The following is a 57,671-nucleotide window of genomic DNA, read 5'->3' on the forward strand; positions in this document are numbered from 1 at the left end:
ATCATTCGGGTGAGCACGATCATTTTTGTCGGTCTCGAGCCCCCCTTCGCGGGCAAGCCCTGCTCCTACAGGTTTGTGTCGTACGCAAATTCCGCGGAAGACGCCGTACTGTAGGAGCAGGGCTTGCCCGCGAAGAGGCCCGCAAGATCGCCCAAAGCCTCAAGCCAGACGAATCAACGCATCCACCGCCACCGCGCCCTCGGCGTTGACCAGCAGCGGATTCACATCCAGTTCCAGCAATGGCCCGGCGTTCTCGCAGGCGTAATCCGCCACCGCGCGAATCGCCTTGACCAGGTCCGGCATATCCACCGCGGGGCCACCGCGAAAGCCGGTCAACAGCGGTGCGCAACGCAAGCCCAGCAACGCCTGGTGAATGGCCTGGTCGGTGGTCGGCAGCAGCAGGCTGCAGCTGTCCTTGAGCAACTCCACCAGAATCCCCCCGGCGCCGATCACCAGCGCCAGGCCGAAGCCGGCCTCACGCTTGACACCGACGATCAACTCCGCCAAAGGCGCCGACGCCATGCGTTCCAGCAACACCTGATCGAAAACGAGCCCCGGCACCTGTCGGGCCAAGTTGCCGCGCATGGTTTCAAGCGCCGCCTGCAATGCCACCTCGTCCTTGAGGTTAAGGGCGACACCACCGGCCTCGGTCTTGTGCGGCAAATCGGCACTGACCACCTTGAGCACCAGCGGGTAACCCAGGCTGCGGGCCTCGACCAACGCCTGCTCCGGCCGACACAACCGACCCTCGGGCAACGGCAGGCCGAAGGGCCGCAAGGCTTGCTTGGACTGCCACTCATCCAGCAGCCGTCCGCTACCCAGCACAGCATCCGGGCATACCGGCAACAACGCCGCCTCACCGCCATACAACAAGGCCTCGCGCCGCTGGCGGTAATGGGCGATCCGGCCCCAGGCCGCCAGCCCGTCTTCCACCCCTTGCAACGCCGGTACGCCGTGGGCGTGCAGACGTTCGCGGGCATGGGCCGGCAATAACTCGGGAAAGGCCGAGGCAACGAAACCGCTCTTGCCATGCCGCTCCAGGCACTCGCAATACAGCTCCAGCAGGAGATCGCATTCCTTGCGCTCGCCGGTAAACTGCGCCGGATAATCGAGCACCAGCAAGGCGGCATCGGACGGGGTACGCAAGGCCGTTTCGAGCATCTTTGCCAGGGCGTCACGGTCGCCCCAGATCGCCGTGGTGAAATCCAGCGGATTGACCAGGTTGGCGTAGCTGGGCAACACCTGCGCCAGTTCGCCGCGCTGGCCTTCGTCCAGGGCGGACAAGGTCAGGCCATTACGCTCGGCGTAGTCGGCGATCAGCCCCGCATCACCGCCGGAGCAGGCCAGCCCGGTCAGGCTCGGACCCGCCGGCAAATGACCGCAGGCCGCCGCCTTGAGGGTTTCGACAAAACTCACCGGGCCACTGACCCGAATCACCCCGAGACGCGCGAACAGGCTGTCGTACAGCGCATCGGAACCGGCCAGGGAGCTGGTGTGACTGAGGGCCAGCTCGGCACCGATCTGCGACACCCCGGTTTTCAGGGCGATCACCGGAATACCTTTCTCCAGCGCCTTGTACGCCGCCCGGGCAAAACCCTGGACATTCTTCAACCCTTCCAGGTGCAGGCCGATGGCGGTGACCCGTGGCTCGTCGAGCAGCACGTCCATCAATTCGGCCACGCCCAACTGCGCCTGATTGCCCACCGAAGCCATATAGGCCAGGGGCAAGGAGCGGTCGCTCATGGACAGGTTGTAGGCGAAGTTGCCGCTCTGGGTCAGCACCGCCACGCCCTTCTCCACCGCCTTGCCGCCGTGGGCCACCGGCCACAGGGCAACATTGTGCAGATAGTCGAGCAAGCCATAACAGTTGGGCCCGAGCAGCGCCATCTCGCCCGCCGCCTGCAGCAATTGTTCCTGCAGGGCCTGCCCCGCTTCGCCGGTTTCGGCAAAGCCGGAGGCATAGCAGATCGCCCCGCCCGCGCCCTTGGCCGCCAGCTCGGCGACACAGGCCAGGGTCAGTTCGCGGTTGGTGGCGATAAACACCGCGTCCGGTCCACAGGGCAACTGCGCAACCGACGCCACGCAGGGAATCCCGTCGAGTTCGGCATGCTGCGGATTGACCAACCACATCTGGCCCGGGAAACCGCCGTCGGCACAGCGCTTGAACGCCCGCGCCATGCTGCGCCCACCCACGAAGGCCAGGTGACGCGGCGCAAGCAGGCGCTTGAGGTTGTCTCTGATGGACATAGTGCTCTCCTGGTCCGATCAGCGCAGCAGCGGCCGCAGCAGTTCGCGAGAAATGATATGGCGCTGGATTTCCGAGGTGCCTTCCCAGATCCGCTCGATCCGCGCATTGCGCCAGATCCGCTCCACCGGCCCTTCGTCCATCAGGCCCATGCCGCCAAAAATCTGCACCGCTTCGTCGGCGGCGCGGCCCAGTACTTCGCTGGCGAACAGCTTGGCCATACCGGCCTCACCGTCGGTCATGGTGCCCTGGTCCATTTTCCAGGCGGTGTGCAGGGTCATCAGTTCGGCGGCGCGGATTTCCGTGGCCATGTCCGCCAGCTTGAAAGAGATGCCCTGGTAGGTACCAATGGCCTGGCCGAATTGCTTGCGATCGGCCGACCATTGCAACGCCACATCCAACGCCCGCTGGGCCTGGCCGACACAGTTGGCCGCGACCATCACCCGCCCGGCGGTCAGCCAGGCATTGGCGACGTCCCAGCCCTTGCCGATCTCGCCCAGCACCTTGGCCGCCGGGACTCGGCAGTCGTCGAAGAAGATTTCGCTGGTGTGATAACCGCGGTTGCTGACGCATCTCGGGCCACGGCGGATGGTCATGCCGGGAGTGTCGCGATCCACCAGGAACGAGGTCACGGCGTTGCGCTGGCGGCCATTGTGTTCGTAGGTGTCGGTCACCGCGAAGACGATGGCGAAGTCCGCGTGCCCGGCATGGCTGATGAAATGCTTGCTGCCATTGAGGACGAAATCATCGCCATCGCGCACCGCACGGGTCTTGATCGCATTGGCATCGGAGCCGGCGCCGGGCTCGGTCAGGGCGAAACAGTCGACCTTTTCACCGCGCACACAGGGCAACAAGTAGTCCTCGATCTGCACCCCGGTGCAGGCCATCAGGATCTTCGACGGGCGCGCGACAAACACATGCAGCGCCCAGGACACTTTTGACAGCTCACGCTCGATCAGCGCCTGGGACAGGTAGTCGAGGCCACCGCCACCGACTTCTTCCGGCATGTTGAAGGCATAGAAGCCAGCCGCGATGGCCTTGGCGCGAATCTGTGCGGCCAGTTCCGGCGACACCGCGTCGGCGCGGTCAACGGCGTCCTCATGGGGCAGCAGTTCTTTCTCGACAAAGCTGCGAACGGCGTCCACCAGCATGTCCTGCTCTTGGGTCAGTTGGAAATTCATGGGGTACCTGCTGTTCGGTTACTGGCCGATAAAATGAGGGGCGCGTTTTTCCACCGCGGCCTGGAGTGCCTCGGCACCATCGCGGCTGCGACCGCAGAGCAGGCCGGCGGCCTGTTCGGCCTGGAGCTGTTCGGCCAGGCTGCGCTGGGCGCCGTCGCGGATCAGCACTTTGCTCTGGGCAAAGGCGAAGGTCGGGCCTGACGCCAGTCGGGCGGCCAGCTCGGTGGCGGCGGATGCCAGCTGCTCATCGGCGCAGACTTCGCTTACCAGGCCGGTGGCCAGGGCGCGGTCGGCGCCCCAGAGTTCGTCGAGGAACAACAGGCGCTTGGCCTGCTCGCTACCGATCAGGCGTGGCAAGTGCCAACTGGCCCCGGCGTCCGGCGAATAAGCCATGCTGGTATAGCCGGCCTTGAAGCGCGCCGATTGCGCGGCCAGGCGGAAATCGCAGCACAGGGTCAGGTCCATCCCGGCCCCCACCGACGTGCCGTTGATGGCGGCGATGGTCGGTTTGGCGAAGTTGTACAGGCGATTCATCAGGAGGTGGGCAGTTTCGGTCCAGCCATAGCTTTCGAGGATTCCACGGCGTTCGGCATCAGCCCATTCCGCCAGGTCCGCGCCGGCGCAGAAGCTGCGGCCGCTGCCGGTCAGCACCAGCACCCGCACCGCTGGGTCGGCTTCGAAGCGTTCCAGCAGGTCGATCAGTGCCTTGAGGGTGGGAATGTCCAGCGCATTGCGTTGCTCGGGACGGTTGAGGGTGATCCGGGCGATGCCGGCCTCGACCGCGTGAAGCAGTGTCGGGTGGGAGGTCATGAAGGGCCCTCGTCTTATTGTTTTTGAGCGTGAGGTGAAGCGTTGCGGTCGATACTAAACAAGTGTTCAGTAACATCGCAATCTCTTGGGAAAATCCGCAGATGCGCGGACTTAAAGGGCAAGTCATTGATTAAAAATGGGATTTATAAAATCGAAGGCAAGACCGCGAGCAAGTTGTTACATCTTCGAACAACTCCCCTTGATAGCCGTCGAATAATCAACATGGCTGATATCGACTATGCCTGTGACCCTCTTACACCGCCGCCCGCCAATGTCTAGACTCGCTTTCCGTCCGTTCCAGAGCCTTCGCCGATGAATAACCACCCCGCCCCCGTGATGACCCGAGCCCTGGTGATGTTGTTCGCCTTCTGCTGTGGCGCCATTGTGGCCAACATCTACTACGCCCAGCCGATCATCGAGCTCATCGCTCCGGACCTCGGTATTTCCGCCCACAGCGCCAGCCTGATCGTGTCCCTGACCCAGATCGGCTACGCCCTGGGCCTGTTTTTCCTGGTGCCGCTGGGTGATCTGCTGGAAAACCGCAAGCTGATGATCGGCACCGCGCTGATCGCTGTGATCAGCCTGGTGGCCGCCGGCCTGGCCCGCCAGCCCGGTGTGTTCCTGGTGGTGTCGCTGCTGATCGGCTTCAGTTCGGTATCGGTGCAGATCCTGATTCCCCTGGCCGCGCACCTGGCCCCTGAAGAATCACGCGGGCGCGTGGTGGGCGGGATCATGGGCGGCCTGCTGCTGGGTATCCTGCTGGCGCGGCCGCTGTCCAGCGTGATCGCCGACCACTTCGGCTGGCGCACGGTGTTTATCGCCGCCGCCGTGCTGATGCTGTTCATCATGCTGGTGATCCTCACCACCATGCCCAAGCGCCAGCCCAACCACAGCGCCACCTACGGGCAACTGCTGGGGTCGCTGGGGAAACTCTTTCGCGACCAACCGGTGCTGCGTCAGCGCGCCTGGTACCAGGGCCTGATGTTCGCCACCTTCAGCCTGTTCTGGACCGCCGTGCCCCTGGAGCTGTCGCGGGTCCATGGCTTGTCGCAGTCGCAGATCGCCTTGTTTGCCCTGGTCGGAGCGATGGGGGCCATCGCCGCGCCGATGGCGGGTCGGCTGGCGGATGCCGGGCATACACACCGGGCGTCCTGGCTGGCGATGTTGCTGGCAACCCTGAGCTTTGCCCCGGCGCTGATTCATCCGGCCTATAGCGTGATCGGCCTGGCGGTGACCGGCGTGTTGCTGGACTTCGCGGTGCAGATGAACATGGTGCTCGGGCAGCGTTCCGTCTACGCCCTTGATGCAGCCAGCCGCGGGCGCCTGAATGCCTTGTACATGACCAGCATTTTCATCGGCGGCGCTACTGGCTCGGCCCTGGCCAGCGTGTTGTATGAGCAAGGCGGCTGGCTGGCGATCATGGCGCTGGGCAGCGCGATGCCGCTGGTGGCGCTGTTGAGTTTCCTGATGGTCGCGAGCCGTCGGAAGCGGCAGATGGCGGTGGCATAGAATCTTGTATGATCTGCGCTTTGCACACCACAGGGCGTGGATCATGACCGCAACGAAAGACCGGGTTCGCATCATCGACAGCACCGTCCTCTCGGACGACTGGTACCTGCTGAAGAAAACCACCTTCGATTTCCTGCGCAGCGACGGCACCTGGCAGCGGCAAAGTCGCGAGACCTACGACCGCGGCAATGGCGCGACCATCCTGCTGTTCAACCGCGAAAAACAGACCGTGGTGCTGACCCGGCAATTCCGCTTCCCGGTATTCGTCAACGGCCACGACGGCATGCTGGTGGAAGCCGCCGCCGGCCTGCTGGAAAACGCCTCACCCGAAGACCGCATCCGCGCCGAAGCCGAGGAAGAAACCGGCTACCGCGTACAGAACGTGGAAAAAATCTTCGAAGCCTTCATGAGCCCGGGCTCGGTGACCGAGAAACTGCATTTCTTCCTCGGCGAATACGACGGCGACAGCAAGGTCAGCCACGGTGGCGGCCTGGAAGCCGAGGGCGAGGACCTGGAAGTGCTGGAGTTGTCCCTGGACGACGCACTGCAAGCCGTCCGGCGTGGGGAAATCGTCGATGCCAAGACCATCATGCTGTTGCAGTATGTGGCCTTGAACAAGACCCTCGACACCCCGCGCTGACCCCGGCTCACACCGGCGAGTACGGCAAAGCCCGCTTGTGCGCAGTCCTGGCGTAGGCGGCTTCGATGATCGCGCTGGCCCGCGCCGACACCGGCAGCCCCAGCAAGTAGGCGTCGATCTCGGCATAGGTGCAACCATAGGCGAGCTCGTCCGGCCTGCCCGGCACCAACTCCTCAAGGTCGGCTGTCGGCTCCTTGTACACCAGTGGCTCGGGAGCCCCCAGGGCCAAGGCCAGCCGCCGCACCTGGCCCTTGCTCAAACCGGACAAGGGCGCCAGGTCGCAGGCCCCGTCACCGAACTTGGTGAAAAAACCCATCAGCGCCTCCGCGGCGTGATCGGTGCCGACCACCAGCCCGTTGACGAAATTGGCGAGGGCATACTGGGTCATCATCCGCGCCCGGGCCTTGACATTGCCTTTGACGAAATCCACCTGTGCCGGTATCGCGTCCTGGTCCTCGATTTCAAGACTGCCCATCAACCCGTCCACACAAGCCGAGATATTCGCGGTGCTGATCTGGTCCGGCCGGATAAAGGCCAGGGACGCCTGGGCATCGCTTTCATCAGCCTGGGTCCGATAAGGCAAACGCATGGCGATAAAGCGCGCCGTCCCCCCCTCCTCCCGCAACTGCTCCACCGCCAACTGACACAGCCGCCCCGCCGTCAGTGAGTCGACGCCGCCGCTGATCCCCAACACCAGCGCCTCGCAACCGGAGCGCTTCAACAGCGCCTTGATGAAGTTGATGCGGCGAGCCAGTTCCGCCGCCTCGTCGCCCGGTACCAACTGCCGGTTCACCCCAAGCACCTTGGCAATACGATCCTGATTCTCGGTTCCCATCTCACACCTCCAGTTTCTGGTTGAATTCAGTCACGTTGAACACCTGCGCCGCATAACGCAGGAACGAAGGGTCTTCACAAACGTTCTTCACCGGGTCATCGGAGAACTTCACCACCGGTTCGCCGTGGACCCGCACCAGCTTCATCACGATACTCAGTGGTTCGACCCCATCGACATCGCAGGCAAGGCTGGTGCCCATGCCGAAACCGAAGCGGGCCTTGCCGCGGATATGGCGCAGGATCGGCAGGCACTTCTCGAAGTTCAGGCCATCGGAAAACATCAGGTCCTTGGTCATCGGATCGATCCCCAACTGTGCATAACGCGCCAGCACCTTGTCGGCCCAGACAATCGGATCGCCCGAGTCCTGGCGCAGGCCATCGTAGAGCTTGGCGAAATACAGGTCGAAATCCTTGAGGAAGAAATCGGTGCTGATACAGTCGGTCAGGGCGATGCCGAGACGTCCGCGGTATTCGCGCACCCAGTTCTCCAGCGCCGCATTCTGGCTTTCCCGCAGACGGCCGAGTTGCTGGTGCACCATCAGCCATTGGTGGGCCATGGTGCCGATCAGCGGAAGGTCGAACTCATAGGCCAGGTGCGCATTGCTGGTGCCGACGAACACGCCAGGGAAATCCCGCCGCATGATATCCACCACCTCACGCTGGGCACGGAACGACAGCCGGCGACGGGTCGAGAAGTCCGAGACCCGCAGGTCAGCCAGTTCCTCGCGGCTGAGGTTTTTCTCCAGCCACTCGAACTTCTGGTAGAGCTTGCGGCTGACATCTTCCAACGCCACGTCCGGGTATCTGTCGCGGTTGCGCAACTCGCTGACCAGGGCCAGTACCGGCTGTTCGAACATGATGCAGTGCAGCATCGGGCCGCGGACGCGGATGCTCAGCTGACCGTCGATTTCGCTGACATGGATATAGCTCAGGTTGAACCGGAACAACCCGAGGAACTGCTCGAAGTCCGGGGTCAGGTATTCGCGAAAACGCCGGTTGAACAGGAAGCGCAGTTCACCGTCGCGCATTTGCAGATCAGCGAGTTTTTCCAGCTCCAGGCGCAGCTCGGGGATCAGGTGCGTGAGCTTCTCCCGGGAACGCACGATGAACTGATACTCCACCTCGACGTTGGGGTACTGGTGCAGCACCGCCTGCATCATGGTGAAAGTGTAGTAGTCGGTATCCAGCAGTCCCTGGATGAGGCCGCCTTCGCGGTTGAATGCACTTTCCATGACTTACTCCTTGTGACCCGCCGCGCGGGCCAGCTGTTCGCGACTGCTGATGACCTCGACACGCGCCTGTTGCAGGTCGTGGACCGCCTGCTGCGCGCCGTCAGCGCTGAGGGCACGGCAGGCCGGCAGGTAGACGATGACCTTGAAACCCGCCCCCGCCAGCTGCAACGCGGTGGTCTTGACGCAGAAATCCAGGGCCAGGCCACCGACGATCACCTGCCGGACGTGCCGGGCATTCAGGTACTCGATCACGCCGGTGGAGAGTTTGTGCTGGAGGTCGTGGAAGCAGGCGCCGTAAGGGTGCAGTGCCGGCTCCACGCCCTTCCAGACAAAATAGTCGTAGTCCTGGGGCACCGGCAGTTCATCGAGCAGCGTGAAACCTTCAGTGCCGGGGACGCAGTGGCTGACCCAGGTCAGGTCGGCATGCTCAAGGCCAGTGGGCTTGAGCATCTGCTCGTGGGAGCTCACCACCCAGGGTGCCTGGGGACTGTGGGCGTCCTTGCTGCCGATGCGGATATCGGCCAGCGAGGCCATGAAATTCAGTTCGGCACCGATCAGGTGACCGCCCACCACCGGCAGCTCATCCGGGCAGAGTGGCGTGAAGCCTTTCTGGGCGTCGACATCGAAGGCGGCGGTCTTGATCACTTGAGCATTCATGGCTGTTTCTCCCTTGGTGATGAAACAACGGTACACGTCATGTACTTTCAATGCAAGCGCGACGCCATTGACTTCTCTATTATCTATTCTGAATCAATCTATTTCATGAGCCCGTCACTTGATACATAAGTACATGACGAGTACCTTTAAGACAAAGGAGACCCTACCATGTACGAACTCGCAATCTACGGCGGCGCCTTCAACCCCCCGCACGCCGGTCACGCCCAGGTGATGATCGAAGCCTCCCGTCACGCGCGCTCGCTATGGGTGGTGCCATCCTTCAGGCATCCCCATGGCAAGCACATGGCCAAGTACGAGCGGCGCCTGGACTGGCTGCGAGCGATCGTCGAACAGGTGCGTCCGGCCTGCTCGTCGGCGATTTCGGTGTGCCGGATCGAGCAGCAATTGGCCCGGGAGACCGAGGCGCCCATCTACAGTTATGAACTGCTCTGCGCCCTGGCCGAGATGACCGGACTGCCCACCCGCCAGATCGCCCTGGTGGTCGGGCACGATGTCGCCGCGCAGTTGCCGGACTTCCATCTGGGGGCGCAATTGCTCGAGCGTTTCTCCGTGCTGTGCGTGGAGGAGCAAGCGGGCGTGCGCAGTACACTGCTACGCGAACGGCTGGCGCAGGGCGAAACATTGCCCGCCCACTGGATGGCACCCGGCATGGATCCGGTAGACTACGGGCTCTATGCCGTACACAGGACTTGATATGCCGGACCGTTCCCCCACCGCACCGAGGAAAAGCGACTACCTGCACACCGTCGACTTGTGCGTGCTGTTCTACTGCCGTCACTCCCAAGCCCTGCAGATCCTGCTGCACAAACGTGAAGCCGATCCCTTCGAGGGCCATTGGGCCCTGCCGGGCGTGGTGGTCAACGGCGCGGTGGCCGACCTGACCCTGGACGACGCGGTGGAACGCCTGCGCGCCAGCGACAAGGTCAACCTGCCGCTGGCCTGGATCGAACAGGTGGGCACCGTGGGCGATGCCTTTCGCGACCCGCGCTGCTGGTCATCCTCGACCTTCTACCTGGCCATCGTCAGTGAAGAGCCGACCCTGAACGAGCAACAGGCCTGGTTCGCCCTCGACAGCGTCGCCGATGCTTCGGTGCGCCTGCCCTTCGATCACAACGCACTGGCGGCGGCAGCCCAGGAACGGCTGTTGTCCAAATCGCTGTACAGCAGCCTGCCGCTGATGTTCCTCGGTACCGAGTTCAGTGCCCCGGAAGCCACCGCGATCTTTTCCCTGGTACTGGCGCGTCCGGTGCTCAAGACCAGCACCCGGCAACGCTTGCTGAAGATGACCGAAGCCGGCTACCTGCGGGAAACCGGGCGCAAGAAACAGGGAGACGGCGGCCGTCCGCAAGCCACCCTGGAACACCTCAAACCTGACGCGCTCTATCTGTTCGACCGCTGCTTTCTGGAGTAATGCCACGCATGAAGCCCGACACCGAATCCGAATGCCTGCTGCACACGCCCTACTTCGATGTGGTCAAGGAGCGGGGTTATTTCATCATCAAGGAAGCCCAGGCCATCAATGGCGTGGTCGCGGTGCCCGTCCTGCCGGATGGTCGCCTGATGCTGGCGGTGCTGCAACGCCGGGCCATCGGCGCCCAATCGATCGAGTTTCCCCGTGGCGCCATCGACCTCGGTGAAACCGCCTGTGATGCTGCCGCCCGCGAACTGCTGGAAGAAACCGGCTGGCCGGCGCTGAAGGTCACGGAACTGGGCCTGCTGCACAGCAACACCTCACTGATCGCCAGTGCGGTTGCCGTCTGCCGGGTGGACATTGATGGCGAAGCGGTGGAAGACACCGATGGCGAGGTCGACAAGGTGCTGTTCGTCACACTGGCCGAACTCAAGGCAATGATTGCCGCCGGTAGGATTACCGACGGACATACCTTGTCGGCGGCGATGATGCTGATCGCCCAACCCTTATAGGTTCAGGCTACCGGTGATGCAGGTCACGGCGGCACCGCCGACCCAGATTTCGTCACCCACCTGCTCCACACTGATCCGCCCGGCACGGCCCATCGCCGTGCCCTGGCTGACCCGATACGACTGCGGTGCCCGCCCCTCTCCCAGCAGCCAACGCGCAATACCGGCGTTCAGACTGCCAGTGGCGGGGTCTTCACACATGCCCTCACCGGCGATAAGAGCACGCACTTCGAACTGACATTCGTCGCCATCCAGTGCTGGGTTCCAGGGCGCCACCAGCCCCACCGCCAGCCCTTTCAATTGGGCATAGTCGGGTTTTACCGCCAGTATCCGTGCCCGATCGGGCAGCATCAGCACCAGCCAATCAACGCCATTGTCGACCCACTGGGCATCGAGCACCTCCTCCGGAGCCAGTCCCAGGCCGAGGCGAACCCGCTCACGCAACGCCTCGTCCAGGGGGCCTGCGCGACGCAGCGGCGGCGCGATAAAGGCCAGGTCATCGCCCTCGCGCCGAATCCGTACCAGGCCGATCCCGCACTCCTGGACGATCTCCTCGCCCCGGGGCACGCCACCGGCTTCCAACCAGGCATGGCAGGACCCCAGGGTCGGGTGACCGGCGAAAGGCAGCTCCCTGATCGTGGTGAATATTCGTACCCGGTAATCAGCCCGAGGATCCTGGGGCGCCTGCAGGAAGGTGGTTTCGCTGAGATTGGTCCAGGTTGCGAAGGCCTGCATCTGCTCATCGGTCAGTTGGTCGGCGGCGAAGACCACAGCCAGTGGATTGCCCTTGAATGACTCGCGGCTGAAAACATCCAGTTGCTTGAAATCGTGCTGGCTCATGGTCGGGCTCCCTGGCGGAAAAAGGTCGGCGGTCAGTGTTGGGATTTCATCACACAACCCGACTCTTGAACCCACACAGTCAGGCCATTTTCAGCCACTACACCTGCCGGTGTTCCTACATCATTGCCGTCGATGGTCACCATCGACCCAATGAAGTTCTCTTAAAAATCCAGGCGCGTAACCTTGGCTCCATACCCAACACATAACACCCGGAGCACACCACCATGAAACGCCAACTCTTTCTCGGCCTCGCTTTCTCGGTACTGGCAGTCAACGCTTTTGCTGCATCCTCGGCTCAACCCGTGGTCGCACACACTCAACAAGCAGTCGCTGAAGGCGGCTCTGATCGTCTGATCGATCGTCGTGTAGCTGAAGGTGGCTCTGATCGCCTGATCGACCGTCGCGTTGCCGAAGGTGGTTCCGACCGTCTGATCCAGAATCGTGCATGAGTCGCGTTACCGCAGCATCCAGCCAAGAGCCCGGCCTTATCAGCCGGGCTTTTTCTTTGCGCGCTGTCTGGGTCAGATCCCGTCGCGAGCAATGTCCATCGCGAAGTAACTCAGAATAATGTCCGCTCCGGCGCGCTTGATGGCACCCAGGCTTTCGCGAACGATACGGTGCTCGTCAATGGCCCCGGCCTGGGCACCGAACTTGATCATCGCGTACTCGCCACTGACCTGATACGCCGCCAGGGGCAGGCGCGACGCTTCGCGGATATCGCGAATGATGTCGAGGTAGGCACCGGCCGGCTTGACCATCAGCACATCGGCCCCTTCCTGCTCGTCCAACAGCGACTCGCGCACCGCCTCACGCCGGTTCATCGGGTTCATCTGGTAAGCCTTGCGGTCGCCCTTGAGCGCCGTACCGCCCGCTTCGCGGAACGGGCCATAGAGCGCCGAGGCGAACTTGGTCGAATAGGCCATGATCGAGGTGTCGAGAAAACCGGCGGCGTCCAGGGCACTGCGAATGGCCTGGACCTGGCCGTCCATGGCCGCGGACGGCGAGATGAAATCCGCTCCCGCCTGTGCCGCTACCACCGCCTGGCGCCCGAGATTCTTCAGGGTCGCATCGTTGTCGACCGCGTCGCCATGCAGCACGCCGCAATGACCATGGGAGGTGTACTCGCAGAAACAGGTGTCGGACATCACCACCATTTCCGGTGCCGTGTCCTTGCAGATCCGCACCATGCGCGCCACCAGGCCCTCTTCGTTCCAGGTGTCGCTACCCGTCGCGTCCAGATGGTGGGAGACACCAAAGGTCATCACCGACTTGATCCCGGCCCGAGCGTAACGCTCGATCTCGCTGGCCAGTTTCTTTTCCGGGATCCGCATTACACCGGGCATGCTGGTGATGGGCACAAAATCGTCGATACCTTCCTCGACGAAGATCGGCAATACCAGGTCATTGAGGCTGAACTCGGTTTCCTGGAACAGGCCGCGCAGGCTTTCATTTCGACGCAGGCGACGCAAACGCGTCGTCGGAAATAGCTGTGACATCGTGTTTCCCGAGGCTGATTCAAAAGAGACGGATTCAGAAGCTACCGAGCTTAGGCCAGTCTCCCGCTGTTTTACACCGGCAGATCAAGAAAGGTCTGTTACGCAGGCTGCAACAGCGCAAGCCCCTTGAATTCATGGACTACGACCGTAAAACCGGTGAAACCAAGACTTACCGGTCACATTTCGTCCATCCGGCCCTTTTACATAGTTGTAAGAAATCGCGATTTTGCAATATGTAGTGCTTAAAAATATTCACTACAAAACGGTTGACGCCTTCTTTCCGCGCTTGCATGATGGACCTGCCTCCCCGATCGGGAGCGCCGCAAAAGCTGTTGTTACAACAGGCTCGACAAGCCGTCGAGCTGTTCCGGATCTGTACTGCCCACAAGGCAGATTGATGAAGCTGACCTGGCGTGATCGTCCCAACGGGCGAGAAGCACCGGCCTAACGTCCTCAAAATGCTTGTGGCTGACTTCGTTACTGTCGTCAGCGCCGTTCTAAGGATCGCGCTGTTGCTTCTTATCGTTGAAACGTTGCGTGTAGCAGGGTTTGAACCCCGCTACATAAATCGCGCCCAGGGCCGGCGCCACACTCGACGGACACCATTGTCCGTGTGCGGCACCGCAGCAATTCGCCGTCTTGGCAACGATACACACGTAAACCAGACAGATTAACGAGTGGTCAAAGGGGCTTTAACATGAATCTGAACAATCAAACGACTATCGATCAACTGGCTGGCCTGTTCGCATCGCGCAAAGACAGCCTTGACGACCATATTCTCTGGATCAGCCAGACCGGAGACGTGAAACTCGACCCTCGCTCGCCCTACGCCGACGAGCGCGCCTTCAGCCAGGCCCAGCCCGCGCTGTTCGCCTGCATCAAGATGTACCGCCGGGGCCAGGGCTATGTCGGCAAGAAAGCCGCAGCCGACAAAGACTTCATGGCTCGCGTGCTGCAATCGCTGAAGTCGGAATGGGCCGCTCACCACGCCCTGCCGAAGAGCGCCTGAAGACTCGCTATAACTGAGTAGCGCAAGGCGTCTCACACAAAACCCGGCTATCCAGACTGTGTGAAAACCTAGCAATCTGCTGGCCGGTTAAAGAAAATGCCCGTATCGCAAGATACGGGCATTTTTCTTATGCGCTATATCCAAGGTGAAAATCGCTCTCAGAGCGCGCTGTTTCCACTGTCGCTGTATCGCCGGGTTTTGTCTTTCTGGAGGCGCGACTCGACGGCCCCCCACTGCCGTGCAAAATCCAGAAGCGTGCTGGATTTGTCCAATTTCCCGCCGCCCCACTCCTCCACACTTGAGCCATGGCCACAGCGCCACGGCCCGATTCCAACGAGGAGAAATACCATGAGCGATTATGTGTTCGCCCCCCCTGCCACCCCATCCCTGGCCGTTGAAGGCGAGTCCGCGCGCTTTCCGATTCGCCGGGTGTTCTGCGTCGGCCGCAACTACTCCGAACATGCCCGGGAAATGGGCCACGACCCGGACCGCGAACCGCCGTTCTTCTTCATGAAGCCCGCCGATGCGGTGGTGCCGGCCAGCGGCGTGATCGCCTACCCACCGCTGACCGAGGACCTGCACCATGAGATCGAGCTGGTGGTAGCCATTGGTGAAGGTGGTACGGATATCGATCCGGACGACGCCCTCGCTCATGTCTGGGGTTACGGCGTCGGTCTTGACCTGACGCGGCGTGATATCCAGGCCCAGGCCAAGAAGCTCGGACGGCCGTGGGATTGGGCCAAGGGGTTCGACGAGTCGGCGCCTTGCACGGCCTTGCGTCGCGCCACTGCGCTGGGATATCCGCAAAGCGGCGCGATCTGGCTGAAGGTCAACGATGTCGAACGCCAGCGCGGCGATCTGGCGGACCAGATATGGTCGGTGCCGGATGTGATCAGCCATATCTCGTGCTCGGTAGAACTCAAGGCTGGCGACCTGATTTTCACCGGCACACCGGCCGGCGTCGGTGCTCTGGTGGCGGGTGACCGGATCAGCGCGGGAATCGAGGGGATCGCCACGTTCGAGTTGACCATCGGTCAACGCTGATCGGCGACCGGAATGTCGCCAGCGCAATCAAGGCACTGGCGGCAACCAGCGATCCAAGATGCAACCATCAGTAATGACTCACTGACGAACTCGATCCGGCATGTACGCTTGCCGCAGACCCCGCCCAAAACAGCACATTGGGCTCGAGGGCATTCATGATCAGTGGGAGAACTTCTTTTCCCTTCGATGAAATTTCCTAGAACGCTCCAAGCACTTGTTTGCGCCTGATCTGAACGCTAGGCTTCACTCCGTCACTGTCAATTCAGTGAGCGAGTTTAGTCATCCGCTGTCTGATCAGGCGCACAGTGCCACCTTCTCCGAGGCGCTTTTTTTCGGCCTCCGTTTTAAGGGTGGTCATGCACAGGGCACTTTGGTGCAGCGTTTTTCCTGATCACTGGCCGACTAATCCTACATCTTACGGACCCCTTGCATCATTCATTCTTTGAGACACTCATCCTATGAAAGCCTTGACCAGGCACTTAACAAGACAGATTGCCGAAAGACCCTGCCTGGGTATTTTCTTTACCACACTTATCATCTTCATGGGATTACAATACAAGGCCGCCATCCTTAACTATACAACTCGCTTTGTCGATTTTGCAGACTACATGCTCCACCACGGCGTGACGCTGTTTCCTATTGCCGAAGACTTGAAACCTTACCCTGACTATACGATTGCAAACACCTTCCTGATTTATTTGGCTTCCTTACCTTTTGGTCGGATATCCATTCTTTCGATGGGTTTACCCTACTGCATTTCAGCGGCCTTGACGCTGGTGTTTATTTACAAACTGGGGGCATTGCATGAGAGAAAATGGGGGTTGTATGGTGTCCTTTTTTCGCTGTTCACCTGGGCGTTTCTGGATGGGGTCAATTCTTTAGCGCTTGACGTCTATCCCGCGCTGTTTACGGTGATCTGCTTCTACCTGGCCTATTCCGCAGACTTGAAAAAAGACCCATCGCGCCTGTTTTTTGTGTTTGTCGGGTTGGCACTGGGTTTTATGTTCCGCGGCCCTATTGGCCTGATCGGCCCGGCGATCGTTGTCGCGTCTTATTATCTGCTGAGCAGGCAGTGGCGCAGGTTTTTTTTATTTTCATTGATCTCTGGCCTGATTTTCATTTCAGGTGCTGCCTTGCTGGCATGGGCCGCTTACCTGCAAGGCGGCACAGCTTTCATGCAAGATGTATTGATGATGCAAGGGCTGGAGCGCTTCGCCAGCAACCATTCGCCGCGCTATTACTTCTATTTTACCGGAGGATTGCTGGTCTACGGTGTCACGGCATTTTTTGCCTTGATCGTTATCGTAAAAAAACACAGACAATTCTTTTGTGCGCCTCGACAGTTCGACAACGGCATGCTGCTTTATCTCAGCGCGTGGTTGCTTGCCCTGCTTATACTCTTCACCATTCCCAACTCGAAAAAATCGCGCTATATACTTTCAATCACACCAGCCATCTCGCTATTGGCCGCCTATATTTTTGTCGATAAATCGGGCGTATTTCTCAGAGCAAAAAACTGGCTGCTGCGGTTCTGCCTGGGGCTCCCCGCCGTTGGATTGGGGTTGGCCTTCCTAGTACTGATATATAACGCTTACGCAACGACTCCACTGCAACCAAACTATCCAGGTATTCTCGGTAGCTTTGTTGCTCTTACCGCCGTCCGTTACACGCTAATCAAATATTGGTCCGGACATCCGCATCGTGAACTGATTACCCTGTCGTTCGGGGTCGGAGCATTTCTCTTGCTGGATGCATTTTTCTTTAACCCCATCACTTATCACCTCGAGTTGGCGAACGAGCCGACGCCCAGGTTTCTCCCCTATTGGTTTTGGTGAGAATCCTCCGAGGGTAAGCCCAGGTGCTGAGCGGACACACCATCAGCCCTGGCGCCTGACAGGACTCCGTCATGGAACGGGAGGCGGCGCTTCCCGCGACGTTGATGATAATGGTCGATGTCTCGCCACTGACTGAGACCAATCCACGACCAGGCGCGACCGTCACCAACCTGCCGTACTTGAGTAAAGGATACGGCTCAGGCTGTATCGTCCTTGATGATCGCCAGGGCGAATGTAATGCAACGCAGGCCTGACATCGGCGGTGATACTGTCTGGCGATTGGGCGCCAAGCGAGAGAACTCTCTTTCCCTTGAGTGAAATTTCCTAGAAAATCCTGACCACTTGTTTGCGCCTGATCTCATGGCTAGGCTTCACTCCGTCACTGCCAATTCAGTGACCGGGTTTAGCAGCTCGTTTTTACCGAGGCACGCAAGTGCCGCCTTCCGTTCAAGCGGCGTTTTTTTTGCGCCTGCTGTTCTTTATGGTGGCTGTGCGTGGGGCACTTTCGAGTGCGCCGGGTCCCTTGGTAACCGGTCTGCTAACCCGCGTACAGTCGCCACCCATTCCGTTTAGCAGCGATGTCTGGCGACTCCACTTACCAAGGAGTTTTGCCATGTTCAAGGTCACCCCCAATCCGCCTGTGACACTCAACGTTGAAACCATCGACCCTCGTGCCGCCGACCGGGCTTTGTCTCACTACAATCTCGGGCCGGACGCTGGTTCGAAGCCCGCACCAAACGCTGCGCTGCATGATCATCTACCTGCCCCAAGACACCAGGAAGATGCCTTGGTCAACGTCTATTCGATTCTGCAATCCGCTGCGGCCACGGCCTATGAGCACGCCGATAACCAAACCGGCTCGAACCGCAAAGTGGCGATGGGTGTGGTGCACCTGATTGAGCTGGCACAGTTGAAGATGGACTCGGTGCTTGATGGACAGAGCATCAGCGTCGGCGGCTGATAGGACTGAGTAGTTGAACGGGAAGCCGTACTTCCCGTTCCGCACCCTTTTACACCTTCTTCCTCGCCGCCTGAGGTCGTTTTTTCCGGGTAGCTGGCTTCACCGCCGCCTCCCTTCCCGGCCATAGCGACACGCCCAGGGCAATAAGAATCACCGCACCCAGGCCACACACCGAGATCATCACAACATTCGCCTTCCACTCTCCCGTTGCGACAGCTTCGCTTCTCCAAGCCATCCATGGATGGTCTGGCGACACCCTCAGCCCTTCGGCTGCCGCCTTGTCGCAGAATCGTTTCGTCAGCGCGTTCTGCTCACTCTGGCTGATAACAGGATCGGGGTGACGGCTATACCTCGGCGTATCTGGCGGCGTCCAGGTTTCCTGATAGTGACGAGCGAAGTCGTCCCCGTAGCTGAACGTAGCCGAGACGTCCCACCACGAGTCCTGTTTGCTGTAGCGCATGTTCATCGAACATTGATCGACACGAGCCGCAACCGACGGCCAGTCACGCGCTTGCCAAAGCGTGGTGGCATCGTAAAGCCCCATGCCAGCACAAACCAGGAAGACGATCCCGAACACGATGAGGACAATCGAACGAATACCAGAGAAGAAGGTTATGACCCAGGTAAAAAATCTCTGCATGATTTCCCTTGAGAGGTAGCCTTTGGTTTCTCAAATCGGACTCAAAAGCCCGATACGCTCGCCACGGGAATACGCGCCTCTGACTGGGTGACATCGTAGACATGCTGTTCGCAGCGGTCACCCACAAACTGAAACTCCACCAGATAGACCTTGCTTCGCTCCGGTGTGAATGTGCTTCTAACCGGGCCACATCGGTAGATACGCCCAATGCTCTCGTCACTAGCGTAACCCGAGACCACGAACGGTTGATCGGCGTCGGCCTGTACCTCCAACTGCGGGAAGCGCTTCAACGTTGCGCTGCTAACCGTTTCGTTGAGCGTGGCAATCCAGCCGAACACCTTGCCCCGACCGGTATCCACTACAGTTCCCTGTACATCCATGCGCTGGTCAGGATCCATTGCGCGCCTGATCGAAAACTCTACTGGGTGGGTGGCACCCGACGCTTTCATGATGACCTTGGCGTGCTGCGCATCGACGGCCACCTTGTTCTGGCGCAGTTGGATACCGTCCTTGAGCAAACTGGGGGAAGAGTCTCTGACGTTGGATTTACACCCAGACAATATCAGAATCAGGCTCAACATTAGCAGTGACGTTTTTTTCATGAACACTCCATGTACACTATTAAAAAATACTTGCCGCCAGACAAGGGTATCTCAGGAGCAGACCAAATCACCCGTTTCCTTTTGCACCTAACCAGCAGCAGTGAGAAGCCACTCCTTTTCTTCATTTACACTTTACCCAACAATCTTGATAGCCATCCTTTTTTTGGTTCTACCTGAGATATGCAAGAGCTAGAGTCACTTGGATGCATCAGGTCGCCTGGGTATTGTTCATGGCCCAGGCATTGAGTGTCATCTAAACCGAATGCCTTAACCGCAGCTACCGCCTCAAAACACCAACGCCCGAAGTAACTCCCCATTTCTAACGGTTTTTTTGAATCACCAAATACATACCACCAAAGTTGATTTTCACCTCGGCGATTCAACTCCGGATACCAGTGCTCGACAAACTCTAACAGCAAACCGGCCTGTTCCATCTTCGGAGCGTCAATAGCTTTTAGTAGTCGAGCATAAGGTTTAGCATGTAAAAGACCAGACCCAATAGCTCGCCCTGACTGACGACTAGAAATTATACGATCAAGTAACTGGTCCTGCCCTCCCTCACCGACCAAGCTCACCAAACGCAGCCACAGCTCGTCCGAAATCTCCAGCACCAAAGCCAACCCCACCAACCAGAAACACCAGTTGTAATGATTAAGGTCAGACAGGTCAAAAATCCAGTCTCGGCAACTCTCTAAATTTTTCTCAGCGCAAATCTTTTCCGATAACTGATTGGACAACTCCCAAGCGTCAAGCAAATTTGGAAAATACTGAGCCAGACTATCGACCCCAGCCCCCCGAGAGTAACCACTGATCATAAAACGTAAATTATCTTTGGCATATTGAAAAGCAAACTGAGGTGCGTAAACCGGATTTGCAGACGGTTCACTCATTATTTTATTCACCCTAGCAATCCATTCTAGGTCCTTGTTGTGTCGAACGCTCCAGTATTGTGAATCCCCTATCGGAGCACGAATCATGGCTTACCTCCCGAGAAAACCATTGATGGTAGTATCTTAGATGTATCCACTGCCTTCGCTTTACCAAGCGAATCAAGCACTTCAATTTCCGTGGCGCCATCGGGACGCGTTCTCACAACCCAGGTTTCAGTCCTATTTGTACTGATAGATGCAAAAATATCTCGACTTTGATCAAGACCGACAGAGCGTTCGAGACGATCGCCACCAGTGATCCAGTTTTCAGAGCCTTGTTTTCCATCCAATGTACTGCCAAGACCAGAGCTGCCAGATTTCTTGTCATCACCTACAAATTTATACTCTACAATTACATAATCCACACCCGAGCGTTTGACTTTATACAGATCATCAATCCCAGTTTCTCCGACACCTGGAATACGTGCCAGTTTCTCACCATCGGGAATCACTTTCTGAACCGTATCAGCATAGGGGACGGATCTATTTTCGACGCGCCTAGCAGGAGCAGTATCTTACTCATAAAATTAAAAATATAAAAATAAATCCGCCCCCTTTTACACTAATCGGTCCCCTTTGGGGCTCTTCTTCTCCGCTCAGAAAATGGCACGCCTTATTAAGCTTAAATTCTTACGCCACCACCAAAAAGTCAAAATAAAAGACAATGGAAAACCAAGCCATAAAAACACCTTATTAAAATCCGCCATAAAAGGAGTCGCAACGACCAAAACAACGATTAATGAAACCAAACAAAAAACACACCACACCATAACAAACAAACCGATCAGTCTGCATGCGCGCAAAAACAAATTATTTATCATCCTTAATCCCTGTGTAAAAATCAAATGCCTTACCACCAACACCTTTCAAGCAAAAAAGGGGACGCCCATTAGCCGGTCTCGCAGCACCATTCAAATCGGCCCTTTTTAGGTCAGCATTCGGATACGGTAGAAAAAATCTACTTACCTTGCCCACTGAGATTATCTCGCCATGGCGCAATCAACCCGCTCTGGAGGGTTCGATCAATCACACCATTCTCAATACTTCCAACATAAATAGAATCCAATTGAAACTCAAAAGACAGACTCTCCTTTTACGCAAAGGGGACGGATTCATTTTTGATACACCTGACAGGACCACCGCTTTACTCACCCCAAAAAATAAATCCGCTCCCTTTTAGATCGATTGCCAAAGTGTCACCAGAGCAATCAAAGCACCGGCGGTAACCACTGATCCAGGGTGCAGCCGTCGGCCTTCGGCAATTCCTGGCTGCTCAGAGGGAGTCGAACACCGGAATCCTGATCAAAGATGCTGACCTGGCAGGTGCCGAAATTATTCGGGCCATCTGCGATGCCACCCTTGATCACATAGCGGGCTCCCGGAATGAACTCACTGACGAAGTCGACCCGGCAGGCGCGGTTACCGCTGGCCCATCCTAGCAGTACCAAATGGATGGGTTTTGCAGCTTCAATGGTGCGAAAACCTTCGGGGCTCGATGTCTCACCACTGACCGAGAACAGCTCACGACCAGGCTTCACTGTCACCGACCTGCCGTACTTGCAGGCCATGGTCGGCGCGTCGGTCAGGCTCAGGCCATTGCGACGATTGCTCATCGCATCCAGCTCGCTACGGATTTGAGCTTGGGGGGCGTTGACGGGAGGAACGTATTGCGGAATTTGCGAGCAACCCGCAATCAGTAGCAGGAGCGAGCCTAGGTAAAGCGGTTTCATGAGCATCCCTGTTCATTTCAGTTTGAGGTGGGGCGCTCAGCGGGACGAATAGAGGCAATGAGCGATACCGCTCAGGCTGCATCATCCTTGATGATCGCCATGGGCGAATTGTAACGCAGAGCACGCTTGACGTCTGTGGCGATGTTGTTTGGCGCTTTTGTGCCCAGCAAGAGAACTCTCTTTCCATTGAGTGAGATTTCCTAGAAATCCTGAACGCTTGTTTGCGCCCGATCTCGCGGCTAGGCCCTCCTCTGTCGCTGCCAATTCAGTGACCGGGTTTAGCAGCCCATTGTGATAAGGCGCACGGCGCCACATCCCAATCTCTGCGACCCTGTCCTGGCGCAAAACCCACATCTTTACTGCAAGTAGGACATGCTTTTGTCCCCAGAGCAGAACCAGTTGCCGCGTTATCCCAAGAATCTTGCACCGTTTTCTTTCTACAGCCGGATGGTCACTTTGTTACATCTACTGCGTCGCTTACAAGACCATCAGCCGTCCCACCCACACCTTTTGCACCTCTATTTACTTCCCTTCCTTACGTAGACTGCTGATAACCCGATTCCAGTAGCGAACAGCCTCAAAATGCTGCTGTCTCGTCAACCAAGTCTTGTTCTCAGGGCTGGTTGGATCACCACCAACAATAACTGGTGTAATCTCGAACAGCTCCATGCCCCTGGGGCGTGAATGCTGATTCAGGTCACTCATTTCGGTCTGCCAATCGAGCAAATAGGTCAGGGATGTCACGCGCTACTGAGATGGCATACTGCCGACTCATGCCTATAAACGGGATGCGCACTATCGGCATTGCTGCATCCTGGGTGTCGAATCCATATGCCTCCCCTCCTCCGTTAGAAGCGAACAAAAAGATACCTGGTGCATATGTTTCGACCTCATATTCACGATTGAAATCGGCCAACTCCTCTGTTTTCCAAAAGATAATGTAGTTGTCGCCAATGAAGCCTTCGCCGCCGTCGTGCTCCTTGAGGAAGTCAATATAACTCTTAGGAAGCGCGATTCCTAAGTGCGTTGACAGGCCATCAACAGCCGAAAATTCAACCGGAGCATTGAGCTGCCCCTCTGTCAGATCATATCCCATCGCTATCTTCCTAGGTCTTTCTGCAATTGGTTCCACCACGGAGTTACCTGCTGCCGATGAACATCGCGAGGCAGGATAATTTTGTTGGAGGAGTCGGTCGGACTGCCACCAAATTTCACTGGATTAATTTCATGCACGTCCACCGGCTGCCCCACAAGTCCTTGTTCTCGACGGAGAGTGCTATTGGCATTGTTGGCAGCATTTCTGGCGGCATTATACTCCGCGCCCTCCAATAATCTGAATGGCCCTTGCGGGGCCGGGACACCCTCTGGATAGCCTGTCCAATCTGAAATCGAAAAACTTCCTGGCGGAGGATCGATAGAAACTCGAGGCACTGCACTTTCGGCGACACTGTTAGCAGTTCCTTTTGCACCATCCAACCCCCGCTCAGCCTGAACCAACTCGTCGCCCAGTTTAGCAAGGTTATTGAGCTCCGTAACCCTGGATACCTTCCCAACCCCAGCAATCTCACCCGGCCCCGGAATCAGCAGCGTCGCCAGATCAACGGCATTTCTCCCCGTTTGCAGCCCCTTCTCGTAGCTATTGTTTTGCAGCCCGAAAACGAAATCCTGACCTTTTTTTGTCGTCAGCCAGTTGGTAACCATGTCCGAGTTAGGTTCGACAAAAGGATCGAGAAGGTTATTCGTAGCGTCTAATGGATGACCGAATAGAACATCATTCCCCAAGGACATCACCGACCGGAAGCTAGACCAGGCGCTTAGACCGCCACCCGCCGCCATACCCCCGACCGAATCAAGTACCCCGCTCTTTTTATCACTGTAATCAAGATTCAGCTTGTAGTAGTCAACCAGATTGGCCGTATTGAACCTGTCGGAATCGCCCAAATATCTAATATTGACGTTGTAGTCCTTGAACTCAGCCGAGTGAGCAACGTTGTAGTTCTTTATCAGACTCAACGTTTCATCGGAGGTATAGCCCTTCCCCCCGTTTTCAAGCGTTGCAGCAGCACTGTCATACCGAGCTGCCAGTGGTGAAAGCGCACTCCCCAAATGCTCCAATGTCTTCGCATCGAACTGACTGCTCTCCCCCCCTATCGTTTGTTTCCACTGAGCATCGGTATAGAAAGCAAACGCGCGCGCCATTCGCGTCTCGGCTTCGGCTGGGCTGATGCCCAGCTCGACCGCCATTTTGGGGGCCTCCTCTTCAATCAGGCGCGCTTCTGTAGGGTGAGCCTGACGGTTGTATTTATCGATATTGCCGGCAATAACGGCGCCGCTCATCTGCGCAATCGAACCGCTGCCGCCTGCCACCGCAGCCCCCACCCCGGCGGCGATCCAGGTGCCGAGAGCATCGCGATTTTCCGGTCCGATACCGTTATTTTTCAGTACCTGGTCCAAGGTCGGCATAACGGCCGCCGATGCGCCCGCGCTGAGCGCGCCATTCGCCGCCGTACCGCTGGATAAGCCCTGCAATGCACCGGCCAGGCTATGCAGCAAGATACGCGCCGAGCCACCTTCAGCCCACACTGCTTGCAGGCTTGTGTCCTTGCTGCGGGTCGCGTCCGCCAGTTGCTGATCGGCATAGTCGCCGATTTTCTTGTAGGTATCCGCCGCCGTGGTATTGGCCACGATACCCACCGCCGTCGCCCCGCCCGCGCCGCCCAACCCCGCAGCGAGCAAGCCCGTGGCGATATCGGCCATGATTCGCTTGTCGCCACCGATGTTCCAACTGGCCGCATCTGCCGCAGCCGCATTCGCAGCTGCATTCGTGGCCGCTAGCTGCGCATCTGACATGACCCCTTTCGACTCTTCCGCCTCTTTTGCCAGTTTATTCGCGGCATCCGACTTGGCTTTGGCAACCGCGTCTACGATGCCGGTGGACAATTGCACAGTGCTTTGAATAAGGTCGATGCGCTCCTGCATCGCCTTCTGATCTGGCTTGTCCAACTTTTGATTGGCGTTCGCGGTATCACGGTTAAGCCCGACCAGATCATTCGCACCCTCAGCACTACGCACGACTATCGTGCCTTCGCTGACAGCACTACGGGTTTTGCTGTGATCCGAGTCACTGAGCGACAGCGGAACGCTGCCCCCCACCGTCGACCCGGAGTTGCCGCCGTAGGACAACGACATGCCAGCCGACTGACTCTTGATATCGCTGGTGTTCTTGATGTCGCTGACAATCAACCGATTCGTATCGAGCAGGTTCTTGTCCGCAGACGCCTCACTGGCAATCACCGCGCCTTGTAGCGTGGTCTTGTCACCCACATGAATGTTGTAACCACCCGCTCCCGCGAACAGCCCGCTCTGATCCGTCACGGCCTTGTAGTTACTGTTCATGTTGCCCGCCGCCAAGCTGGCGGAAGCCGTCACCATCGAGCCGTAGCAGAACGGTGGAATACAAATACTCGCACCGAAGCCGGCACTGCTCTGCTCGCTCTTCTGGGTCTCGCTGTCCTGGCGCGAGGTGATACTGAGATTGCCGCCGATATCCGCCTTGATGCTCTGCGCCCGGACCTGCGCGCCAGCCAGGGTGGTGTCCTGTCCACTGCGCAGGACCAGCGAGCCGGTATCCAGGGTGCTGTTGACCTGGGTGACAGAACCGCCAGTGCCCATGCTCTTGGCGATGGACGCCCCCAGGTCGAGGGTGAAACCATTCTGCTCACCGATATTGAAACTGGCACCGATCGCGGTTTTGTCGTTATTGCTGTCGTTGGCCCAGTTCGCGGTGTCCTGCGCGCTTTCCAGGGTGATGTTGTTCTTCGCCAGCAACACCGTATCGGCCGCTTTCATGCCACTGCCGATGATATGAATATCGCCTGCCGTCCCCGGCGCGCTGCCATCGGCGATGATCGTCAGGGTTTTACCGGCCGTGAGCGAGCTTTGCTTGGCCGTCTGGCTGTCATACTCGCTGGTGCTGGTGGTGTGGGTGCTCGCCAGCTCGGTGCCGATCTTGATCAACGAACCATTACTGTTAGCACTGCCCGTCTTGTTGGAATAGCCCGATCGACCATCGTAGGCATCCGACGATGCCCCTCCCAGGTTGTAACCGGCCAAGGCCGCCTGCGCCCACTTCACCGCCTTGAGTCGAGGATCGTCCGCGCTGTTCGCGGCTTGTATCGCGCTGCGAATGGTGTTGTAGCTATCAACCACCGTGCCGCCCAGCACTCGCCCCACCGCCAGGCTGCGGCTCTCGTCGGTGCTGCTCTGACTCGCGCTTTCCATACCGGCGGCGATGGTCACATTGGCACCGGTCAGGCTCATGCTCTGGGTGCTGACCAGATCACTGGCGGTCACGCTGAGTGAGCGACCGGCATTGAGCGACACATTACCGGCACTGGAACCGAGGGTGCTGCCGGTCAAGGTGGTTTCCGAGGACTGGCCGGTATGGTTCTGGCTGCTGATGGACAGGTGCTGGTTGCCGGTCATGTCATCGAGGCCCAGCTTGTTCCCCGTCAGCACGCCGGTGAAGTCGTGGTTCTTTTCCTTGTGCAGTTCGTTGCGGGTGAAGGTGTTTTGCGCCGCATCGATCTGCAGGTCACGCCCCGCGCTCACGGTGATATCCGCCGTGCTCACCAGCGACGATCCACGGACCAGTCCATCCTGCCCGGCCTGGACATCGACGCTGTTGCCGGAGACCAGGCTACCCACCGCCGTGGTTCGGGTTTCGCTGACCTTATCGGTCACTTTGCTGGCCTTGAATCCACCCAGGCTGCGGCTGTTGCTGTCTTTGTCGTGGCGCGTCTGCGTGCTGTCGACAGCGGCGACAATCGAAAGATCGTTACCCGCCAGAAGCTGAGCCGCACCTTTCTCCGCGATCACTTCGCTGCCCTGAACCACCAGGTTGCGTCCAGCCTGGACCGCCAGTTGCTGCGCATCGAGGTGCGAGCCCTGGGCGGTGGTTTCAGTGACGGAGTCGCGGGTGGTCGTGGTTTTGCTGGAAAGGAAGCCATTGCTGCCTTTGACCTTGTGCGCTTCGTCGGCGCTGCGCATGTTCTCGCCGGCCGTCAGGTTGACGTCCCGCACAGCCTGGGCAATCACGGTACCGGCGGTGCTGCTGAGGCTGGCGGCACGCGCATTGATGTCGTTGCCGGCGCGCAGGCCCAGGTCACCCTGGGTCTGCAGGCTGCTGCCACTCTCGTTGCGGCTCGCTTCGGTGCGCCAGTTGTCCGCGTTCCAGTGGTTGCTCTGGTCGCGGCTCTCGATGACCGTTGTCAGGTTCAGGTCACGACCGGCGGACAGGCTGGTGACACCCGCGCTGCCGCTATTGACCACTTGCGCGCCCTGCAGGTTGATGTCACGTCCGGCAGTGGCCATCAGGTTGGCCGCGGGATCGGAAACGAACAGACCGGCGACCCGCGAAAGATTGGTCTGGCTACCCTGCGCACTCTGGGTGGTGATCGTGCTGGACTGCACATTCAGATCACGCCCGGCGCTGACCATCAGGCTCTTGTCGGCGGCAATCCGGCCACCGAGGTTGTTCAGGTCCTGCGTCGCGTCAAGGCTGACGGCGCTGCCTTGAATACGCCCTTCCAGGTTATTGAGCGTGTCCGCCTTGATCGAGACCACTTGCCGTCCCGACAAGCTCGCGCTGTTGACCAGATTGCCCGTCACGTTCAGGTTCAGTTGCTGCCCGGCCATCAAGCCGCCGGCGCCGTTGATGTCGCCGTCACGGACCCGCACATAGACCTGCGGCACCAGCACACTGCGTACTTCGCCATTGGCCAGGGTGACATCCTTGGCCACCAACCAGACGATATCGCTGGTCAACTGGGCCATTTGTTGCGCGGTCAGGGCCACACCGGGAATCAGCTTCCAGTTATTCGCGTAGGTGACGGCGTTGTCGATCAGGCCGCGATACTGCGCTTCGTCACTGGCATAACCGTCGACAAAACGGCGACCGGTCAGTTGCGCCACCTGCTCGCGAATCAATTTCTGCTCATAGAAACCATCACCCATGCGTTGCTGGGTCGCCGCCGGGTCCAGGTTCAGCCGGCCGAGCATGTAGTCCGAGGACAGCCACTGGCCATAGTTGGTGAAGCGCGGATCGGTTTCGATCAGATAACGAGAGGTGCTGCCGGGCATCGAACGAAACAGCGCGTTGTCCGGCAAGGCGCTGTTCACCCCGCCGGTGAGAATACGCTCAGCCACGCCACCGACATTGTTGGTGGCGTTGGCCAATACTTCGCTGATCGGCGTGAGGCTTGGCGCTTGGATCGTGCGGCTGGACACCTCGGTAGCGCCCACCGCCCCAAGGTTCAGGCTTGTAACCTGGGGGCCACTGCCTTGAGGCGCGGTGTTCTGTTCATAGACCGTCGGCTGCAAGGAAATAGCCTGCACGCTGGGCGCCGGGTTGTAGGCGGTAGAGTCGATCCCCTGACGGTCGCGGCCTTTGCGCTGGATGCGATAGAAGTGTTCGAGTGCGCCGCTGTCCGTGGTGACCTGCTGTCCGGCGACTTCGGTGTTGGTCAGGCTGTTGGCGTTGGTTTGCAACACGCCACCGGCGATGATCCGGCTCTTGTCGTTGAGGACCTGGCCGGCGTTGATCGTCAGATTGGCGCCGGCGAGTATCTGCCCGGGATCGGAACTGGCAATCTGGGTTTGGGTCACGACGCGGGTCAGGTCGTAGCGGTTCCAGTCGTCATTACTGCCTTCGGGTGTCACCAGAATGTCGACTTCATTGTTATAGGTCGAAATCTGATTCGGATCGTAGCGATTGACCGAGCCCGTCAGTTGATACTGTTGCAGCGCCTGGCGCGAGACCTCGACTTCACGTGTCGAGAAGTGTTCGTTGGTGTTGCGCACCGAGGCTGCGTTCAACGTCAGGGCACCGAGGGCCTCGATGGTCGCACTCGCGTTATTGAGTTCGAGGGCCTGACCGGTCGCGTGGTAGGCACTATCCAGCGCCCCGCCGATGGCCATGTCACCGGTGCTGAAGATCAGGCCATGTTCGCTGTTGTTCAGGTATTGCGCACCGATATCCAGGCTCACACGAGCGGCGATCACCGCCGCCGTGCCGTTTTCAACGGTATTGGTCAACGTGCCCGCCGCCAGCGCCAGCTGGTCACCGTAGATTCGTCCGGTGCCCAGGTTGCTCAAGGTCGGCGCGCTCAGCCGAGTGTACTGGCCGTCGATCAGGCCGCGGTTGACCAGCGACTCGCTGGCACTCAGTTGTACCTGCAAGGCACTGATCTCAGCGGCGGCAGCGTTATCGATTTGCCGGGCCGACAGCGTCAGCAGGTTACCCGCCTGCAAGCTGCCCTGGTTACTCAGTCCCCCCGTGGTGGCCAGGGTCAGATTGCCGTTGGCCTGCAGCAGGCCGGTATTGAGGTAATCGCCATTGAGGGTGAAGGACAGATCACCCAGGCTCAAGGCCCGGCCGTTGCCGGTATAGCTGGCGCTGTTGAGCGCCAACGAGCGCCCCGCGACCAACGTACCGCCCTGGTTGCTCACGGTTTGGGTTTTAGCCGCCAGGTTACGGTCGGTCAGCAGAAACTGGGTACCGGCCGAGATCTTCCCGGACTGGTTGTCCAGCACGCCGCTGCCGGTCACGGTCAAGGCCTGATCGGCAATGATCGAGCCGACCTGGTTGCCCAACTGATCGGCGTTGAGGCTGATGGTGCGCCCTTCAATGCCTTGATCCAGGCCCTGGGTGCCGGCGTTGTCGATCTGCCCCGCGGTCAACAACAGATCGGCACCGGTGCGAATCAGGCCGCTGCTGTTATCGAGCTTGCCGTCGATGGTGAACTTGAGGTTACCCAGTGCTTCGATGCGCCCGCCGTGATTGTCGAGGCTGGTTGCCGCGATTGTCGCATCGGTACCGCTCTGGAGTTGCCCAGCGCCGCCATTGCCGATGCTCCCCGCCGTGATGTCCAGGGCCTGCCCGGCACCGACGAAACCAGCGGTGTTGAGCAACTGGCCCGAGACCAGCGCGATCGATTGCAGCGCCTGAAGGTGACCGTTACTGTTGTCCAGCAAACCGTCCGTGGCCGTCAGTGTCAGGTTCGACTTCACCGAACCGATACTGCCCTGGTAGTTGCTCAGCGAGGCGGCAGTGATTTTCAGTGCGCCCTGGCTGGCGATCACACCTTGGCTGTTATCCAGTGCCCCCTGCAAATCGATGCTCGCGAGTGACAGGCCGCTCTGCAGGATTTCGCCTTTCACGTTGGACAACTGACCGGCCTTGATCCCTACTTGAGCCGCACTGACTGTGGCGCCATCGGTGCGCAATACCTTCGCTGCGGTGGCGGTCAGCGTGCCCTTCGCGGACACGCGGGCCCGGCTGACGTCGATATCGCCCTGCCCGCTGGTGAGTGTCAGTTGGGTGGCGGAGGTCTGGCTGTCACTCAGGTCGACGGCCGCCGCCTGGGCCTGCAGACTTTCGGCGGCGATATTCTGCCCCTTGGCGCTGAGCTGGCCCGAAGCGTCCAGGGTCAATGAGCCGGTCTGGCCCAGCTTGCCACTGCTGTCGACCCCGGCAGCCAGAGTCGAACCACTGGTGCTGCGCAGGTTCACGGCCGTCACCCGGGTATTGCCCTGGGCGGCGACGATACCGCTGTTGTCGATATCGGCCGTGGTCTTGAGCGTCAGATCGCCCTTGGCGTACAGCGTGCCACTGTTCTGGACTCCGCTGCCTGTCTCGACCTGCGTCGAACCGGCACTGCTGATCTGACCGCTGTTTTCCAGACGTCCGTCGGCACGGATCACCACCTCGCCGGCACTGGCGCCGATCTGCCCGGCATTGCGCACCCCGACACCGGCGCCATTGCCCACCAGGACGATCTTGCCCGCATACATGCCGCCCAGTTGCGCGACATCGATGCCGACCACGGGTACAGCCGCAGTGCTGTTGTCGGCGGCGGTCTTGCCGGCCTGGATACTCAAGTCCTTGGCCCAGATACCGGCATTGACCTCGACGGTGCGCGCGATGATTTCGGTGTAGTCGCTGTCGCGGGTATCCATCCCGGCACCGTTGATGGAGACCTTGCCGCCGGTGACCTGATAGCCGCGCAACTCGCCGTTCTCGAGCTGCGCCTTGCCGGTGGTGAGGGTCGCGCGATTGGCGTTGATGAAACCACAGCCGTCACAGCTGATCCCGGATGGGTTGGCGATCACCACCTGAGCCCGGGAGCCGGCCACTTCGACATAACCGTTGAGCTGGCTCGGATTGCTCGAATTGACCTCGTTGAGGATCACCCGCGCCGTGCCCCTGCCCAGCGCCGGGTTGCCATCCACCCAACCGCCAAGCTGGGTCTGACTGTTGGTCGCCGAGTTATTGAGGATCACACCACGCCGATCGACATCGAACTGTTGATAGGTATTGCGCGACACACCGCCCGCGCTGGGCGCGGTGATATTGACCTGGGTGACGCCGTTCCCGGTCACCCCGATGCCCGGCTGCTGCGCGGCAGGTGCGCCGGGGTCGGCGACCACCGCCGCCTGGGCCGACGAGGCGTCCAGCAGGATCAGGCCGAGCGCCGCCATCAAGGCAAAACGCAGGGGTGTCAGTCGTACCACGCAGCCGACGCCAGGCGCTGCGCCTGCCACATGACCGCCAGCTGATTTCGAGCCACTGCTCACATTTTCGGCCACCACCATCAACAGGCCGCGCGCCTTGTTGAAAATGATCCGATACAGATGCTTGTTAATGTTCCAATTCCTTTTGAGCTGCGCCAATCCGTAGAGGCGCCAGATATCAAGATAAAAAGCTGCGGGTTGTGAGACCTAAGGCAGCGGGTGGGTGGCGAACCAGGCACGCGCTTCGGCAGGCAGGACACCGATGCCCTGCCAGGTCTTGATACTCAAGCCACGCTCATCGCCCCGATGCCCCAGGTGACGGCCGAAGCGTTGCGCCCAGAGACGGCTGTGCAGCAATTTCGATAGCTGCCTGGTATGCCCGAAAGGCGCGACCCAGTCGCTGATCCAAAGACGTTCGCCACTGTTCCAGTCGGCCTCCGGCATGCACACCGGCGGGTTGTGCAGATAGCGCTGTTCGGCCTCGGCACTGAGGTTCATCCACGCCATATAGAACACCGGCCTGCCTTGCTCGCTGGCGAGCATGAACTGGCGCTGCTTGATCGCCGGCAGCAGCAGCGCCGACAAGCTATGCAACGGCGCATCGCGATGGGCCGCCGAGTGCATCCACAGCCAGACGGCGGAGCCGAGCACGCTCGCTTCGTTCCAGGGTTCGTCGAACAGCTGGGGTGCAAGGATTTCAAGACTGCCAAAACGCATATCTGCCTCCGTCAAAATGACCAGCTGAGATTGAAGCCAGCAGTCACATCGGCCGTCTCAAAGTTCTTGGGTTTCATAAGTGGTTGGCCAAGGAACAGGTCGTAGGACACCTGCTTGTAGCCACCGCGCATACCGACCACCGCACCGGCGAGTCGATTCCCGGACAGGTACTGGGCGGAGTGTCCGCCGACCTCGCCATAATCGACGCCGAGATAGAGTTCCTGGCTGTTCTGGAAGACAAACCAGCCCAGGTCATTGCGCAAGGTCCAGCCCCGCTCGGCGGAGAGGATCTGTTCGCCATCGAACCCGCGGACGCTGTAGCGCCCCCCGATGGAGAAGCGATCCTGGGCCACCAGCGGCGAGCGGTTCCATTGGCTACGCCAGGCGCCGATGTAGCGAAATTGCTGTGTCCCGATACGGAATGGGCTTTGCAGTTGAGCGCTGGCGCTGATGATCTTCGACCGTGAAGTCCCCTCGTCGAGGTCTTCTTCCGGTGCGCGCAAGGCATGGAACGCCCCGGTACCGCGTCGATAGCTCAAGCCCAGATCCAGGGTGTTGCTGCCAATGAACTCGCGATGATCCAGCCCCATCTGCCACCCGGCCATGCGCCGGCGCTGCACTTCAATTTCGGTGTCATCGATGTAATTGCTGGAAGTCCGCGTCCAGCCACTGACCCAGGCCGACGTCTTGCGCACGGCGTCACGGTAGAGCAGTCGAGAAAGTTTCAGTTCGTTGTTGTTACTGTGACCCTGATAGTCATAACTCTGATTGTTCCCGGCCACGGTCTGGTGATAGTCGTACTCGCTGGAGGTCAGCCCCAGTTGCCAGTAGTCGTACGGCAGCGAGTAGTACAGGGTGTGCCCTTCGGAACCGCGATCACCACTTTTGCCACCGCCCAGGTTGTGGCTGAAACTGGCATAGAACAGGTCATTGAGACTCAGCGGATTGTCCAGCGACAACGCGACGTTGCCCTGATACCTGCCGGTGTCCTTGCTGCCCGAGTCGTCCATCGACAGGCTCACGCGCGCAATGGAAGCTTGCTTCCAGAGGATCACCACATCGCTTTCACCCGGTTTGGCGTCGGTGTCGGTTGCCGGCGTGATCTGCACGTCGGCCTCGGCCGTGGGCACCCGTTTGAAGTTCTCCAGCGCCTGTTCAATATCCCGCAGGTTCAGCAGCTCACCGGGTTGGGCGGGCATGGCGTTCCACAGTGTCGCCCGCGACGGGGTGCCGTCGGCAAACCGGATATGTTTGATGCGTCCCGGAATCAGTACCAGGGAAAGCGTCCCCTGGCTCAGGTCCTGAGGTGCGGCCAGCACCCGCGTGGTGACGAAGCCCCGCGCAATGATCAGGTTCTGTATGCGCTTCATGGTCAGGTTGATGCCCGCGGCACCCAGGCAACGACCTAGTGCGGGATCAGACGCCGGGTTGGCGGCACGCAGGGCCCACTGGAAAGCCGCCGAATCCTCGCCTTCGAGCACAATATGGCGAATGGTGAAGCAGGGCGTTTCATGGGTCGGCAGCAGACCCTGGCCATCATCGGCGGAAGCCTTGAGGCGTACGTCAGGGGAGGAGTCGAGCTGCTCACGCAGGACCCGTTCGCGCTCTTGCTGGCGCAGCAACGGCTGTTCCGGTGCCGCCGGCTCGGCCGCCATGGCCGTGAGGCTGGCGGACAGGCTGATGATTGCGAAGGGGTACAACGAATGTTGCAAAACTGACCGACCGGTCACGCAGGCGCGCAACCGGGCACACAAACGAGGCTTGAAAAACACAACACATCCCTGAGAATAAAACTTCCTGCAACGCGCCGTTAATCAGCGCCTTGTCGAACAGCTGTAATGAAAAACCGACAAACCAGAAACAATTAGATACATCAACTCAGAAAAGTTCCGCGCCCCAGAGAAACAAAAGAACCGGCGACGACAAACCAGCACAAGCCAAAATCCACCCGTGGCGTCGCAAAGCCCTCCTTCGCCCCTTAGAATGTCGGCATCCGGTTCAGTTCAAGGACAGTGTCGATGTCGAGTTCCTCCCGTGTGCGCACCTATGGCATGCAGCAACGCAGCGACCGCCCGGACTTCTATATCCGTGACAAACAGGCCCGCCCGGCCATCGTCACCCCGCACCGACATGACTACTTCCAGATCCAGATCAACCTGGGCGGCGACACCGTGCAGCACATCGGCGGCGCCATCCGGCCTTATCCGCGCCAGGCCCTGGCGTTTATCCTGCCCCATCGCCTGCACCTGATCCCGCACCCGGAAGACGGCAACTTTGTCCTGATCAACTTTTCCCAGGTGTTTTTCCTGCCCCACCTGCATTGCGACCCGTTGGATCTGGAGGACCTCTCCATCCATGACCTGCCGGAGCTATCACCGTTCCAGCATCAGGAGCACCTGGATTTTATCCTCGCCGACCATGACTTCGCCGAAGTCCTGCTCCTGCTGGAAAAGATGCGCGAGCTGGATCAGGGTCGCGATCTTGGCACCCGCCAGGCGCTCAAGGGCTGCCTGCTGCAACTGACCGGCAAGATCTGCAGCCTGTATGCAGACGAGTTGCAGGCCCTGTCGGCGAACAAGGCGGCACGACGCGGCCGACGGGATGCACTGGCGCGGGTCTCGAGTTATCTGCGCGAGCATATCGCCGACCCGGCGCTGAACCTCAAGGACACCGCCGAGGCGGCCTTTCTGTCGCCCAACTACCTGACCCACTTGCTGCGCAAGGAAACCGGCAGCACCTTCTCGGAGCTGGTCCTGGAACGCCGCATGCGCCTGGCACGCACGCACCTGCTCAACAGCGAAAAGCCGGTGAGCCAGATTGCGCAACTGTGTGGTTTTGCCGACGAGGCCTACTTTTCACGCCGTTTCAAGGCCACCCAGGGCCTGCCACCGGGGCAGTTTCGGCGCCGGCGGCAAGAATCCTGAATCAGGCGCGACACTCGACGTGCAACACCCCGTCCGCCGCTGTCGTACAGGTAATCCTCAGCGGCAGAAAACTCTCGATCACGCGAATATTGCTGTGCAGATGCTCGGTCATGCCGGGCGTAGTGAAACGCCCGCCACCGGCCAGGGCCATGGGCAACAGCAACTGATCGGCCAGGTGTTCGCCTACCGCGGCGCTGCTGTTCAACCAGCGTCTGGCAGACTCAACCGCTTCGTCCGCCACGGCCTCGGCCCGCAAGCGGGCTTGCCCGAATGCGCTGAACACCTCGGTCACCTGCTCACAGCGGTATTCCAGCAACAGCGCGTTGCCGGGACCTTCAGCCGGATCGATCAGCACTGTACGACTCGATTCACCCGGAAAGTCCAGGCGACTGCCAACCCTGGCCAACTCGCGCTCGGCCACGGATTCGGCAACCCCGCTGAGTAATACGCAGGCTTCGCGTGCAAGCACAACCCCGCGCTCATTCAGCTGCAAAGCCTTCAACGACGAAGGCTGGATAAAGGCCTCCAGTTCGCCGCCGCCAGCTGGCACAAAACCGTGGCGCGAGAGCTGCAGCTCGACCTTCGCCTCCATCCGCCGCAACAGAGGCAACCAGGCACGCTCGAGAAACTCGAACGGCGGCGCCAATGGATTATGAGTGCCGCCCGTAATAACCACACGACTCGGCGCGGGTGCCTGCAATAACGCAGGCAACAGGGTTTGCAGCACCAACGTGCAGCTCCCTGCCGTACCGATAGCGAAGCGAAAATCCCCACCACGAATCGGACCCGGCTCGAAATACAGGCTTTGCGAACCGAGTTGCGCGCCCTCCACCTTCGCCCCACACACCTCGGCGGATGCCAGCACCGCCGCCAGGTGTTGGCGCATCAAACCGGGACGGCTGCGCTTTGCCCGAATATTGCCGATCCGCAGCGCCCGCCCCGTCACCATCGACAGACTCAGCCCGCTACGCAATACCTGCCCGCCTCCCATGACGCCATCCAGGTCAATCACATCCCTTTCCATATCCTTCCTTCATGCATAGCTGTAAACCATTTCCCTCAGGTAGCGATCCAGCCGTTGACTGTCTTCAGTGGTACGCGGCAATACCGGTACCGGACGCTCCAATTGTGTTTCGATAAACCCGTGCAGCGCCGGACGCCGAGGGCCGTAGGCGGATTCATCCGCACTGCGCTTAAGCCGCAGTAACTCGTCAACTTCCTCCAGCAACAGCGGATCGTCGACGGTCTTGAGCAGGGCATCGAACGTCATGGGCGGGCGACCCAATCCCATGTCGATCCAGCGCACCGCCAACAAAGGTCGCAGCACGTAGAAATATTTCTTGAAACGCACTGTCTCGCCTTGCAAGTAGCCGCGGAAGTTTTTCCTGGCCATCGACAGGTAGTGATTGCGCGCGGCTGGCGGGCTATAGAACGCTTCAGCCAGTTCACGCAACGATCGGGTCGCGACCTCTTCGCTGTGATACACCAAGGGCGAGTCGAGCCATTCGAGCAAGGTCGGGTTGGACTTGCGCAACAACCCGAGGGTCTTGCGCAGCTCCCAGCCGCTGATATCCAGCTCGTCGTCCAAAGGCCGCTCGATCACATCCCGAGCCTCACTGACCTGGATGAACCAGTCCGGTTTTTCCACATAGACAAACCGCACATCGTAATCACTGTCCGTCGACGAAAAGCCCCAGGCGCGGCTGCCGGACTCGCAGGCATACAGCACCTTGACGTTGCGCTCGCGCTCTATCCGCGCAAGCTCCTCCAGCACCCGGGCGCGCATGGCGCTATCCAGCGGGTGACGTTCTGCATGTTCCATCTTTATTTCCTTTCAATCCGCTCTATCCCTTTACACACACCACCTGCCGCAAGGTGTGCAGCACTTCCACCAACTCGCGCTGGGCGTGCATGACCTGGTCAATGTCCTTGTAGGCCATCGGAATCTCATCGATCACCGCCGCGTCCTTGCGGCACTCCACGTGGGCCGTTGCCCGGATCTGGTCCTCGACAGTGAACAGTTGCTTGGCCCGGGTACGGCTCATCGTCCGTCCGGCGCCATGGCTGCAGGAGCAAAACGACTCTTCGTTGCCCAGCCCGCGCACAATGAAGCTCTTGGCCCCCATGGAACCTGGAATGATCCCCAGTTCGCCCTTCTTCGCCGACACCGCCCCCTTGCGGGTCACCAGAACCTCTTCACCGAAGTGCCGCTCCTTCTGCACATAGTTGTGATGGCAGTTCACCGCCTCCAGCGCTACATCAAAGGGCTTGCTGATCACCTGGCGTGTCGCCGCGATCACTGCCTGCATCATCAGCGCACGGTTCTGCCGGGCGAAATCCTGGGCCCAGCCGACGGCTTCGACATAATCGTCGAAATGCTGGCTGCCCTCTTCAAAGTACGCCAGGTCCCGATCCGGCAGGTTGGCGATATGCTCGCGCATATCGGCCCGGGCCATCTCGATGAACAAGTTGCCGATGGCGTTGCCGACGCCACGCGAACCGCTGTGCAACATGAACCAGACGCGGTTCGCCTCATCCAGACAGACTTCGATGAAGTGATTGCCTGAACCCAGCGTCCCCAAGTGGCTGCGGTTATTGCTCTTCGCAAGCTTGGGATACTTGTCGGTGATCGCCTTGAACCGCGACTCCAGCGCCGACCACGCCAGATCAGCCGCGCTCGGAACATGATCCCAGGCGCCCTTATCTCGACCGCCGCGAGTACCGCTACGCCCATGGGGCACTGCCCGCTCGATGGCCGTGCGCAAACCATGCAGGTTGTCCGGCAGATCACTGGCGGTCAGCGAGGTGCAGGCGGCAATCATGCCGCAGCCAATATCAACGCCGACCGCCGCCGGGATAATCGCGCCCATTGTGGGAATCACACTGCCAATGGTCGAGCCCTTGCCCAGGTGCACGTCCGGCATCACCGCCATATGTTTGAAGATGAACGGCATCTTTGCCGTATTCATCAGTTGCTCACGGGCCTCTGGCTCGACCGGGACGCCCTGGGTCCAGAGTTTGATCGGCTTGCCGTTGGCGACTTCGAGCAAGGTGTAGGTCTGGTCTTGCATATTCTTCATTTCCTGATGGCCAAAACACTGGCCTTGTCCTGGGTTAACGGCGACAACAAAGGGGTGAAACAGGCACCGCGCTCTGACCACTGAGCTATTACCTTGCGGCAAGCGGGAATCGAACCCACCACCACGGCGTACTGTAGTTCCACCGGCATTCGCCGGAGTAAAACCATCAATCAAAGCGGTACGACAAGAAGAAGTGACTGATCCGTGTTTCCACGGGCCGGACTTGAGCCGGCATTCAGATGTACAGCCACGGGCATTCGTACCTTCGTTACAACTGACAAGGGTGTGGTGAGACATCTTCGATGTAGTCCCACCGGCATTCAGTTGCCACGAAATTCAGCATCGTTGCATCCACACCTTTCGGGCGGATGCGTCTTTGTCATATCGACATGGCGTCAATCACCTTCACCCAGTGCCGCGCCCCGTAGGAGCCCTCGGTGAACTGGCTGATGACATCGAACACCGCGTCACTGAAACCGCCGACATTCAAGATGTCTGGCCGGTCCGGTGCCTGGGTGGTCACACCGGGCTGCATGTCGATACAGATCAACTGCGCATTCGGATTTACCTGGCGGATACGCTCCCATTGCCGCATCGTTTCCGTAGCGCCATAACGTCGTTCATCCATCCAGGACTCGTTATCCGACACCAGAATCAAGGTGTCCACCCAGGCCCTTTCATCAGCCAACTGCGCCAGCGGTGCCGAGCAACAGGTGCCCCCGCCACCGATGGCGGCGAGCTTCTGGGCATTGCTCATCACACTGTCCCGTGGATTGAGCCGCACCTTCACCACCTCGTTCTCGAACGGCATCACCCTCGCCTCCGGTGTCTTGCGCAATATGGCCGCCGCGATCAGTGCCGCCACATCGATGCAACGCACAGCCGTGGTCGCCCCCTGGCGACAGCCGGTGACCGGGTTGTGCATCGAACCCGAGACATCCGGGCAGATCACCACCGAGCCCCGCAACACCGGGACATTGCCCAGGGACAGCTCCAACGCATCCTGCAATGCCTCACGGATCACCTGCGGCACTTCGGCGCCGGTCATCTGGTAGGCCGCGAGCAACTGGTATGGATAAACCCTCGCCTTGGCCACGGCCTCCGGGTCCGCCAGTCGCGCCGCAACAGCTGTGGCACAACCCTGGACCTCAAAGGCACCGTGGCGAGCCAATGTGTTCAGGTTCATCCGCAAAGCCTGCCAGCCCATGCTCATGGCCAGCGCAGCCCACTGGTGCTTCAGCGTCTCGTTGCCAAGCAACTGGAACGGCACCTGAGGCAGTTGCCGGGTCGCACCGCCGCGAAACTCCAGCAGCGAGCGAGTCAACGGTGGCAAGGTGTCGATTGCCACGGGCTTGCCGAGGACCCAGGCAAAGAATGCTCCACGCCAGGCTTCACTTGGCTTGGGATGAACCATCTTGAGCACATCCGCCAGCGAGGGCTGATTACCCACTGATGCTTGCAGTAACTGCTGCTCGCTGGCCGTGTTCAGCCACTCCTGTACCAATCGCTTGGGCTGCGAGCCCAGCGACTTGCGCCCGGTGACACCGCTGCGCAGGATCTGTACGAAATTGCGCAACATTTTGCCGCTGTCCACCACCTGTGCGAACACCACCGGCAGCATTGTCGAGTGTTGAGCTGCCAGGGCCGCCAGGAGCAACGCCGGCATGTCTTTCATGTGCCCTTTCTGGCGGGCATAAATCGCTGCCTTGGCGACAAAAACGCTATCAAGTTCGCTCACCCGCTTCAGGACTTCGTCCAGTTGGCTTTCCGCGCTGGCATAGAAGGTTGAGTTCAGGCAACCGGTGACGGCCAACTGTGCCAGGGCATGGCGAGCGGTGTAGGCATACGCCGGGGCCTGGGAAGCATTCAGTGTGTCGCACGCTGCCGGCATGGCACGAGCCTGAAACAGTTGGGTATTGGCCATCTTGGCATCTCGCTCTGCTGTCTTGTTTGTTGCCAGAGGTATTGCAGACGCTGTGCCAGTTTTTTATTTCCGCCAAAAATAATTATAAATATATGATTTATAAGTAATTTTTTATACCTCTATCAAAAACAGTTTTTTGAACCAGACAAAAAATCCTTTTTTATTTATTATTTTATATCGTCATTTATCCTGAAAGATAAACATGCCCATCAAGCGTACGGTCACCATCGGTTTTATCGGCTCCACTCTCGATCGCGTCGGCAAAGGCGCCAACCGCTGGGGTCACTGGCGACCGAGTGTGGGCTTGTGCCAGCAGCCTGACTTGCTGGTGCACCGCTTCGAACTGATCCACGGCACCGACGCCCGGGATGTAAGCCTGGCTGAACGGGTCAGCCACGACATTCGCCAGGTATCGCCGGAAACCGAAGTGCGCCTGCACCCCATGACCTTGCGCAATCCCTGGGATTTCGAAGAGGTGTACGCAACGCTGCATGACTTCACCACCGACTACCATTTCGATACCGAGCATGAGGAGTACCTCGTGCATATCACTACCGGTACCCACGTGGCGCAGATCTGCTGGTTCCTGCTCACCGAAGCGCGCTATCTGCCGGCGCGGCTGATCCAGACCTCCCCCGCCCGACGCCTGGATGAAGAAGCACGGGTCACCGGCACTCACGCACTGATCGACCTGGACCTGTCGCGTTATGACCGGATCGCCACACGCTTTACCCACAAGCGTCTTGAGGGACTGGCATTTCTGAAGTCCGGGATTGCCACACGCAATGCCGACTTCAATCGCACTATCGAGCAGATCGAGCGCGTAGCCGTACGCTCACGTGCACCGATGCTACTGATCGGGCCGACCGGCGCGGGCAAGTCCTTTCTCGCCCGGCGCATCTATGAACTCAAGCGCAGCCGGCACCAGGTTCAGGGGCGGTTTGTCGAGGTCAACTGCGCCACCCTGCGCGGCGACGGTGCCATGTCGGCGTTGTTCGGCCATATCAAGGGCGCATTCACCGGCGCGCAAAACAGTCGCGAAGGCCTATTACGGGCGGCCGACACCGGCCTGTTGTTCCTGGACGAGATCGGCGAGCTGGGCCTGGACGAGCAGGCGATGCTGCTCAAGGCCGTCGAGGAAAAGCGCTTCTTCCCCCTCGGTTCCGACAAGGAAGTCGAAAGCAACTTCCTGATCATCGCCGGCACCCACCGGGATCTGCGCAGTCGTGTAGCCGAAGGCCTGTTTCGCGAAGACTTGTACGCCCGAATCAACCTGTGGACCTTCGACCTGCCAGGCCTCGCGGGCAGACGCGAAGACATCGAGCCGAATCTGGACTTCGAACTGGAGCGCCACGCTCGGGAACAGGGCCATCTGGCGCGCTTCAACGCAGAAGCACGGCGTCGCTATCTGACATTCGCCAGTTCCAGAGAAGCGAGCTGGCTCGGCAACTTCCGAGAGTTATCGGCGTCGATCACCAGAATGGCCACCCTGGCAGACAGCGGTCGCATTGATGAAATCCAGGTCGAGGAGGAAATAGAACGCCTGCGCCGGGCCTGGGGCCTGGCTGAACCGCAAGACGCCCTGGATCAGCTATTTGGCGAAAACACCCCGGAAGTCGATCTGTTTGATCGCTTGCAGCTCAATGCCGTGATTGACGTGTGTCGCAGAGCCAGCAGCCTGTCGGATGCCGGCCGTCAACTATTCAACGCCTCCCGCCAGAACAAGGCCAATCCTAACGACGCCGACCGACTGCGCAAATACCTGGCGCGATTTGACCTGGACTGGAAGCAACTGAATCCCAACCACTGAGTTTATTTTTCCAACTCTGTAACAAAAAGCTACTCGCTTCCCTCCACAGATCAAACTCCGTGCAACCACGGGGGCCGGCGCTTGCGCGTCGGTTCAAAAAGAGCTGGGTGAGGTGGCGAGTTGATCAACACACGATTTTCCTGCGTGGGCTGCGGCAAATGCTGCAATGACCATTACGTCCCGTTGACGCTCGAGGAGTCCCGACAATGGGCGGCGGACGGCGGCACGGTGATCGTGCTGGTAGAAGCGTTCCTGGAAAACGGCCTCGGGGTGGCCGAAGCACAATTCGAACACGCCCGGCGCCGTTCGATCCTGGTTCCCAGCGGAACAACCCAGGCCTGGCTGGCCGTCACGTTCGCCGCCTACAACAACGGGCCGTGCCGCAATCTCGATGCCGACAACCGCTGCGGTATCTACGAGCGGCGCCCGCTGGTCTGCCGCATCTATCCGGCGGAGATCAATCCGCATATCCCGTTGCGCACAGACCGCAAGGACTGTCCGCCCGAATCCTGGGAGCAAGGCCCGGACCTGATCGTCGGTGGGCAACTGGTCGACCAGGAACTGGCCGAACTGATCGAGCGCTCGCGCCAGGCCGACCGTGAGGATATCGGCGCCAAAGCAGCCATCTGTGCCCGCCTCGGTATCAGCACGACCGCCCTCAAGGGCAACGGCTTCGCTACCTACCTGCCCGACATGCAGGCGTTCATGGCAGCCATCGACGAGACTCGCGGGGAGCGGACGCTCAGTTCCACTGGACAGCACTGGGCTTTTCATCTGGCCGATGAAAACAGCACCCGGGCACTGCTCGCCCATGGCGCGGCAGTCACTCAATCGGGTACAGGACACTACCGCTTTATTCCCTTGCGATCGGCCGATTAAGGCGCTTGACTCAGTGAACGGCGGTCATCTGCGGCAAAAAATCGGGCAATGACGTTTTTTCAGCGTCTACAGGCCGCTTTCCGCATCGTCTTCGCGGTATCCGTCTACGATTCTGTAAGAGCGCCACGATGGAGTGTGGCCCTCCCAAACAAGAACACTAAGAACAGCAAGAGAGAGCCGTCCATGAAAACCGTCGCAGAGCTGTTGAAACTCAAGGGTAGCCAGCATCAGGGCGTGCATACCATCGCCCACGACCATACTGTGTTCGAAGCCTTGATACTGATGGCCTCGAAAAATGTCGGCGCCCTTCCGGTACTCGAAAACGGCCAGGTCGTGGGCATCATCAGTGAACGTGACTACGCCCGCAAAGTGATCCTGCACGGGCTCAGTTCGGTCACCACCAAGGTCCACGAGATCATGAATGCCCCAGTGATCAGCGTGGATTCACGCCAGAACGTGGAAACCTGCATGAGCATCATGACCGACAAGCATCTGCGCCATCTTCCGGTGGTCGAGGACGGGCAACTGATCGGCCTGCTGTCCATCGGTGACCTGGTGAAAGAGGCCATTGCCGAACAGGCCGACCTGATCCGCCAACTGGAACAATATATTCGCGGCGAGTAAGGCCAGCCCCGGCCCCTGGAATGGCTCACGGCAGGAGCGACGCCACTCGCTCCTGCCACCTCAATGATCGCCCAATAAAGTATGTCAAAATGTTTATGAAACCCCGCTAATACGGGGCTTCCAGCGATATTTCCGATTTTTTCACAACGCTTTCACTTCACTCCCACCTGCGCCTCTCTACATTCCCCCCCCTGCCCACACGCGGCCTTGTCTATCCTTTACAGTTTTAAACATCGAAACCCTGGATCGGGCCATCAAGTCCATGCATTGTGCCTGCCCCGCTCAAACCCTAGCTGCGGCGCTTACCGCTAAGGTCGACCCATGAACCCTCACGTGTTTCCACTTTCCGCCGCGACGCTCAGGCGCTGGTCCGTGCCGGTGCTGCTGCTGGCCTTCGCGGTGTTCTACCTGTTGCCCATGATGGGCCACGGCCTGTGGATCCCCGACGAACCACGCTACGCCCAGATCAGCCAGGAGATGTTGTTAAGCGGCAACTGGACCTCCCCGCATTTCATGGGCCTGCGCTACTTCGAAAAACCCATTGCCGGCTACTGGATGATCGCCATCGGCCAGGCCATATTTGGCCAGAATTTTTTCGGCGTTCGCGTGGCATCAGCCGTGGCCACCGGCCTCAGCGTACTCTTGACGTACCTGATCGCCCGGCGCCTGTGGAACGACCCGCGCAAGAGCTTCGCCTCGGCCCTGCTGTTCATGAGCTTCGGCCTGATCGCCGGGCAAGCCAGCTACGCCAACCTCGACCCGCAATTCACCCTGTGGTCGAACCTGAGCCTGTTCGCGTTCTGGTTCGCGGTCGACAGCAAGGAACAACGCCAGCGCCTGTACGCCTGGGCCGGCCTGGGCCTGGCCTGCGGCATGGGTTTCCTGACCAAGGGTTTCCTCGCCCTGCTGCTGCCGGTACTGATCGCCCTGCCCTATATGGTCTGGCAACGCCGCCTCGGTGAGCTGCTGCGTTATGGCCCGCTGGCCGTGATCGTGGCGGTGATCATCGCGCTGCCCTGGGTGCTGGCGGTCAATGCCCAGGAACCCGACTACTGGAATTTCTTCTTCTGGCACGAACATATCCAGCGTTTCGCCGGCGACAACGCCCAGCACGCCCGGCCCTGGTGGTTCTACCTGCCGCTGCTGGTGGCATCTTGCCTGCCGTGGTCGGTGCTGCTGATACCGACGTTCAAACAGGCCTGGGAGCAAAAGCGCCTGCCCGGTACCGGCTTCCTGTGGCTGTGGTTCCTCTTGCCCCTGGCCTTTTTCAGCCTGAGCCGAGGCAAACTGCCGACCTACATCATGCCGTGCCTGTTGCCGCTGGCGCTGATGATGGGCAATGCGCTGATCGATCGGGTGACCCGCGCCGAAGGCCGGATGCTGCGGCTCAATGGCTGGCTCAACCTGGTCCTCGGCGTGGCGGCCATGGTCGCCCTGATCTACCTGCAAACCAGCCGTTCGATCTACGCCAACAGCCATGCGGAAGTCTTCAATCTCTCGCTGGTGTTCATCATGTTGATGGGCTGGATCATCGCCAACGCCCTGCAAGCGCTACGTCCGCTCACCCTTTGGGCCATGCCGGCGCTGGGGATCGGCTTGCTGGTGGCGCTGCTGCCGGCGGGCATGCCGGCCAGCATCGTCAACAGCCAGATGCCGGACCAATTTATTGCAGAACATGTCAATGAATTGCGCCAGACCAACCGTCTGCTGAGCAATGAGCTGGGCGCCGCCTCCTCCCTGGCCTGGCGCCTGCAACGCCCGCGGGTGGATTTGTTCAACACAGCGGGTGAATTGAAGTACGGTCTCGACTATCCTGATGCCGCCGAGCGGCAGGTCAACTCCGCCAACGTCGAACAATGGATGACTGAAGCCCGTAAACAGGGTTCGGTCGGTGTAGTGCTACGCGTCAAGAGCGTAGACGAAATGCGCGAAGTCGAGCAGCTCCCACTGGACGGCAAGCGTTATCAGAAGGGTAATACCATCATCATGATCTTCCCGCAGACCCAACCATGAATCAGAGTTTCTGGAAAACTGACAAAGGCGCACTGACGCTTCTGCTTATCGTATCGGCCGTCCTGCTGCTGGTGGGCCTGGGCCAACGCGAGTTGTGGGGCGCGGAAACGCGCTGGGCCAACATCGCCCTGCAGATGCTGCAGTCGGGCAACTACTTCGACCCCTACCTCAAGGGCTCGCCTTATTACGACAAACCGCTGCCGTCCTACTGGCTGATCACCGCCAGCGCCGGCCTGATGGGCGGCCTGGGCAATTGGTCGCTGCGCCTGTCGTCGGTGATTGCCGCCTGGCTGACGGTCTGGCTGGTCTACCTGATCGGCGAGCGCCTGTGGCGCAAGGGCACCGGCCTGATCGCCGGCTGGATGCTGGCGACCACCTTCTATTTCGTGTTCTGGGCACGGGTGGCAACCGCCGATATCCTCACGGTGTTCGGTGTGGTCGCGGCCATCTGGTGGTACTGGCGCGGGCCGGACGATACCCGGCTGGGCCGCTACACGGTGTTTTTCCTGATCCTCGCCCTGACTTCCCTGCTCAAGGGGCTGATCGGTTTCATCCTGCCGGGCCTGATCCTGCTGCCCCACGTACTGGCTGACGGGCGCTGGAAACGCCACCTCAACCCACGGCTGTTCGTCGCCCTGGCGATTGCCGGCGCGCTGTACGCCATTCCTTTCGTGCTGTCGCATTTCTATGGCTCGCCGACCTATGGCGAAAGCGGCCTGGCGCTGGTGTTCAAGGAAAACGTGGTCCGTTTCTTCAATCCCTTCGACCATATGGGGCCGATCTACACCTACCTGATCTACCTGCCGGCCTACACCCTGCCCTGGGCACCGTTCTGGATCCTCGGCCTGTGGGTCGCCATCCGCCAATGGAAGAAGATCGAGCCCAACACCCGCTGGCTGGTCTGGGGACTGGGGCTGCTGTTCCTGTTCTTCACCCTCAGCGGCAGTCGTCGTAGCTACTACGTGCTGCCCCTGGTGCCATTCGCCCAGTTGCTGGCGGCCTGGTGGGTGACCCGACGCCTGGAAGAGAAGCGTGCGGCCGGCAAGGTAGCGGGCCCGGGCTGGTCGAAAGGCTTCGCGGCGGCGGCGCTGCTCCTGCTGCTGGTGATCGGCGTGCTCTACCCGTGGACCAACAGCGGCGGCGGCGTGACCAAGTTCGCCGACGACGTGCGCGCCAAGGCCAGCCAGCAAATGCCTTGGGACGAATGGAAAATCGTCATGATCGAGGTGGACAACAAGCTGCCGATGTACATGAACAACCAGGGCGCACCGTTCTACTACATCAAGGATTCCCAGGACTACCCACGTACCGGCGACAGCGCTGCGTTCATGGCCTGGCTGGAGAAAACCAGCGGTCAGCGCTGGGATCCGTCACGTACCCTGATCGTCACCAGCTACAGCAAGCACGACGAGGTGCCGTTGAGCTACCTCTCAGCTGACCATGATGTGGTCAACACCGAGCTCACCAATGGTGCGCGACTGGCCAAGAAGAAAGAGAGTGGCAGCGTGGCTTATATCCCCAAGGCCAAAGGCCTCTAGCCAATAGACAAGGGCACCGAAAGGTGCCCTTGTTCATTTCAGCCTCAATAACCCAACGACAGCCCCGTATTACGACGCGGATCATTCGCGCCGTAGAAGCGGTTGTTGCCTACCGGCTTGCCATCGAGGGACGGAGCGCCGACCAGGATCGCCGCCAGGTGATTCGACGGCTGAGGACCGGCAAACTTGTGACCCCAGCCTTCAAGAATCTTCTGAGTGTCCGGGCTCAAGGCAAAGGCCTCGATGTTGGTCTCCTCCGGCAGCCATTGCTGGTGGAAACGCGGCGCGTCCACCGCTTCCTGGATGTTCATCTTGTAGTCGATGACATTGAGGATGGTCAGCAAGGTCGCGGTGATAATCCGACTGCCGCCAGGCGTCCCCACCACCATGACCGTCTTGCCGTCCTTGGTGACAATGGTCGGACTCATTGATGACAACGGTGTCTTGCCCGGGGCAATGGCATTGGCCTCACCCTGCACCAGGCCGTACATGTTCGGCACACCGACCTTGGAGGTGAAGTCGTCCATCTCGTCATTGAGGATGACCCCGGTCTTGCTTGCCATGACGCCAGCACCGAACCAGTCGTTGAGGGTGTAGGTCACCGATACCGCGTTGCCCCATTTGTCGACGATCGAGTAATGGGTGGTGTTGTTGCCCTCATGAGGTGCCACGCCAGGGTTGATGTCCTTGGAGATCCCGGCCTTCTGCGGTTCGATGGCCGCCCGCAGCTTCTCGGCGTAACCCTTGTCCAACAGGTGCGCTACAGGGTTCTTGATGAAATCGGGATCACCCAGGTAGCTGTTGCGGTCGACGTAGGCGTGCCGCATGGCTTCGATCTGATAGTGCACGCCCTGGGCCGAGTGATAACCCAGGTCCGCCATCGGATAGCCTTCGAGGATGTTCATGATCTCGCAGATCACCACACCACCCGAGCTCGGCGGCGGCGCCGAAACGACGTGGTAGCCACGGTAGTCGCACTCGATGGGGGCCAGCTCGCGGGTCTTGTATTTGTCGAGGTCGGCCTGGGTGATGATGCCCTTGCCGGCCTTGCTCGAATCGACGATGGCCTTGCCGACCCAGCCCTTGTAGAAGCCGTCGGTGCCCTTGGCGGAGATTTCCCTGAGGGTCTTGGCCAGGTCTTTCTGCACCAGCTTCTGGCCGACCTGCATCGGCTCACCCTTGTTCAGGAAGATCGAACCCGAATCATGAATGTCTTTCTTGAACTCGTCGGTGGCGGTGTGCAGCAGGTCGATATCGCCCTGCTCCAGCACAAAGCCTTCGTCGGCCAGCTTGATGGCCGGAGCCATGACCTGAGCGCGTTTTTTCGTACCGTACTTTTCCAGCGCCAGTTCCATGCCCGAGACGGTACCCGGTACGCCGACCGCCAGATGGCCTTTCGAACTCAGGTTGGGGACGACGTTGCCGTCCTTGTCCAGGTACATGTTGGCCGTGGCGGCCAGGGGCGCTTTTTCGCGGAAATCGAGAAAGGTCTTGCGACCGTCGGCCAGTTGCACGGTCATGAAGCCGCCACCGCCGAGGTTGCCGGCGGCCGGGTAGACCACCGCCAGCGCATAAGCGACGGCGACCGCCGCATCGACCGCGTTGCCGCCGGACTTGAGCACGTCGACCCCGACATGGGTAGCCAGGTGCTGCGCCGTGACGACCATGCCATTTTCGCCCGCAACCGGGGCCTGGGAAGCAGCATGAACAGGGGAAATAGCCAGAATCAACGCCGTCGCCAGGAGCGAACGCGCAAGGGGTTCAAACTTCATAAGCCGACTCTCTTGTTTTTATTTGCGGGGAACAACGCAGACTCCTGCCTGCGCAGGCCTTTACCAAGGTAGGCGCTCCAGCGGTATTTACCTAGTACCAATGCGCAACTTTTTACGGGTACCACGCTGAGCCAGGGGGACATGGCAAACACTTGATGCCACCGGACTGCGAACTGATGCTGACACCATCGGCGGAGCCCCCCTGTCAAATCAACCGTTCAATCCGCTTGTGCCGCCACACCACCTTGTAATACGTGCTCTGCAAAACCAGCATGCAGATGTAGGCCACCGGAAACGCCATCCACACCCCTTCCAGCCCGAAACGCGCATCGAGCAGGTAGGCCACCGACAACTCCACCCCGACAATACAGAAGATCGAGATAAACACCGGCGCCAGCACCGTGCCGCTGGCGCGCATGATGCCGCCGATCACCGCCTGGAAACCGAACACCAGAATGCTCCAGAGCATGATATGCAGCAGGTGCTCGGCCTGGGCGCGGGTGATCGAATCGGTGATAAACAAACCCAGCAGCCAGTGGGACAACATATAACCCAGGACAATCAGGGCACCGGTCAGGCAGGCGTTGATCATCAAGCCCGTGCGCAGAATCGGCCCCAGGCGCTCCAGACGCCCGGCCCCAATGGCCTGGGCCCCCAGGATCGAAGCGGTAATGGCAATCGACAGCGCCGGAAACTGCACATAGTTGACGATCTGGGTCACCGCGCCATACGCCGCCGTCGCCTGGGAACCGTGATGGTTGACCAGGGACAGGATCACCAGTTCGGACAGCGATAACACCACCATCTGCAAACCCGTGGGCAGGCCGATCTTCAGGACTTTGCTCAAGATGCTCCAATCCAGGCGCATCGCCCTCAGCAATGTCCAGTCCGGGGCCATGACACTGGCTTTATGCCGCAGGCGCAAGGCCAGGAAAACCATCGCCAATGCCGTGCCCACCAACCCCGCCACGGCAGCGCTCTTGATACCCATCTGCGGCAAACCGAGCCAGCCACGAATCAGCGCCGGGGTCAGGAGCAGGCCGGTGGCGGTGGAGACCGCCAACGCCAGCAGCGGCGACAGCGTATCGCTGATGCCCCGCAACAACTGGGTAAAAAGCACGAAGACCAGCAACAGCGGCATGATCAGCATCATCACCTGGGCATAACCGACTGCCTCGTCGAGCACATCAGCGGGCGTACCCAAGCCGATCAGCGCCGGGCGCGCAAACACGCTGCCCAGCACTGCCGCGACCAAGCCGATCAGGACGCCCAGCGCCAGCGTCGTGCCGGCTACCGCCTTGACCGAGTAGGGCTCGCGGGCGCCCCAGGCTTGCCCTATCAATACCGAGGCCCCCGCTCCCAACCCGATGATCAGGGCAATAAAGAAGAATACGATCGGAAACATCCCCGACACCGAGGCCAATGCCTGGGTGCCAAGCATCTGGCCGATATAGATGCTGTTGAGCGTACCGGAAAGCGACTGGAGGAAGTTGGAAAGCACCATGGGTGCCAGAAAAACCAGATAGAGCTGCCAAAGCGGGCGCTGAGCATTTTTTTGCATGAAGGGGTCGAGTTCCAAATAATTGCATCTGCGTGCTCGCCGACTCTACCTTATAGCGCCGACCGTGTTGAATTTTCCTCGTCTTGATCAAGGATGCGGCGTCACTTTCGCTGGCGGCTCGACCAGCACCCGCTGCTCCACCGCTGTCGTCAGATAGCCTTCGATCTGGGCCGCCAGATAGTGGGTCGTGGCCGTCACCCCGCCACTCGGGTCCGACACCAGCTTGAGCCACGCCTTGTCGAAAGCCTCCCCCAGGGTCTTGCGAATGCGCACCCGGGTATCCGGCTGCTCATGCTCGTGGACGATCGCGCGAAAACCCGCGACCCCGAGGGAAATCATCGCCCCGGCAACCCGACCGACCGCCGTCGCGACCGCACCGGCCACCCCACGGCTGGTGAACTCGGACTGGAGCTTCTCGCTGGTCTGCCGGGCGACCGAATTGATCCCCGCACTCGATGTTCCGTCATTTGCGCCTCCCCCCAGGTGAGTACGCGCGTTCAAGGCGAGATAGGCCGGCAACTGACTCAACGGCGCGGCATGCAGCGCTTGATAGAGTGAGGCATTGTGGTCGGCGGGCGGAGCCAGGGAGATCGCCGGAATCTGATTGATGTGCTGGGCGAGCGGGTCCGCCGGTACGCCATACCGCTGGGCGATCACCGTCAGTTGTTTGCCCATCTGTTCGAGATAGAACTGCGCCGCCTGATCCATGATCGAGTCGGGATCGATCTCCACTGCCACCGGGGCCAGCACCCGCGCGCGATATTGCTCCTGCAGGTAACTCGCCAGACGCTTGGCCGATGGATCCTGCTCGCCCTGGTCATTGAGCCGGTACCAACCGACCTTGATCGACAACCACTCCTGGGTCCAGTAACCGTCGAACCAGGGGATGAATTTTTCGTCAGTCTGCTGATAGATCCGCGTACGCCAATACTCCATGGTACTGCGTGCCCAGGCGTCCGCTTGCACGGTGGCTTGCTCGGAAGCCTGGATCAGATCGACATCGACTTGCTGCCAAACCTGCGGCGAAACCACCGTCGGCGCCGCGACCTCGTGGGCACGTTCAAGACCGGCACACCCGGCCAGCAGCAGCATCCAGACAAGGATCAGCACACGCAGGCTCAAGGTCGCAACTCCCTAAAACCGGCTCAAGCACGGGCGTGCTACCGGTATCACCTGCCTTGAGTATAGGTCGCGAACCTGATGGCCCCCGTACTGCCGACTTTCACCTGACAATCAATGGTACGGGCAGGTGTCAAAAAAGTTACCCAACGGAGAAACGCCTGAAACCTGGCCCCTTGCAGAATGCGCCCACGCCTGACCTCCCAGGCACTTACATCGGCCCATAAGCGAGGCTTTCCATGATGGTGCGCACGCGTCCCCTGCAAGCGAATTACAGCATTGCGCTAGTCAACTATAAGACCCATGAGCTGACACGGACCTGTCTGGAATTGCTGAAGACCGCCTTGCATGGAACCGATGTGCCGGTATTCGTGGTGGATAACGATTCGAACGACGCGAGCCTCGAGTATTTGCACAGCCTGGACTGGATCAACCTGATCGAGCGCAAAAGTGGCGCCCCTGAATGCGGGAGCGCCGCCCATGGCCGAGCTCTGGACCTGGCCCTGGCGGAAGTCGAAACCGAATACCTGTTTCTGCTGCACACCGACACCTTTATCCATGATCCGGACGTGTTCGGCCTGATGATCCGGCAGTGCTCGACCCCGGAGGACGTCGTCGCGGTCGGCTGCCTGGAGCAGTTGAATCGGGGCGTGATCCGCTCGGCCTGGCGCCTGACCTCACGCTTTGCCAAGCATTACACCCGACGCGGCCTGCGCGCCCTGGGGATGAATGCCAGGGAGCCGAGGCCGTTCCGGGAAAAGCATCTGAAAAGCTTTTGCACGCTGTGGAACGCGCGGCTGATCAAACATCACGGGCTGCACTTCCATATGAGCGGCGGCAACCCCGGCTACGAGCTGCAAGACCGCATGACCGAATTGGGCTACCGGGTCGAATGCATTGCGCCGCGCCAGTTGTTTCGCTATCTGGACCATATCCAGAGCGGGACGGTGGCGGCCACCGGCGGTTTTGCCAAGAACCACCGTCGGGTCAAAATGTACAACCGCCTGAGCCCGGAGCCCGTTGCGGCCCTGCCCGCTTCGCCGTACCTATAACCCGGCGTTTGAATCATCATTTCGATTGATCATTCAAATCGCAAAACAGAATTTTTTATTTGCCCGCGATCCGTCCAGGATAGGCCCGCCTCCACAGTCCCGGACGAAGCCCCCATGAATCTCAATTTTGCCATTGCCTGCGCCGTTGTCGTGTCCTTCACCATTGCCCTGCTTCACGCCTGAGCGCGACTTAAAGCGTAGCCACGGCCTCACCCAGCCAACTCCTGAACGCCGCCATCGCCGAGGTTTCAGGACGCGACTGCAAACGCGTCAGCCAGTAGCTGCCCGTGGCAATCTCGACATCGAAGGGTTGTAGAACAAGCTCCGCCTCCAATTGCCGGGCGAACATCATCACCGGCACCAACGCCACGCCCGCCCCCTGAAGCGCCGCCTCCATCATCGCCAGCGAGGAATCGAAGACGATGCTCTCCGGTACCCGCCCTTCGTCCGGCAAGCCCGCTGCCTGAAACCATCGCGGCCACTCGTCCGTCCGATAAGAGCGCAGCAGCGTCTGCTTCAGCACATCGGCGGGGGCTTTGAGTTGCCGGGCAATCGGCGCGGTGCACAGCACTGAAAGGGGCGTTTCCAGCAGGTGCATCGCCTCTACCCCGTGCCAGGCCCCGGCGCCGAAGCGGATGGCGAAATCCAGGCCCTCGGCGGCCACATCGACGCGGTTGTTGTGGGTCGACAGCCGCAAATCGATAAAGGGATGCCGGGCGCGAAAGTCCGCCAGGCGCGGTAACAGCCAGCCCAGCGCAAAAGTCCCCACCGCACCCACCGTGAGCACCTCCCGATAATGCCCGCCCTCGAACCGCCCCAGGGTCTGGGCAATCCGGTCGAAGGACTCGTTGAGCACTGGCAACAGGCTTTCGCCTTCGGCTGTCAGCATCAGTCCGCGGGCAACGCGCTTGAACAACGTCACCTTCAACTGGCGCTCAAGGCTCTTGACCTGATGACTCACCGCGGCCTGGGTCACGCACAGTTCAATCGCCGCCCGGGTGAAACTCAGGTGCCGCGCGGACGCCTCGAAAGCGCGCAGCGCATTCAACGGCAAGTGCGGTCGAACCATGATCAAGCCCCTAGTTTTTCTAATAGCCAATCCGAAATTTCATTGTTTGTCGATTTCCCGCCCACTGACTACATTCGGCGTCCTGGCATTTGCATGGGCCGCTGAAACTCACGGAAAGCCGCGTAAATCGGGGATTTTCCCCACTCGTCAGTGCAGCCGGATAATCGCACCGGCGTATTTTCGACACAAAAAACCGCTCCTGGGCGAGCGGTTAACATAATGAAACATATTGGGAGCCTTTGAACCATGTTCAAGAAGAACCTTGCCAAACTGGAAGTCCTGGTGACCTCCCTCCTGCTGATCGGCGCCAGCAACAGCTTCGCGGCGGACACGCCCCAGGCCGACGTCAAGTCCATCGTCGACGCCGCTATCGCCCCGATCATGCAGGAGCAGAATATTCCCGGCATGGCGGTGGCCGTGCTGGTGAACGGGAAGCCATATCACTTCAACTACGGAATGGCCTCGAAGAGCAATCGGCAAGCGGTGACCGATGACACCCTGTTCGAGATCGGCTCGGTCAGCAAGACCTTCGCCGCCACCCTCGCCGGCTATGCCCAGGCCCAGGGCAAGCTCGTCCCGTCGGAGCGGGTCAGCCACTACCTGCCGGAGCTGCAAGGCAGCGCCTTCGACAACATCACGGTGTTGCAACTCGGCACCTACTCCGCAGGTGGCCTGCCCCTGCAGTTCCCGGACGCGTTCGACGCCCAGGACAAGATGCTCGACTACTTCAAGCAATGGAAACCGACCTATCCGGCCGGCACCTATCGGCAGTATTCGAACCCGAGCCTGGGGCTCTTCGGTTATGTGGCCGCGAAAAGCCTCGGCGCACCCTACGACGAACTGATCGAAAAAAACCTGCTGCCGGCGCTGGGCATGAAGCACACCTATCTCCACGTGCCGCCGGCGCAGATGGGCCATTACGCCGAGGGTTACACCCAGGATGGCCAATCCGTACGGGTCGGCCCGGGCGCACTGGATGCCGAAGCCTACGGCATCAAGACCACCGCAACCGACCTGCTGCGTTTTGTCGAGGCCAACCTCCAGCCGGAAACCCTCGAAGCCCCGCTGCACAAAGCTATCGACCTGACGCAGAGCGGCTACTACCAGATCGATGGGACCACCCAGGGGCTGGGATGGGAGTTCTACCCCTACCCGATCAAACTTGAGCAGTTAGTGACGGGTAACTCCTCGGAAATGGCCTACGAGGCCCACAAGATCACCACTCCATTCAACCCCGCGCAGCCGCCGCAAAAGAATGCGCTGTTCAACAAAACCGGGGCGACCCGTGGCTTCGGCGCTTACGTCGTCTACGTGCCGGCGAAGAAAATCGGCATCGTGATGCTGGCCAACAAAAACTATCCCAACCCGGTCAGGGTAAAAGCCGCCTACCAGATCCTGAACGCACTGGAGGGCGTCAAGTAAGCGGATAGGCAAACGCCGGCCGGGTTGGCTATGATCGGAACCCATGACAGTCTCACTTCCGATCCGTCAGCCCTGCCCACCCGGCGCCTGCATTTGCGAGCGGGAACAACTGCTGCAAATAGCCGGCGCCGACCTGCGCATCCTGGGCCTGACCCGCCAGCAGGAAAAGGTGCTGCTCGAACGTCTGGAAAACCTCAAGAGCCTGGCCGACCTCGAACACCTGCAAAAACGGATATACGAACAGTTGGGTCTGCGGGTGTCCGTCGTCCCGGGCTTCAATGAAGTACGCACCATGCGTGGCATCGATATCCAGATCGCCGACCACCCCGGCCTGTGCCGCAAGACCCGCCAGTCGATTCCGGCCGCGATCCGCCGTGGCCTGGAGAAAAACCCGGAGATCGCCTACGCCCTGCTCAACGCCAACGACCTGTTGCGTGATGCCTGAGACGCGGTCTCAGCGCAGCCGCTGACCGCGCTTGAGGGTCTCGCTGGGCAGTTCGCCGAACAGCGCCCGATAGCTGTTCGAAAACCGCCCCAGGTGCCAGAACGACCAATTCATCGCCACCTCGGCCACCGTCTTGTCCAAGGCATTGCGCCCGAGCAATTCATGGCGGGCACTGTTGAGCCGGCGCAAGCGCAGCCAATGGCTCGGCGTCATGCCTGTGTAGGCCTTGAAGGTGTGCTGCAACTGACGCAATGAAACCCCGGCGAAGCCGGACAGCTCCAGCAGGTTGAGGGTCTCATCAGGCGAATCGGCCGCCCACTCGCCGATGCGCTTCATGATCGAACGCTCCTCGGCGCGGCGCTGCAAGGAACCTGGGTCCAGGCAGACAGCGTTATCGAGAATGTAGAGACAGTCGTCCAGCAGTTGTTGGGTCAGGCTTTCCCGGCTCGGCGGATCGAAAGTCTGCGCCAGGCGGGTCAAGGTCCCGCTCAGCCAGCGGCTGAACAAGCCGTTCTGTTGCGAATTGAGCGGCGCCATGAACAACCCCTCCAGCCGTGCCACATCCAGGCCATGGTGCTGCACGAACTCCGGACCGAACACCACCGCCACTTCCTGGTAGTTCTCGGGGGTGATCCAGATATTGCGGCTCTCGCCGTTGAGCACATACAAGGCGTTGTCACTGCGATCGAAACAGAAGGCCAGCGCCCCCGACGGCGCACTGAAGTTCTGCTCGACCCGGGTGTTCATGCACTCCTCGTAGATCTGCACCCCTTGCAGGTCCAGGTAACGAATCTGCCCGGCGAAATGCCCCGGCGACATCTGCTGGTAATGCTGCACCCAACCCGGTGTGGCGCGTATCTGTTCGGCCACATCGGCGGTATTGAACGCTTGAACCCGCAAGGCGTTTGACTCTGTCATCGGATGACCGTTCGCACTCATTTGGTGCGTCTTATGCCGTCATAAAGTGGATAGATGGGACCCCCATCGCTCGCCCAAGATAGTCGCCAATGCGCCGCAGGGGAAGTCTCTCGCCGCTCGGCCGGGATGCAGACAGATCACCCGGCGCAGAAAAAAACCAACAACGAGGTCTTTATGAATGCCCCTTTCGATCAGCTGTCTTCGTGGCTGAAAGAACACAAGATTACCGAAGTAGAGTGCGTGGTCAGTGACCTGACCGGTATCGCCCGCGGCAAGATCGCACCCACCAACAAGTTCCTGCATGAGCGAGGCATGCGCCTGCCGGAAAGTGTGCTTTTGCAAACGGTAACAGGGGACTTTGTCGACGACGATGTCTATTACGACCTGCTCGACCCTGCCGATATCGACATGATCTGCCGGCCGGATTCGTCGGCCATGTATGTGGTGCCATGGGCCATCGAGCCCACCGCCATCGTGATCCACGACACCTTCGACAAGCAGGGCAACCCTATCGAGTTGTCGCCGCGCAATGTCCTGAAGAAGGTCCTCAAGCTGTATGCCGACAAAGGCTGGCAGCCCATAGTCGCTCCGGAGATGGAGTTCTACCTGACCCAGCGCTGTGAAGACCCGGACCTGCCGCTCAAGGCCCCGCTGGGGCGTTCGGGTCGCGCGGAAAGCGGTCGGCAGTCGTTCTCCATCGATGCCGCCAACGAATTCGACCCGCTGTTCGAAGACGTCTACGACTGGTGCGAAGCCCAGGGCCTGGACCTCGATACGCTGATTCACGAAGACGGCCCGGCGCAGATGGAAATCAACTTCCGTCACGGCGATGCCCTCGACCTGGCCGACCAGATCACCGTGTTCAAGCGCACCCTGCGCGAAGCCGCGCTCAAGCACAACGTCACCGCGACCTTTATGGCCAAGCCGATCGCCGACGAGCCCGGCAGCGCCATGCACCTGCACCAGAGCGTGGTCGACAGCGTCACCGGCAAACCGATCTTCGTCGATGCCGACGGACAGATGAGCCAGCTGTTCCTGCACCATATCGGCGGTCTGCAGAAGTACATCCCCAAGCTGCTGCCGATGTTCGCCCCCA

At 59.9% G+C, this 57,671-nt stretch carries 45 protein-coding genes and 1 pseudogene (1 of these 46 only partly in view); 20 read left to right on the plus strand and 26 right to left on the minus strand.

Annotated elements, in window-relative coordinates:
* Positions 1-159 precede the first annotated feature (159 nt).
* The 3 genes from HX830_RS02315 to HX830_RS02325 are packed head-to-tail and all read right to left on the minus strand — an operon-like array spanning position 160 to position 4,236.
* A complete protein-coding gene (locus tag HX830_RS02315) occupies positions 160-2,247 on the minus strand; it encodes an acetate--CoA ligase family protein (protein WP_177098844.1) in 2,088 nt (695 codons plus the stop codon).
* A gap of 18 nt (positions 2,248-2,265) precedes the next feature.
* Complete coding sequence (locus tag HX830_RS02320) at positions 2,266-3,426, minus strand: acyl-CoA dehydrogenase family protein (protein WP_177098845.1); 1,161 nt, start codon at positions 3,424-3,426, stop codon at positions 2,266-2,268.
* 18 nt (positions 3,427-3,444) lie between these two features.
* Positions 3,445-4,236 (minus strand): enoyl-CoA hydratase/isomerase family protein, encoded by a 792-nt coding sequence (locus HX830_RS02325; protein WP_103498738.1) that lies wholly within the window; start codon positions 4,234-4,236, stop codon positions 3,445-3,447.
* A gap of 312 nt (positions 4,237-4,548) precedes the next feature.
* Here HX830_RS02325 and HX830_RS02330 point away from each other — a divergent pair, with 312 nt between their 5' ends.
* Complete coding sequence (locus HX830_RS02330) at positions 4,549-5,745, plus strand: MFS transporter (protein ID WP_152739575.1); 1,197 nt, start codon at positions 4,549-4,551, stop codon at positions 5,743-5,745.
* A gap of 43 nt (positions 5,746-5,788) precedes the next feature.
* Positions 5,789-6,385, plus strand: coding sequence for an NUDIX domain-containing protein (locus tag HX830_RS02335; protein WP_152739576.1), 597 nt, complete (start codon positions 5,789-5,791; stop codon positions 6,383-6,385).
* A 7-nt stretch (positions 6,386-6,392) separates the two neighbouring features.
* On the opposite strand, the gene nadE is transcribed toward HX830_RS02335, so the two are convergent.
* From nadE to HX830_RS02350, 3 genes are read right to left on the minus strand one after another with little or no spacing between them, the layout of a single operon-like run.
* Positions 6,393-7,220 carry an ammonia-dependent NAD(+) synthetase gene (nadE, locus tag HX830_RS02340; RefSeq protein WP_177098846.1) on the minus strand — a complete coding sequence of 276 codons (828 nt, stop codon included), beginning with the start codon at positions 7,218-7,220 and terminating at the stop codon, positions 6,393-6,395.
* A 1-nt stretch (position 7,221) separates the two neighbouring features.
* Entirely contained in the window at positions 7,222-8,451 is a 1,230-nt protein-coding gene (gene pncB / locus HX830_RS02345) for a nicotinate phosphoribosyltransferase (protein WP_103498742.1), read from the minus strand.
* Between the two features lie 3 nt (positions 8,452-8,454).
* Entirely contained in the window at positions 8,455-9,108 is a 654-nt protein-coding gene (locus HX830_RS02350; protein ID WP_177098847.1) for an isochorismatase family protein, read from the minus strand.
* A gap of 168 nt (positions 9,109-9,276) precedes the next feature.
* Here HX830_RS02350 and HX830_RS02355 point away from each other — a divergent pair, with 168 nt between their 5' ends.
* From HX830_RS02355 to HX830_RS02365, 3 genes are read left to right on the plus strand one after another with little or no spacing between them, the layout of a single operon-like run.
* Positions 9,277-9,822, plus strand: a complete 546-nt coding sequence (locus HX830_RS02355; RefSeq protein WP_177098848.1) for an adenylyltransferase/cytidyltransferase family protein — start codon at positions 9,277-9,279, stop codon at positions 9,820-9,822.
* A gap of 1 nt (position 9,823) precedes the next feature.
* Complete coding sequence (locus HX830_RS02360) at positions 9,824-10,540, plus strand: NUDIX hydrolase (RefSeq protein WP_103498745.1); 717 nt, start codon at positions 9,824-9,826, stop codon at positions 10,538-10,540.
* Between the two features lie 8 nt (positions 10,541-10,548).
* A complete protein-coding gene (locus HX830_RS02365; protein ID WP_103498746.1) occupies positions 10,549-11,052 on the plus strand; it encodes an NUDIX hydrolase in 504 nt (167 codons plus the stop codon).
* Here HX830_RS02365 and HX830_RS02370 read toward each other — a convergent pair.
* Positions 11,047-11,889 carry a PhzF family phenazine biosynthesis protein gene (locus HX830_RS02370; RefSeq protein ID WP_177098849.1) on the minus strand — a complete coding sequence of 281 codons (843 nt, stop codon included), beginning with the start codon at positions 11,887-11,889 and terminating at the stop codon, positions 11,047-11,049. The two genes, HX830_RS02365 and HX830_RS02370, sit on opposite strands and share 6 nt — an antisense overlap.
* Positions 11,890-12,113: 224 nt before the next feature.
* On the opposite strand from HX830_RS02370, the pseudogene HX830_RS02375 reads away from it, so the two are divergent.
* Positions 12,114-12,332 (plus strand): annotated as a pseudogene (locus HX830_RS02375) (hypothetical protein); the annotation flags it as partial.
* A 78-nt stretch (positions 12,333-12,410) separates the two neighbouring features.
* Here the strand turns inward: HX830_RS02375 and hemB are convergent.
* Positions 12,411-13,385 carry a porphobilinogen synthase gene (gene hemB, locus HX830_RS02380; RefSeq protein WP_103499260.1) on the minus strand — a complete coding sequence of 325 codons (975 nt, stop codon included), beginning with the start codon at positions 13,383-13,385 and terminating at the stop codon, positions 12,411-12,413.
* A gap of 697 nt (positions 13,386-14,082) precedes the next feature.
* Between hemB and HX830_RS02385 the strand changes: the two genes are divergently transcribed.
* The 4 genes from HX830_RS02385 to HX830_RS02405 all read left to right on the plus strand — a co-directional run bounded on the left by HX830_RS02385 (position 14,083) and on the right by HX830_RS02405 (position 18,234).
* The gene (locus HX830_RS02385; RefSeq protein WP_103499261.1) at positions 14,083-14,394 is read left to right on the plus strand and encodes a hypothetical protein; all 312 of its coding nucleotides are present in this window, start codon (positions 14,083-14,085) and stop codon (positions 14,392-14,394) included.
* A gap of 348 nt (positions 14,395-14,742) precedes the next feature.
* Complete coding sequence (locus HX830_RS02390; protein ID WP_177098897.1) at positions 14,743-15,438, plus strand: fumarylacetoacetate hydrolase family protein; 696 nt, start codon at positions 14,743-14,745, stop codon at positions 15,436-15,438.
* A 458-nt stretch (positions 15,439-15,896) separates the two neighbouring features.
* Positions 15,897-17,273 (plus strand): ArnT family glycosyltransferase, encoded by a 1,377-nt coding sequence (locus HX830_RS02395; protein ID WP_256350372.1) that lies wholly within the window; start codon positions 15,897-15,899, stop codon positions 17,271-17,273.
* Between the two features lie 613 nt (positions 17,274-17,886).
* On the plus strand, positions 17,887-18,234 hold the full coding sequence (locus HX830_RS02405; RefSeq protein WP_152739583.1) for a DUF6124 family protein: 348 nt from the start codon (positions 17,887-17,889) through the stop codon (positions 18,232-18,234).
* 49 nt (positions 18,235-18,283) lie between these two features.
* On the opposite strand, the gene HX830_RS02410 is transcribed toward HX830_RS02405, so the two are convergent.
* The 9 genes from HX830_RS02410 to HX830_RS02450 all read right to left on the minus strand — a co-directional run bounded on the left by HX830_RS02410 (position 18,284) and on the right by HX830_RS02450 (position 34,137).
* Positions 18,284-18,874 (minus strand): DUF3592 domain-containing protein, encoded by a 591-nt coding sequence (locus HX830_RS02410; protein ID WP_177098852.1) that lies wholly within the window; start codon positions 18,872-18,874, stop codon positions 18,284-18,286.
* 41 nt (positions 18,875-18,915) lie between these two features.
* Entirely contained in the window at positions 18,916-19,476 is a 561-nt protein-coding gene (locus HX830_RS02415) for a hypothetical protein (RefSeq protein ID WP_177098853.1), read from the minus strand.
* A 125-nt stretch (positions 19,477-19,601) separates the two neighbouring features.
* Complete coding sequence (locus tag HX830_RS02420) at positions 19,602-20,453, minus strand: PoNe immunity protein domain-containing protein (protein WP_177098854.1); 852 nt, start codon at positions 20,451-20,453, stop codon at positions 19,602-19,604.
* Positions 20,450-20,857 (minus strand): hypothetical protein, encoded by a 408-nt coding sequence (locus tag HX830_RS02425; protein ID WP_177098855.1) that lies wholly within the window; start codon positions 20,855-20,857, stop codon positions 20,450-20,452. Before HX830_RS02425 ends, HX830_RS02420 begins: the two co-directional genes overlap by 4 nt.
* Before the next feature lie 756 nt (positions 20,858-21,613).
* Positions 21,614-22,135, minus strand: coding sequence for a hypothetical protein (locus HX830_RS02430; protein WP_177098856.1), 522 nt, complete (start codon positions 22,133-22,135; stop codon positions 21,614-21,616).
* A gap of 697 nt (positions 22,136-22,832) precedes the next feature.
* Entirely contained in the window at positions 22,833-23,231 is a 399-nt protein-coding gene (locus tag HX830_RS02435) for an SMI1/KNR4 family protein (RefSeq protein WP_177098857.1), read from the minus strand.
* 2 nt (positions 23,232-23,233) lie between these two features.
* Entirely contained in the window at positions 23,234-31,840 is an 8,607-nt protein-coding gene (locus tag HX830_RS02440; RefSeq protein ID WP_442757368.1) for a two-partner secretion domain-containing protein, read from the minus strand.
* Positions 31,841-31,915: 75 nt separating this feature from the next.
* Positions 31,916-32,425, minus strand: a complete 510-nt coding sequence (locus tag HX830_RS02445; RefSeq protein WP_152742253.1) for a toxin-activating lysine-acyltransferase — start codon at positions 32,423-32,425, stop codon at positions 31,916-31,918.
* An 11-nt stretch (positions 32,426-32,436) separates the two neighbouring features.
* Positions 32,437-34,137 carry a ShlB/FhaC/HecB family hemolysin secretion/activation protein gene (locus HX830_RS02450; protein WP_256350373.1) on the minus strand — a complete coding sequence of 567 codons (1,701 nt, stop codon included), beginning with the start codon at positions 34,135-34,137 and terminating at the stop codon, positions 32,437-32,439.
* 306 nt (positions 34,138-34,443) lie between these two features.
* Here HX830_RS02450 and HX830_RS02455 point away from each other — a divergent pair, with 306 nt between their 5' ends.
* Positions 34,444-35,349 carry a helix-turn-helix transcriptional regulator gene (locus HX830_RS02455; protein ID WP_177098859.1) on the plus strand — a complete coding sequence of 302 codons (906 nt, stop codon included), beginning with the start codon at positions 34,444-34,446 and terminating at the stop codon, positions 35,347-35,349.
* Between the two features lies 1 nt (position 35,350).
* Here HX830_RS02455 and rtcA read toward each other — a convergent pair whose 3' ends face one another.
* From rtcA to HX830_RS02475, 4 genes are all read right to left on the minus strand, one after another.
* Complete coding sequence (gene rtcA, locus HX830_RS02460) at positions 35,351-36,373, minus strand: RNA 3'-terminal phosphate cyclase (protein WP_177098860.1); 1,023 nt, start codon at positions 36,371-36,373, stop codon at positions 35,351-35,353.
* Positions 36,374-36,382: 9 nt separating this feature from the next.
* Positions 36,383-37,171, minus strand: a complete 789-nt coding sequence (locus HX830_RS02465; protein WP_177098861.1) for a nucleotidyltransferase domain-containing protein — start codon at positions 37,169-37,171, stop codon at positions 36,383-36,385.
* A gap of 22 nt (positions 37,172-37,193) precedes the next feature.
* On the minus strand, positions 37,194-38,420 hold the full coding sequence (locus tag HX830_RS02470; protein WP_371317466.1) for an RtcB family protein: 1,227 nt from the start codon (positions 38,418-38,420) through the stop codon (positions 37,194-37,196).
* 388 nt (positions 38,421-38,808) lie between these two features.
* On the minus strand, positions 38,809-40,353 hold the full coding sequence (locus HX830_RS02475; protein WP_177098863.1) for a TROVE domain-containing protein: 1,545 nt from the start codon (positions 40,351-40,353) through the stop codon (positions 38,809-38,811).
* A gap of 208 nt (positions 40,354-40,561) precedes the next feature.
* Between HX830_RS02475 and rtcR the strand changes: the two genes are divergently transcribed.
* The 5 genes from rtcR (at position 40,562) to HX830_RS02500 (ending at position 47,217) form a co-directional block, all read left to right on the plus strand.
* Positions 40,562-42,163, plus strand: a complete 1,602-nt coding sequence (gene rtcR, locus HX830_RS02480) for an RNA repair transcriptional activator RtcR (RefSeq protein ID WP_177098900.1) — start codon at positions 40,562-40,564, stop codon at positions 42,161-42,163.
* A 123-nt stretch (positions 42,164-42,286) separates the two neighbouring features.
* Complete coding sequence (locus tag HX830_RS02485; protein ID WP_177098901.1) at positions 42,287-43,042, plus strand: YkgJ family cysteine cluster protein; 756 nt, start codon at positions 42,287-42,289, stop codon at positions 43,040-43,042.
* A 183-nt stretch (positions 43,043-43,225) separates the two neighbouring features.
* Positions 43,226-43,666, plus strand: a complete 441-nt coding sequence (locus HX830_RS02490; RefSeq protein ID WP_103495197.1) for a CBS domain-containing protein — start codon at positions 43,226-43,228, stop codon at positions 43,664-43,666.
* A 321-nt stretch (positions 43,667-43,987) separates the two neighbouring features.
* Complete coding sequence (gene arnT / locus HX830_RS02495) at positions 43,988-45,679, plus strand: lipid IV(A) 4-amino-4-deoxy-L-arabinosyltransferase (protein WP_103495198.1); 1,692 nt, start codon at positions 43,988-43,990, stop codon at positions 45,677-45,679.
* Positions 45,676-47,217 carry an ArnT family glycosyltransferase gene (locus HX830_RS02500; protein WP_103495199.1) on the plus strand — a complete coding sequence of 514 codons (1,542 nt, stop codon included), beginning with the start codon at positions 45,676-45,678 and terminating at the stop codon, positions 47,215-47,217. Before arnT ends, HX830_RS02500 begins: the two co-directional genes overlap by 4 nt.
* Before the next feature lie 44 nt (positions 47,218-47,261).
* Here the strand turns inward: HX830_RS02500 and ggt are convergent, their stop codons facing one another.
* From ggt to HX830_RS02515, 3 genes are all read right to left on the minus strand, one after another.
* Positions 47,262-48,989 carry a gamma-glutamyltransferase gene (gene ggt / locus HX830_RS02505; RefSeq protein WP_177098864.1) on the minus strand — a complete coding sequence of 576 codons (1,728 nt, stop codon included), beginning with the start codon at positions 48,987-48,989 and terminating at the stop codon, positions 47,262-47,264.
* A gap of 205 nt (positions 48,990-49,194) precedes the next feature.
* Positions 49,195-50,550, minus strand: a complete 1,356-nt coding sequence (locus HX830_RS02510; RefSeq protein ID WP_177098865.1) for an MATE family efflux transporter — start codon at positions 50,548-50,550, stop codon at positions 49,195-49,197.
* Positions 50,551-50,637: 87 nt separating this feature from the next.
* On the minus strand, positions 50,638-51,672 hold the full coding sequence (locus tag HX830_RS02515; protein ID WP_177098866.1) for a hypothetical protein: 1,035 nt from the start codon (positions 51,670-51,672) through the stop codon (positions 50,638-50,640).
* A gap of 239 nt (positions 51,673-51,911) precedes the next feature.
* Here HX830_RS02515 and HX830_RS02520 point away from each other — a divergent pair, with 239 nt between their 5' ends.
* On the plus strand, positions 51,912-52,721 hold the full coding sequence (locus HX830_RS02520) for a glycosyltransferase (RefSeq protein ID WP_177098902.1): 810 nt from the start codon (positions 51,912-51,914) through the stop codon (positions 52,719-52,721).
* Positions 52,722-52,911: 190 nt separating this feature from the next.
* Here HX830_RS02520 and HX830_RS02525 read toward each other — a convergent pair whose 3' ends face one another.
* Positions 52,912-53,790: a LysR family transcriptional regulator gene (locus tag HX830_RS02525; RefSeq protein ID WP_177098867.1), complete on the minus strand. Its 879-nt coding sequence runs from the start codon at positions 53,788-53,790 to the stop codon at positions 52,912-52,914.
* A gap of 246 nt (positions 53,791-54,036) precedes the next feature.
* Between HX830_RS02525 and ampC the strand changes: the two genes are divergently transcribed.
* Positions 54,037-55,212, plus strand: coding sequence for a class C beta-lactamase (gene ampC / locus HX830_RS02530; RefSeq protein ID WP_152742266.1), 1,176 nt, complete (start codon positions 54,037-54,039; stop codon positions 55,210-55,212).
* A gap of 43 nt (positions 55,213-55,255) precedes the next feature.
* Complete coding sequence (locus HX830_RS02535; protein WP_103495205.1) at positions 55,256-55,657, plus strand: hypothetical protein; 402 nt, start codon at positions 55,256-55,258, stop codon at positions 55,655-55,657.
* A gap of 9 nt (positions 55,658-55,666) precedes the next feature.
* Here the strand turns inward: HX830_RS02535 and HX830_RS02540 are convergent, their stop codons facing one another.
* Positions 55,667-56,575, minus strand: a complete 909-nt coding sequence (locus HX830_RS02540; RefSeq protein WP_177098868.1) for a helix-turn-helix domain-containing protein — start codon at positions 56,573-56,575, stop codon at positions 55,667-55,669.
* A gap of 174 nt (positions 56,576-56,749) precedes the next feature.
* Between HX830_RS02540 and HX830_RS02545 the strand changes: the two genes are divergently transcribed.
* On the plus strand, positions 56,750-57,671 hold the 5' portion of the coding sequence (locus tag HX830_RS02545; RefSeq protein ID WP_103495212.1) for a glutamine synthetase family protein. Its footprint extends 437 nt past the window's final position; 922 of the gene's 1,359 nt are visible here — the first part of the coding sequence; it begins with the start codon at positions 56,750-56,752; its stop codon lies off the right edge, out of view.

This window comes from Pseudomonas gingeri (assembly GCF_013385425.1).
In the GTDB taxonomy this organism is placed as follows: Bacteria; Pseudomonadota; Gammaproteobacteria; order Pseudomonadales; family Pseudomonadaceae; genus Aquipseudomonas; species Aquipseudomonas gingeri_D.

Bases quoted from the DNA above. Each gene is read 5' to 3' on its own strand.
- nadE (WP_177098846.1), bottom strand. From the start codon at position 7,220: ATGGGAACCGAGAATCAGGATCGTATTGCCAAGGTGCTTGGGGTGAAC.
- HX830_RS02320 (WP_177098845.1), bottom strand. From the start codon at position 3,426: ATGAATTTCCAACTGACCCAAGAGCAGGACATGCTGGTGGACGCCGTT.
- HX830_RS02390 (WP_177098897.1), top strand. From the start codon at position 14,743: ATGAGCGATTATGTGTTCGCCCCCCCTGCCACCCCATCCCTGGCCGTT.
- HX830_RS02330 (WP_152739575.1), top strand. From the start codon at position 4,549: ATGAATAACCACCCCGCCCCCGTGATGACCCGAGCCCTGGTGATGTTG.
- HX830_RS02415 (WP_177098853.1), bottom strand. From the start codon at position 19,476: ATGAAAAAAACGTCACTGCTAATGTTGAGCCTGATTCTGATATTGTCT.
- HX830_RS02370 (WP_177098849.1), bottom strand. From the start codon at position 11,889: ATGAGCCAGCACGATTTCAAGCAACTGGATGTTTTCAGCCGCGAGTCA.
- HX830_RS02350 (WP_177098847.1), bottom strand. From the start codon at position 9,108: ATGAATGCTCAAGTGATCAAGACCGCCGCCTTCGATGTCGACGCCCAG.
- hemB (WP_103499260.1), bottom strand. From the start codon at position 13,385: ATGTCACAGCTATTTCCGACGACGCGTTTGCGTCGCCTGCGTCGAAAT.
- HX830_RS02410 (WP_177098852.1), bottom strand. From the start codon at position 18,874: ATGCAGAGATTTTTTACCTGGGTCATAACCTTCTTCTCTGGTATTCGT.
- HX830_RS02470 (WP_371317466.1), bottom strand. From the start codon at position 38,420: ATGCAAGACCAGACCTACACCTTGCTCGAAGTCGCCAACGGCAAGCCG.
- HX830_RS02500 (WP_103495199.1), top strand. From the start codon at position 45,676: ATGAATCAGAGTTTCTGGAAAACTGACAAAGGCGCACTGACGCTTCTG.
- HX830_RS02430 (WP_177098856.1), bottom strand. From the start codon at position 22,135: ATGAAACCGCTTTACCTAGGCTCGCTCCTGCTACTGATTGCGGGTTGC.
- HX830_RS02315 (WP_177098844.1), bottom strand. From the start codon at position 2,247: ATGTCCATCAGAGACAACCTCAAGCGCCTGCTTGCGCCGCGTCACCTG.
- rtcA (WP_177098860.1), bottom strand. From the start codon at position 36,373: ATGGAAAGGGATGTGATTGACCTGGATGGCGTCATGGGAGGCGGGCAG.
- HX830_RS02385 (WP_103499261.1), top strand. From the start codon at position 14,083: ATGAATCTGAACAATCAAACGACTATCGATCAACTGGCTGGCCTGTTC.
- HX830_RS02490 (WP_103495197.1), top strand. From the start codon at position 43,226: ATGAAAACCGTCGCAGAGCTGTTGAAACTCAAGGGTAGCCAGCATCAG.
- HX830_RS02465 (WP_177098861.1), bottom strand. From the start codon at position 37,171: ATGGAACATGCAGAACGTCACCCGCTGGATAGCGCCATGCGCGCCCGG.
- HX830_RS02355 (WP_177098848.1), top strand. From the start codon at position 9,277: ATGTACGAACTCGCAATCTACGGCGGCGCCTTCAACCCCCCGCACGCC.
- HX830_RS02405 (WP_152739583.1), top strand. From the start codon at position 17,887: ATGTTCAAGGTCACCCCCAATCCGCCTGTGACACTCAACGTTGAAACC.
- HX830_RS02325 (WP_103498738.1), bottom strand. From the start codon at position 4,236: ATGACCTCCCACCCGACACTGCTTCACGCGGTCGAGGCCGGCATCGCC.
- HX830_RS02525 (WP_177098867.1), bottom strand. From the start codon at position 53,790: ATGGTTCGACCGCACTTGCCGTTGAATGCGCTGCGCGCTTTCGAGGCG.
- HX830_RS02475 (WP_177098863.1), bottom strand. From the start codon at position 40,353: ATGGCCAATACCCAACTGTTTCAGGCTCGTGCCATGCCGGCAGCGTGC.
- ampC (WP_152742266.1), top strand. From the start codon at position 54,037: ATGTTCAAGAAGAACCTTGCCAAACTGGAAGTCCTGGTGACCTCCCTC.
- HX830_RS02455 (WP_177098859.1), top strand. From the start codon at position 34,444: ATGTCGAGTTCCTCCCGTGTGCGCACCTATGGCATGCAGCAACGCAGC.
- HX830_RS02420 (WP_177098854.1), bottom strand. From the start codon at position 20,453: ATGATTCGTGCTCCGATAGGGGATTCACAATACTGGAGCGTTCGACAC.
- HX830_RS02535 (WP_103495205.1), top strand. From the start codon at position 55,256: ATGACAGTCTCACTTCCGATCCGTCAGCCCTGCCCACCCGGCGCCTGC.
- ggt (WP_177098864.1), bottom strand. From the start codon at position 48,989: ATGAAGTTTGAACCCCTTGCGCGTTCGCTCCTGGCGACGGCGTTGATT.
- HX830_RS02335 (WP_152739576.1), top strand. From the start codon at position 5,789: ATGACCGCAACGAAAGACCGGGTTCGCATCATCGACAGCACCGTCCTC.
- HX830_RS02365 (WP_103498746.1), top strand. From the start codon at position 10,549: ATGAAGCCCGACACCGAATCCGAATGCCTGCTGCACACGCCCTACTTC.
- HX830_RS02520 (WP_177098902.1), top strand. From the start codon at position 51,912: ATGGTGCGCACGCGTCCCCTGCAAGCGAATTACAGCATTGCGCTAGTC.
- HX830_RS02540 (WP_177098868.1), bottom strand. From the start codon at position 56,575: ATGACAGAGTCAAACGCCTTGCGGGTTCAAGCGTTCAATACCGCCGAT.
- HX830_RS02510 (WP_177098865.1), bottom strand. From the start codon at position 50,550: ATGCAAAAAAATGCTCAGCGCCCGCTTTGGCAGCTCTATCTGGTTTTT.
- HX830_RS02360 (WP_103498745.1), top strand. From the start codon at position 9,824: ATGCCGGACCGTTCCCCCACCGCACCGAGGAAAAGCGACTACCTGCAC.
- HX830_RS02445 (WP_152742253.1), bottom strand. From the start codon at position 32,425: ATGCGTTTTGGCAGTCTTGAAATCCTTGCACCCCAGCTGTTCGACGAA.
- HX830_RS02395 (WP_256350372.1), top strand. From the start codon at position 15,897: ATGAAAGCCTTGACCAGGCACTTAACAAGACAGATTGCCGAAAGACCC.
- HX830_RS02435 (WP_177098857.1), bottom strand. From the start codon at position 23,231: ATGGGATATGATCTGACAGAGGGGCAGCTCAATGCTCCGGTTGAATTT.
- pncB (WP_103498742.1), bottom strand. From the start codon at position 8,451: ATGGAAAGTGCATTCAACCGCGAAGGCGGCCTCATCCAGGGACTGCTG.
- arnT (WP_103495198.1), top strand. From the start codon at position 43,988: ATGAACCCTCACGTGTTTCCACTTTCCGCCGCGACGCTCAGGCGCTGG.